Source organism: Dactylosporangium roseum (assembly GCF_025264685.1).
GTDB lineage: Bacteria > Actinomycetota > Actinomycetes > Mycobacteriales > Micromonosporaceae > Dactylosporangium > Dactylosporangium roseum.
Map to the genome: position 1 here is coordinate 1930759 of NZ_CP073721.1, position 56384 is coordinate 1987142.

Here is a 56384-nt window from a genome sequence, read left to right on the forward strand (position 1 = left end):
ATCGCGCTCCACCACAGCACCGAGCGGTACGGCGCGACCCGGCTCGCGTAGTCGGTCTCGGCGGCGACGAGGCCCTCGGTCCAGGCGAAGCCGAGCACCTGGGCCCCGAGGATCGGCAACAGGGCGCCGACGCCGCTCGCGACGTTGAGGAAGGCCCTTCTGCGCGCGAAGTACACGCAGACCAGTGACAGGCCCAGCCAGGGCGCTGAATAGGAGAACAGGGCCGCGAGGCCGATCAGCAGGCCGGCGAGCAGGGCCCAGCCCATCGCCGGCCGGCCGCGGACCCGCCGGCGACTGGCGCGCAGGCCGGCGACGATCGCGGCGGCGCCCAGCGCGGCGACGAGGCCGTCGAGGCTGACGGCCACCCAGATCGCGTACGGCGCGAGGGTGAGCACCGGAAGATACCGCCGGGCAGCTTCCTCGCCGACCGAGTCACGTACCGCCGACAACACCAACGGAACCGTCAGGGCCGATACCGCGGTGATCAGGAATCCGAGAAAAATGTGGTTGTCGACGCCGATTCGCTCGAGGGCCCACAGAAACAGAACGGGACCCGGGGGATGGCCTCGGGAGGCTACCGAGTGGTACGCAGCGTCGGCCGTGAAATGTCTGATGTATCCGAGCGGATCGTCACCCACCCGGCTTACGTCACCCAGATATTCCTCGGGTGAACCAAGGGTTTTCGTAAGGCCTGACCATCCATCGACAAGCGCCAAAGTGATTGCCCACGCCAAGCCGGCGACGTACCCGAAAAGCTGAATGTGTTTCCAACTCCGGGTCGCCAGGCGGCCCTGTGATGTGAGCCACAGTACCGCCACGGCTACCGCGGGCGCCAGAACCGTGGCCGGGCCGACCCTGATCTTGTACCTGCCGAGGAAGGGGGCGCTGGCCGTGCCGAGGCGGGCGTCGAGCTGCACCGCGAGCGCGGCCACGACGAGCCCGCCGAGCGCCAGCAGGAGCCAACTGAGCGCATCGCGCCGCTCACGATGCGCAGTCCGGGTCCGTTCGGTCGGCAGTTCGCTCATCACGGCGCATCACGGTATCGGGTAGGCGACAATGCTCTGCGTGTCGGTTGGCGTCCTGTCGATATCTAGCGCATGATCGTCCGAGGCGGTCTAATAGGTGGGACCGCACCAACCGCTCTGTCTGGGACGTGAGGGATCAGCATGGCAGCCACCGCCACCACCAGCACCGAGAAGGGTCGCCGGATCGTCGGGACCGAAAGGCAGACGCTGGCGAAGGACCTCGTGAAGCGGTACACCAACGGTGAGAGTATCCGTGCGCTCGCCGCTTCTACCGGTCGTTCCTATGGATTCGTGCACCGGGTGCTGACCGAATCAGGCGTTCAGCTTCGTCAGCGTGGCGGTGCCCGGCGCCGCAAGAAGGCGTGAACGTCGCTCCCTCGTCGGGAGAGGCGGAATTCGACCTCGAGGGGCCGGTTGCGACGGTGACGTTGTGCCGGCCCCAGGTCCTCAACGCGCAGACGCCCGCGCTATGGGCGGATCTGCGCGCGTTCGGCAGGTCGCTCCCGGGTGACGTCCGGGTCGTGATCGTCCGTGGTGAGGGGCGGGCCTTCTCGGCCGGGCTCGACACCTCGGTCGCCGCCACGATGCTGGGCGGGATCGCCGCGTCCGAGGACTCGGACGCCCGCATCGCCGAATTCCAGGAGGCGTTCTCCTGGCTGCGCCGGCCGTCGCTCATCTCCGTCGCGGCCGTGCACGGCCATGCCATCGGCGCGGGATTCCAGTTGGCGCTCGCGTGCGACTTCCGGGTGCTGGCCGCCGACGCGCTGTTGAGCATGGCCGAGATCAAGCTCGGGCTGGTGCCCGACCTGGGTGGCACCAAGCGTCTTGCCGAGCTCGTGGGCTACGCCCGCGCGCTCGAGCTGTGCGTCACCGGACGGCAGGTCGCGGCGGACGAGGCGTCGGCCATCGGGCTGGCGAACATCGTCGTGCCGCGCGACGAGCTCGACTCCACGGCCCGTGACCTCGCGGCGGCCGTGCTGGAGGGCGCCCGCGACGCGGTGATCGAGATCAAGGCGCTGCTGTCGCAGGCGGCGGCGCACACGTTCGCACAGCAGGAGGCCGCGGAGCGAGCGGCACAGTTGCGCCGGATCCGGTCGCTGGCCGGTCTCGAGGAGTAGGACTTTCGTCCCAGCGTCCGTTGGGAAGGATCCCCGGTCCCGAAAAGTTGTCGTACCTGCCGGGCAGACTGCGCGGCAGAGGATTTCTTTCGCCGGGGGTGTGCTTCATGACTTCGCCGATGAACGGCATGGCGGGCTGGGAGACGCTGCGCTCCCTGCGCAAGGCCGACGAGCTCGCCGGCAAGCGGCTCAGCCGTGCCACCACGCGGCGCATCATCGCCTTCGCGAGGCCATATCGGCGGGACATCTCGGTGTTCCTGCTCACCGTCGTGCTCGGCGCGGCGATCGGCGTCGCCACGCCGTATCTCGCGGGCGACGTGATCAACAAGATCAACGCCGGCGGACCGGGCGCCGGCGGCGCCATCGTCCGGGTGGCGTTCCTCATCGCCGGGCTCGCCGTCGCCGACGCCCTGCTGTCGCTGGTCCAGCGGTGGTATTCCGCCCGCATCGGCGAGGGCATCATCCTGTCGCTGCGCACGCAGGTCTACGACCACGTGCAGCGCATGCCCCTACAGTTCTTCACCCGCACCCAGACCGGCGCGCTGGTGAGCCGGCTCAACAACGACGTGCAGGGCGCCCAGCGCGCGTTCACCTCGACGCTGTCCGGCGTGGTCAGCAACGTCATCCAGCTCGTGCTCACCGCGGCCGTGATGGTCACCCTGTCGTGGCAGGTCACCCTGCTGTCCCTGGTGATGCTGCCGGTCTTCATCCTCCCGGCCCGGCGGGTCGGCAAGCGGCTGGCCGCGATCACCCGCGAGGCCTACCAGCTCGACGCCCAGATGAACGCCACGATGACCGAGCGGTTCGGTGTCGCCGGCGCGCTGCTCGTCAAGCTCTTCGGCCGTCCGGACGCGGAGGCGGAGCGCTTCGCCGACCGGGCCGGACGGGTGCGCGACATCGGCATCCAGACCGCGATGTACAGCCGCGTGTTCTTCGTCAGCATGCTGCTGGTCGCCTCGCTCGCCCAGGCCCTGACCTACGGGCTGGGCGGCTGGTTCGCGGTCGGCGGGCAGATCACCGCCGGCACGGTCGTGACGCTGGCGCTGCTGCTGACCCGGCTCTACGGTCCGCTGACCGCCCTGTCCAACGTCCGCGTCGACGTGATGAGCGCCCTGGTGTCGTTCGAGCGGGTCTTCGAGGTCCTCGACCTGGCCCCGGCCATCGCCGAGCGGCCCGGCGCGCGTGACATCCCCAAGGGCTCGGCGAAGGTCGAGTTCCGCGACGTGCACTTCCGCTACCCGAGCGCGTCGGAGGTCTCCCTCGCCTCGCTCGAGGACGTCGCGTCGCTCGACCGCGCGGTCAACGACGAAGTCCTCAAGGGTGTGTCGTTCACGGTCGAGCCCGGGCAGATGGTCGCGCTGGTCGGCCCGTCCGGCGCCGGCAAGTCGACGACGGCGATGCTCGTGTCCCGCATCTACGACGCGACCAGTGGCGCGGTCCTCGTCGGTGACGTCGACGTCCGCGACGCCAGCCTGCAGTCCCTGCGCGACACGATCGGCGTCGTCACGCAGGACTCGCATCTCTTCCACGAGACGATCGCGGAAAACCTGCGCTACGCCAAGCCGGACGCGACCGACGAGGAGCTGTGGACGGCCCTGCGGCGCGCACAGGTGGGCGAGCTGGTCGAGTCGCTGCCGGAGGGACTCGACACGGTGGTGGGCGAGCGGGGCTACCGGTTCTCGGGCGGCGAGAAGCAGCGGATCGCGATCGCCCGCCTGCTGCTGAAGGCGCCGTCGATCGTCATCCTCGACGAGGCCACCGCCCACCTCGACTCCGAGTCGGAGGCCGCGGTCCAGCGGGCCCTGGCCGAGGCGCTGGCGGGCCGGACGGCCCTGGTCATCGCCCACCGCCTGTCGACCATCCGCGACGCGGACCAGATCCTCGTCGTAGAGGACGGCCGGGTGGTCGAGCGCGGCACACACGACGAGCTGGTCGTCACCGCCGGGCTGTATGCGGAGCTGTACCGCACCCAGTTCGCCGTCATCGACTCCCCGGCCCCCCGCCCGACGTCCCCGGCCCCCGCGCTGCCAACCCCCTGACGCGAAACCCCTCCCACCCGCAGCCGGCCCGGCCCGTCGCGTTGACCTTGGTGGTTTTCGGTGGCCAGGGGCACGGAAACCCACCAAGGTCAAACTGCGATCAACTTGGACTCTCGGTGGGGCCGGAGTTCGCCGTGCGGTCCGGCGGTGCGGTTAGCTGAGCAACGGCCAGGCAAGCTGTGCCGCTGTGGCCTGGAGGGCAGGGGTCTGCGGGTAATTCTGGCTCGGCAACTGGGCGCGGATCGCCCGGAGCCAGTCGCGGTACGTGGCCGGTTCCGGCAGCTCGGCCAGCGTTGTCAGCGCCACGTAGGTGAAGGCACCGTTGGGGCGGCCGTTGAACGTCGCATCGTACGAGTATTCGCTGTCCTTGCAGCCTGCCAGCAACAATGCCGCGGAGCGGGGCTTCGCGCGCAACGGTGGGCGGGCTCCGGCGCGTGTCGCCTCGGCCGTGGGCAGGAACGTCGACGGCGGCAGGAAGCGGCTCGGGCAGCGATGGTCGCCGATCGGGCGGTTCAGCCGCGTCAGCGTCCCGGAATGGCACGAGTCCGAGATCAGCACCGTGCGCACGCCGGGAGCGGCCCGCTCGAACAACGTGAAGAGTTCGTCGTCCACCAGCGGGCCGTTCGCGGCGATGTCGTGCGGGCACAGCGCCTCGTCGCGATGGTCGGACTCGTCGCCGTCGCGGTCCGGCACCCAGGTCCCGTGGCCGGAATACGTGATCACGACGGAGTCGCCGGAGGACGCGCGGCCCAGCAGGTCGCGGATGCCGGTGCGGATCGCCGCGCCCGACGCCGCGCTGTCGACGAGTTCGCGGATCTCGAACCCGCGGGCTCCGAGCGCCGTCGCCCAGTCGTCCGCGTCGTTGCGGCAGCCGGTGAGGTCGTTGTCGACGCCCGGGTAGTCGTTGATGCCGATGCAGAGTGCGAACTTCATGATTCCCCCGTCCAGAAGAGCGAACCTTCTGTACGGAAGGCGTCATGGAGAGCCATCGAGGTTGTCGCCCGTCGATGGTCGATGCAACGGGGTCGATGGATCAGCGGGTGGCGCAAGACAGGGCGGCGCCGACGCCGCCGGTGGCACCGGATCGAGCAGGGCAGCCACCCGCCGCAGATCGGCGAGCAGCAGTTCGTCGCTGAGCATCGTCCTCCGTTCGGGCGAGGTCCCGGGCGAGGTCCCGGGCGAGGTTCGGGCGAGGTTCGGGCGAGGTTCGGGCGAGGTCCCGGGCGAGGTTCGGGCGAGGTTCGGGCGAGGTCCCGGGCGAGGTTCGGGCGAGACTTCACCGAGGTTCCACCGAGGCCCTGGCGAGGACCCACCGAGAACCCGAACCACGGCCAAATCCGGCTCGACCAACCAGAGCGGACCGACGGGACCGGTGATATGACGGGTCTCAGACAGCCCTGATCAAGCCGCCGTCGACGGGCAGGGCGATGCCGGTGACGTAGCCGGCCGCCGGGGACAGCACGAACGCGGCGACCCGCCCGAACTCCGCCGGAGCGGCGAAACGGCGCAGCGGGATGGCCTTCGCGGCCGCGGCCGCGGCCCGGTCCGGGTCGTCGCTCCCGGCGAACAGCTCCCGGTTGCGGTCGGTCAGGACCCGCCCGGGCAGCAGGGACACGACCCGGATGCCCCGCGGGCCGAGCTCGTCGGAGAGGTCCTTGACGACGCCGGCGAGGCCGGGCCGCAGGCCGTTGGAGATGGCGAGGCCGTCGATCGGCACCCGCACCGACGTCGACAGCACCACCGCGATGGCCGCGTCCTCGCCCTCGGCGACGCTGCCGATCGCGTCGGCGACCACGCGTGCGGTCCGCAGGGTGCCGAGGAAGACCGTCTGGAACGCGGCGAGCCAGTCGGCCTCCGGGCTGTCGAGGACCCCGCCGCGCGGCGGACCGCCGACCGACACGAGCGCGCCGTCCAACCGGCCGAAGCGGGTGTTCGCCAGCTCGACGAGGCGCTCGCCGGCATCCGGGTCGCCCAGGTCGGCGACGAGGCCGGCGGCGTGCTCCGGTCCGAGCGCGTCGACGGCGGCGTCGACGGTCTCCGGCGTGCGGCCGGCGACCACCACCCGGGCACCGTCGGCGACCAGCGCCTCGGCGGTGGCGAATCCGAGGCCGCGAGAGGCCCCGGTGAGGATGTAGACGCGTTCGGCGAGCCCGAGATCCATGGCCCGGATCGTATCGAGTGTCTCCGGACGGTCAGCCGCGGCGGCGGCGCATCCAGGTGGCCAGCCGTCCGCGCCGGACCGGGGCGTGGACCCCGTCGTAGCCGAACGCCGCCTCCCGCTCGGCCAGCTCGCGGCGGGCCAGCGCGGGCAGGCCGTCCCCGGCGTCGCGGGCGAAGTCCCAGCCGTCGCGCAGCGAGCCGTTCGGCGGTCGGCCGGCGGCCCACCGCGCGAAGGACTCCGTCCAGGCGTCACCGTAGGATGCGGCCAGGAGCGGCCAGGTCCGGGCCACCTCGCCGGCCCGTTTGCGGCGCAGGGCGGTCCTTGTCGCCAGTACACCCGCGGCATCGAAACCGGCGGGGACCTCGGCCCCGCCGACCAACGCCGCCACCAGCGCCTTCTGCTGCTCGGCCAGGCCGGGACTCACGCGAGGCTCCCGGTGATCGGCGCCCAGCCCGCCGCGGCGGCGATCGCGTCGAGCTCGCGGGTCAGCTCCGCCGCGGGCGGGTAGTGGCCGTCGCGCTCCAGCATCAGCGCCGGCGGGGTCGTCCGTGCGCACAGCTCCTTGACCAAGTCGAGCACGTCCGGCGGCGTCGCGTGGGTGTGCGTGTCGTGGTAGAAGCCGTCGTGTTCCGCGCCGCCGGCGACGTGCACGTAGGCGATCCGTTCCAGGGGCAGTTCGTCGAGCAGCTCCACCGCCGACCAGGAGCGGTTGCGGGCGTTGGCGTACAGGTTGGCGATGTCGAGCAGGAGCCCGCAGCCGGTTCGGTCGAGGATCTCGGTGAGGAACTGCCCCTCGGTCAGCTCCGGGTCGGGCCAGTCGAAGAGCGCGGCGATCGGCTCCAGGGCGAGCGGCACGCCGCCGAGCGCGGTCCGGGTGCGCCGCACGTTGGCGACGACCGCGTGGACGGCCTCGCGGGTCCGCGGCACCGGGAGCAGGTGTCCGGCCTCCACGCCACCTGCCCGCACAAACGCGATGTGCTCGCTGACCAGCGGCGACCGCAGCGCCGCGGCGCACTCGGCGAGGTGGGCGGCCCGGGCGTCGTCGACCGGCTCCGCCCCGCCGAGGGACAGCTTGACCCCGTGCGGTACTACGCGGACCCCCCGCTCGACGAGCGTTCGCAGCCCGTCGGGCAGGGGTTCACGCGGGTGTACGGACTCGGCGACGACCTCGGTGAACCGCAGCCCGGGCAGCTCCGCCACGTAGCCGGCGATCTCGGGGCGCCAGCCGATGGCCACACCGTATCCCGGGGTCATCCGCCGCAACCCCCGCCGCCGCAGCCGCCCCCTCCGCCACCGCAGCCGCTGGAGCCGCCGCCGCAGCTACTGGAGCTCGAGCAACTGCCGCCGGACGATCCGCCGCTGCCGGAGGAGTAGTAGCCGGTGCCGGTCTGCGCGATGTTGCGCTGCAGTTCGGCGGCCTCCGCGAACGACGGGTCGGCGAGCCAGATCGCGCCGACGCCGAAGAGCCCGACGCTCAGCGCCGCGGCCTGCGGACCGTACGTCGACCAGGCCGGCGACTGCCGGGGGTGCAGGTGGTGCGACTCGCGGCGCATGGTGTTGAGCAACCGCTTGCCGGACGCGCTCACCCGCGGCACGTTGAGTAGCAGGAACGCGATGACGACCACCGGGATCATCAGCAGTATCAGGTTGGTGACCGGCTTGTCGTTGCCGATCCCGGCGAAGACCCGGGCGATACCGAGGGCGACGACGGCGAACACCACGAGTGCGCCCATGCGGACGGTACGGCGGGTGTTGTCGTCGAGAATCCAGCCTTCCCGGGCCATCTCGGCCTCGGCGCGGGCGAGGACGTTGTTGACCAGGCGATCGTTCTGGGCGCCGCGGGCCGTGATCTGCCGGCCGGCCGCGGCGTAGACGGCGCGGTCCAGCTCGGAGGCGCCGGTCGGCGGGTGGTTGACCTGCTTGAGGTATCCGCGGGAGTCGCTCTCGACGGCGCCTGCGGCACGAAGCGCGGCCAGGGAGCTGTAGACGGCGAGGCGGCGGTCACCGTTGAGCAGCGCCGCCTGGGTGGGGGTGAGGGCGTGGCCCTTGCGCACGGACGGCCCGCCCGTGTAGCCGCGCCGCCAGATGAGCACGGCGACGATCGCCAGCGCGGCGAGCCCGAAGTACAGCCACAGGAACTGCGGACCGGCGACGCCCCAGGTGTCGCCCGGCCCGGCAACGATCGGTGTCCTCATGGGCTCAGTGTGGGTGCGGCCGGCAAACAGGGCAGCCCGCCGGATGGACACTTGAGGAAAGCTTGCCTCAGGACCGCCGGACGACGGCCTCGACGAGGTCGAGCACCGCCTCCAGGTCCTGCACCGGCCGTCCGGTCGCCAGGTGCAGGACGAGGCCGTCATAGGCCAGCTCTAGGAACTGGGCGAGGACGCCGATCGGCACGTCTGCCCGCAGTACACCCGCCTCCAACTGCCGCTGGAGCCGCTCGCGGGTCGCCTCGGCCACGGCCTCGGACCGGGCCGCCCACCGCTTGGCGAACTCGGGGTCGGTGCGCAGGCGGCGCGACACCTCCAGTTGGCTGCCGAGCCAGCCGGTGAGCTCGGGCTCCGTGCCGGAGTCGGCCGCCCGGGCGAGCAGGTCGCGCATGACCTGGACGAGGCCGTGCTCGGCGACGGTCGCTACCATGGTCGCGGCGTCGTCCTCGGCCACGGCGAGGAAGAGCGAGTCCTTGTCGCGGAAGTGGTGGAAGATCGCGCCGCGGGAGAGGCCGATCTCCTCTTCGAGCCGGCGGACGGTCGCGCCCTCGTAGCCGTGGCGGGCGAAACAGGTCCGCGCGCCGGCGAGGATCTCCTTCCGGCGTGCGTCGAGCTGGTCCTGGCTCACCCTGGGCACGGGTCGATTATGCAAGCCGTACATACGGTTTGGCATCCCGGCGTTTTCTTCCGTGAGATCGATCCCGGTTTGCAAGTTATTGGCCCCCGCGAGGATCTGTTCGATATCAATCCGGTCACGTAACCTGCCCGCGTGCCCCTGTTGTTGCTCAGCCTGGACGACACCCTGTTGGACAGGGCCGGAGCGTTCCGCGCCTGGGCGACCGGCTTCCTCTACCGGATCGGCGCGCCCGCCTACGACCTCGAGTGGGTGCTCTCCGTCGACGCCGACGGCATGGCGTCGACGTGGGACGTGGCCGAAGGGCTCCGGGAGCGGTACGGGCTGAGGGTCCCCGCCATCGACCTGGTCGACGAGGTGCGCGGAGCGATCATGGACCGCATGCGGCTCAGTCCGCTGACCGCCTGCGCGCTCGCCATCGCCGAGGACGCCGGCTGGGTGCCGGTGGTGGTCACCAACGGCGAGACCCGGCAGCAGGAGGAGAAGCTGCGCAAGACCGGCCTCGATCGGTACCTCGCCGACTGGGTCATCTCGGAGGAGGCGGGCGTCCGCAAGCCCAACCCGCGCATCTTCGCCATCGCCGCCGAGCGGGCCCGGATGCGGCTCCGGGGGGCCTGGATGATCGGCGACAGCCCGGAGGCCGACATCGGCGGCGCGGCCGGGGTCGGCGTGCGCAGCGTCTGGCTGCACCGGGGACGGCGCTGGATCGAGTCCCGCTACGCGCCCACCCGCACCGCCGAGGGTGTGATCGCCGCGATCGCCGAGGTCCTGGCGTCGCGATAAATCGCTTGCACGGTCCCGGCCCGTCCTGGACCGTGGCTACAACTTCGGGTTCGAGAGGAGGTCGGTTCGCATGGCTGCCGTCACGGCGCGCTTCCGCATGCCTTCATCCTTCCTTCTCTCAACTCTGGAGACCTCGCGTTGCGCGACCACAGCGATTTTTCGTCCGCACCCGCCCGTCGCCGCCGCCGTTTCGACGACGAGCCACGCTTCGTAAAACGTTCGCCCCGCCCCGAGCTCGAGTCACCCGAGCGTGACGAGGACACCGGCTGGACGTCCTGGGACTCGCCCGGCGTGCTGCACGGGCCCGAGCCCCGCCCCGACTGGGTGATCACCGAGCTCGCCGCCAGGGACACCGACCGCGGCGTGCTCAAGACCGGGAAAGAGGCCGACGTCCACCTGGTGGAGCGTGCCGTGCCGGACACCGAACGGCGGATGCTGCTCGCCGCCAAGCGTTACCGGGCCGCCGACCACCGCCTCTTCCACCGCGACGCGGGCTACCTGGAGGGGCGACGGGTCCGCGAGTCCCGGGTGACCCGCGCCATGGCCGGCCGCACCGCGTTCGGCAAGGAGGCGATCGCCGGTCAGTGGGCCGGGGCCGAGTTCGTCGCGCTGGGCAGCCTGTGGCAGCTCGGCGTCAGCGTGCCCTACCCGGTGCAGTTGCTCGGCACCGAGCTCATGCTGGAGTTCGTCGGCGAGGCGGACGGCACCGCCGCGCCCCGGCTGGCGCAGGTCCGGCCGGACCGGCAGCGCCTGGAACGCCTCTGGGAGCAGCTCGTCGACGCGCTGCGGGTGCTGGCCCGGGCGGGTCTCGCGCACGGGGACCTGTCGCCGTACAACATGCTGGTCCACCACGACCGGCTCGTCCTCATCGACCTGCCGCAGATCGTCGACGTGGTGATCAACCCGAAGGGCGCCGAGTTCCTGGCCAGGGACGTCACCGTGGTGGCGCGGTGGTTCACGGCGAAGGGCCTGCCCGTCGACCCGGAGCCGCTGATCGCCGAACTCGTGGACGACGCCGGCATCCGCTGACCGCCGCCCGCTCCGCGGACGTCCCCGTCGCGCCTCGCCGTCCCCGTCGTGCCTCGCCCGTCGCACTGCGCCGTCCGTGCCGGGCCGTCCGTGCCGGGCCGTCCGCGGCGCGGGCGGCGCAGCGGTGCGTTGATCTTGCAGTTGTGGTGCCTGACAAACCCGGACATCGTGGGAGTGTCGCGGCACCACAACTGCAAGATCAACGCGGAGCGCGGCGGAGCGCGGGAGGCGGAGCGCGGAGGGTGGGGGGTCAGGGGATAATGAGTAGTTTTCCGGTGCTTTTTCGGTCTTCCAGGGCCGCGTAGGCGTCGGTCACGCTGTTCAGTGGATAGCGGCCCGTGACCGGGATCTCGAGGACGCCACCGGTGATCCAGCCGAAGAGCGCTTCGGCGCGCTCCAGCAACTCGTGCCGGGCCGCGATGAAATGACCCAGCGTCGGCCGGGTGAGGAAATAGGAGCCGGCCATCAGGCGCAACGGATCGAACGGCGGCACCTTGCCACTCGCGGCGCCGAAGAGCACGAGCGTGCCGCGCGGGCGCAGCGCCTCCAGGCTGGTGTCGAACGTGTCCTTGCCCACACCGTCGTAGACGGCGTCGACGCCCGTCCCTCCGGTCACCTCCCGCACCGCGTCGAGCGATTCGGCGTACGGCACCGCCTTGACCGCGCCGTTGGCCTCGGCGATCGCGCGCTTCTGCGGCGTCGAGGCGGTCGCGACGACCCGCCCGCCGAGGTGGGTGACCAGGCGGGTCAGGAGCTGGCCCATCCCACCGGCCGCGGCGTGCACCAGGACCGCCGAGCCGGGCCGGACGACGTACGAGTCGTGGGTCAGGTAGTGCGCGGTCAGCCCCTGCAGGATCGACGCGGCGGCCTGCTCGGTGGTGACCTCCTTCGGCACGGGCACCAGCCGGTCGGCGGGGACCAGCGCCTGCTGCGCGTGGCTGCCGGGAACGGTCGTCCAGGCCACCCGGTCGCCGGGGGAGAGCCCCTCGACGTCGTCGGCGAAGCTGAGCACCGTCCCGGCGCCCTCGCTGCCGAGGATCGCGGGAAGGGGCACCTGGTAGGTCCCGTTGCGCTGGTACACGTCCACGAAGTTGACCCCGCTGGCCTCGACCAGCACGAGCACCTGGCCCGGGCCCGGCTCCGGATCGGGCCGCTCCCGCACCTGTAGGACCGACCGGTCGCCGTATTCGTCGAACACCACCGCGCGCATCGAGCCTCCTCGGGTTGGTTGTCTTCCTGTCTACCCCAAACCGCCGATCGGTTTTGTCGGTGGGCTGCCGTAGCATCCGGGAGTCTTTGGAGGTGAGCGCGCGTGGGGCCGACCCATCGTCTCGCGATCGATCTGGGCACCTGTCACACCGTCGCGGTGGTGCGGCGTGGTGACGAGTCGCCGCGTGCGCTGCTGTTCGACGGATCGCCGGTGATGGCGTCCGGCATCTACGCCGACGAGCAGGGCAAGCTGTCGGTGGGCCGCGACGCCGAGCGGCTGAGCCAGCTCGCGCCGGAGCGGTTCGAGCCCTATCCGAAGCGCAGCGTCGACGAGGGCTCCGTGCTGCTCGGTCACGTCGAGGTCACGGTCGTGGAGATGCTCGCCGCGCTGCTGCGGCGGGCCGCCGAGGAGTCGCTGCAGGCCGGGGTCAACCCGGCCGGCTCGACGGTGCTGACCTGCCCGGCCGACTGGGGCGGCCAGCGGCGGGGGGTGCTCCTGGAGGCGGCCCGCGCGGCCAACCTAGGGCCGGTCGTCCTCGTCGACGAGCCGATCGCCGCCGCGACCTACTGCCTGCGCGTCCTCGGCCAGCAGGTCGCCCCGCTGCAGTCGCTGGCCGTCTTCGACTTCGGCGGCGGCACTCTCGACGTCTCGGTCGTGCGCCGCGAGTTCGACGGCCTGCGCGTCCTCGGCGTCGGCGGCCTCGACGACCTCGGCGGCGTCGACGTCGACGCGGCCCTCGTCGGCCACCTCGGCCAGCTCATCGGCCTGCGCAACCCCGAGCTGTGGCAGCGGCTGTCCAACCCCGACAGCCCGGCCGCCCACCGCGACCGCCGCGTGCTGTGGTCGGAGGTGCGCGCCGCCAAGGAGATGCTGTCCCGCGCCGCCTCCGCCCCGGTCCACGTGCCCGGCACCGAGGAGGCACTGCACCTCACCCGCGAGGAGCTGGAGCGGGTCGCGGGCCCGCTGATCGACCGCGCCGTCGACGAGACCCGCCGGGTCCTCGAGCGCGCCGGCGTCGACGTGCGCCAGCTCGCCGGCATCTTCCTGGTCGGCGGCTCCAGCCGGATCCCGCTCGTGGCGAGCCGGCTGCACGCCCGCTTCGGCGTCGCGCCCGTGGTGCCCGAGCAGCCGGAGCTGCCGGTCGCCTACGGTGCCATGCTCGCCGTCGGCCCGGCCCCGCAGCAGGTCGACACACAGGCCGCGGCCCGGCCGGTGTCCGGCACGCCCGTCTCGCCGGGCGTGTCGCCCGCGTTCCCGGTCTCGGCTCCGATGCCGGTCTCCTCCGGGGCCTACGGATCGCAGACCTTCGCGGCCCAGCCGGCGCCGACCGTGCCGGCCGGGCCGGTGTCGCCCATGTCGGGGCCGCCCACCGCCGCGGCGAGCCCGGCGGCCCCGCCGTTCGGGGCGCCGCCACGACCCAGCCCGGAGGCACCCCCGTTCGGTGCCCAGCCTCCGCCCGGCCCCGCGGGGCCGGGCGCCCCCGGCTATCCCGGCGCCCCCGGCTACCCCGGCGGACCCGCGTCCCCGATGAAGCCGGGCGGCTTCGCGCCGTCACCGCCGCCGGTCGTGGTCCGCCCGCGCCGGCGCACCGGCCCGTGGATCGCGCTCGTCGTCGTGCTCGCCCTGATCGGCTCCTGCGTCTGGGGCGGCGCGAAGGTCTTCGGTTGGATCGGCGACCAGTTCCAGGCGATGACCGACGGCACTTCCGGCGACCCCACCGACGAGAACGGCGTCCTACAGGACGGCAAGATCGAAGGGCTCACCGCCGGTGCGCCGATCCAGTTGCCCAGCGGCGGCAAGATCACTGCTGTGGCCGGCAGCGGCACGGTCTTCACCGCGGTCGTCAACTCCGGCAAGGTCGACGTCGAGGCGTATGCGAACACCGGCAGCAAGCGGTGGACCGCCAACGTGCCGATGGAGCCGGAGGGCGTGGCGCTGCGCGTGGTCGGCAACCTGCTGATCGTCGACGGCGAGCGCGACACGCAGCGCGGCAAAGACAACGCCCGCAGCGTCATCGACATCGGCGACGGCAGCGTCAAGTGGACCGACAAGTGGGACGACCGCCTCGACCTGTTCTACCTGGGCACCGACGCCGTCACCGAGGTCCGGCGCGGCGACACCGCGGTGCAGCGGACCGACCTGCTCACCGGCAAGGCGAAGTGGTCGCACAAGGGCAAGGGCGGCTTCATCACCTCCGGCGACCGCCTCGTCCATCCGTCGCTGGCCTGGCCGGGTGCCAAGCCGAGCGGCGCGACCACACCCAGCTATCAGATCGACTTCCAGCGCGACATCCCGTTTCAGGAGTCGCTCGACGTCGACCCGGGCGTGGTGGTCCAGATGCAGGCGGAGGGCCGGGCCGCCACGATCGACCTCGCCAACGGCAACGTCAAGACCAGCGGCAGCGTCGCTTCGGCCGGTGACCTGCCCTGGATCGTGTACGCCGGGCTGGCGATCTTCAAGAAGAAGGACGCCGACAACGCGATCGTCGCCTACCGGCTGTCCGACTTCGGTCTCGCGTGGGAGTACAAGACCACCGCGGGCGTCGACGTCGAGGACTTCCGCCCGTGCGGCGACAAGCTGGTCTGCGTGAAGGCGAAGCAGTCCACCTACACGCTGGTGGCGGTCGGCACCGACGACGGCAGGGCGAAGTGGACGAAGCCGCTCAAGGAGGAGCCGAACTGGTACGTCCTCGACGGCAAGCTGGTTCTCGGCGGCGGCGGGTTCACCTCGGTCGACGACCCGGTCGTCACCGACCCGGCGAACGGCAACGACAAATACGCCCTCGGCACCGGCCTGTCGTCGAAGAACGCGTATGCGGGATCGGGCAGCAGGGTGGCGATGGTCACGATCCGGGTGTCCGGATTCAGCTCGGTCTGGCAGGTCGCCGTCGTCAACCTCGCGGACGGCAAGGTGATCGGCGTGGCCGACTACGACAAGGAGAACATCCTCACGGACGTGTCGATGAGCAACGACACGGTCGTGCTGATCGACGAGAAGACCCGCAGGATCCACCGCTTCGGCATTCCCGGCCCCAGGTAACGCCGCGAACGCCAACGGCGGGCCGTCCGTGGTGGACGGCCCGCCGCTCGGTGGACAAGGGTGTTACGCCTCGATCATCTTGCGCAGGACGTACTGCAGGATGCCGCCGTGGCGGTAGTAGTCCGCCTCGCCGGGGGTGTCGATGCGGACCACCGCGTCGAACTCGACCCCCGTGTCCGTCGACACCTTCACCGTGCGCGGGGTGGTGCCCTCGTTGAGCTGCTCGACGCCGGTGACGGTGAAGGTCTCCGTGCCGGTCAGGCCCAGCGAGCCGGCCGACTCGCCCTGCGGGAACTGCAGCGGCAGCACGCCCATGCCGATGAGGTTCGAGCGGTGAATCCGCTCGTACGACTCGGCGATGACGGCGCGAACGCCCAGCAGCGCGGTGCCCTTGGCCGCCCAGTCGCGCGAGGAGCCCGAACCGTACTCCTTGCCGGCCAGGATCAGCAACGGCACGCCCGCGGAGGCGTAGGCCACCGACGCGTCGTAGATCGTCGTCTGCTCACCCGTCAGGTGGTTGACCGTCACGCCGCCCTCGGTGCCCGGCGCGAGCTGGTTGCGCAGGCGGATGTTGGCGAACGTGCCGCGGATCATCACCTCGTGGTTGCCCCGGCGGGAACCGTACGAGTTGAAGTCCTTGCGGTCGACCCCGTGCCCGGCGAGGTACGTGCCGGCGGGGGAGTCGGCCTTGATCGAGCCGGCCGGCGAGATGTGGTCGGTGGTCACCGAGTCGCCGAGCTTGGCCAGGACGCGGGCGCCGCTGATGTCGCCGACCGGCGCCGGTGAGGTGGCCATGCCCTCGAAGTACGGAGGCTTGCGCACGTAGGTGGAGTCGCCGTCCCACTCGAAGGTGTCACCCGTCGGGGTGGGCAGCGAGCGCCACTGCTCGTCGCCGGCGAACACGTCGGCGTAGCGGCTGGAGAACAGGTCGCTGCCGATCGCCGAGGCGATCGTGTCCTCGATCTCCTTCGGGCTGGGCCAGATGTCGCGCAGGTACACCGGCTGGCCGTCGGAGCCCGTGCCGAGCGGGTCGCTGGTCAGGTCGATGTCCATCGTGCCCGCGAGCGCGTAGGCGACCACCAGCGGCGGGGAGGCCAGGTAGTTCATCTTCACGTCGGGGTTGATGCGGCCCTCGAAGTTGCGGTTGCCGGACAGCACCGACACCACGCTGAGGTCGTGCTCGTTGACCGCGGCGCTGATCGCCTCCGGCAGCGGGCCGGAGTTGCCGATGCAGGTCGTGCAGCCGTAGCCGACCAGGTTGAAGCCGAGCTTGTCGAGGTACGGCGTGAGGCCCGCCCGGTCGTAGTAGTCCGTGACGACCTTCGAGCCCGGCGCCAGGGTCGACTTCACCCACGGCTTGCGGCTCAGGCCCTTCTCGACGGCGTTGCGGGCCAGCAGCGCCGCGCCGATCATGACCTGCGGGTTGGACGTGTTGGTGCAGGACGTGATCGCGGCGATGACGACCGCGCCGTGGTCGAGCTCGAAGTCGTCGACCTTGACCGGCTTCGACGGCCGGCCGACGGCGCCGCGCGCGGCCGACAGCAGGTCGTGCGGCTTGTCGCCGTTGGTGCTCAGTTGGTTGGCCGGCGGGTCGCTGGCCGGGAACGACTCGGCGCTCGCCTCGTCGGTGGGGCCCTCGACGCCGTCGGACGAGACGTAGTCGCCGAGAGCCGAGCGGAACAGCGGCTTCGCGCTCTTCAGCGGCACGCGGTCCTGCGGGCGCTTTGGGCCGGCGAGGGAGGGCTCGATCGTGGAGAGGTCGAGCTCCAGCCGCTCCGAGTAGTCGGGCTCGGCGGCCGGGTCGTGCCACAGGCCCTGCTCCTTGGCGTAGGCCTCGACCAGGGCGACCTGCGCCTCGTCGCGGCCGGTGAGCCGGAGGTACTTGATGGTCTCGTCGTCGATCGGGAAGATCGCCACGGTCGACCCGTACTCCGGGCTCATGTTGCCGATCGTCGCGCGGTTGGCGAGCGGCACCGCGCTCACGCCGGGGCCGTAGAACTCGACGAACTTGCCGACGACGCCGTGCTTGCGCAGCATCTCGGTGATGACGAGCACCAGGTCGGTGGCGGTCGTACCCTCCGGCAGCTCGCCCGAGAGCTTGAAGCCGACGACCCGCGGGATCAGCATCGACACCGGCTGGCCGAGCATCGCGGCCTCGGCCTCGATGCCGCCGACGCCCCAGCCGAGCACGCCGAGGCCGTTGACCATCGTGGTGTGCGAGTCGGTGCCGACGACGGTGTCCGGGTAGGCCTGGCCGTTGCGCGGCATGACGACCCGCGCCAGGTATTCGATGTTGACCTGGTGCACGATGCCCGTGCCCGGGGGGACGACCTTGAACTCGTTGAACGCGGTCTGGCCCCAGCGCAGGAACTGGTAGCGCTCCTTGTTCCGCCTGTACTCCAGCTCGACGTTGCGCTCGAAGGCGTCCGGGCGCCCGAACAGGTCGGCGATGACGGAGTGGTCGATGACGAGCTCGGCCGGGGCGAGCGGGTTGACCCGGGTGGGGTCGCCGCCCAGTTCCACGACGGCCTCACGCATCGTGGCGAGGTCGACCACGCAGGGCACGCCGGTGAAGTCCTGCATCAGCACCCGCGCGGGGGTGAACTGGATCTCGACGCTGGGCTCCGCGGTCGCGTCCCAGCCGCCGAGCGCGCGGATGTGGTCGGCGGTGATGTTCGCGCCGTCCTCGGTGCGCAGCAGGTTTTCCAGCAGGAGCTTCAGGCTGTACGGCAGCCGATCGGCGCCCTCGACCTTGCCGATCTTAAAGATTTCGTAGCTGGCGTCGCCGACGCTTAGCTGGCTTCGTGCTCCGAACGTGTCGAGGCTCGCCACGGCGTACTCCTCAAATGTCAGGCGGGTGTCTCTCGGCCAAGTCTTCCGCAGCGGGCGACGGCCCGAGCCGCGGGGGTTGCTGTCCTCAAGAAAACCGTACGTCCGTCTTGTTATAGAGGCAAGTCTTGTACCACGCTGTGGGCATGATGCATCACGTGCAACTCGCCTGCCCGGCCGGTTCCGAGCCGGTGTCCCGGGCGTTCTACGCGGGACTGCTGGGCCTCACCGAGGTCCCGAAGCCGCCGGCGCTGGCGCCACGTGGCGGGTGCTGGTTCCGGGGGTACGGCCTGGAGCTGCACCTCGGCGTCGAGACACCGTTCGCCCCGGCCCGCAAGGCGCACCCGGGCATGCTGTGGCCCGGCCTCGACGCGCTGGCCGAGCGCCTGGCCGCCGCCGGTCACGAGGTCGTCTGGAGCGACGAACTGCCCGGCTACCGGCGGTTCCACACGTACGACCCGCACGGCAACCGCCTGGAGTTCCTGACGCCGCTGGCCTAGCGGGCCCGGGACACGGGGAACTTCACCCTGTGCTCTCCTACAGGTCCATGGCCTCCTGGCCGTCCGGAAGTGGCCGGAACCCCGCCTCGCGCAGGATGCCGGGCACGTGCCGGCCGGGCGCCGGTGGTGCCGCCACGAGCCGGCTGGCCGGAGTGGCCCGAAGGGCGTCCACGAGGGCGATCAGTAGCTGAAGGGCCCGGTCGCGGTGGTCGGGCGGGGTCGCGAAGTAGACCAGATGGGCTGTGCTGCCGGCGGCTCGTACGGCGGCGAGCCCGGCCGCCGGCTGGTCGTCGTCCCCCGCCGGGTCGACCAGCTCCCACCACTCCGCGCTGCCGTCACCCGGCCACCAGCCGTCGGCGGGCCGCTCCTCCCACTCGGCGACGACCCGGCGGGTCACGGCCTCCCGGCCCCGGGGCAGGCGGCGGATCAGCATCAACGCACTCACCCGGACAGCATCCGACGGGCCGCTTGCAAAAGGCTTGACCCTCCAGCCGCTGGAATTCCTACCTTCGGCCGCATGGCTGTCCCGAAGAAGATCATCCGTACCCTCACCATCGAGCTGGAGGCCGGCAACGCGTCGATGGTCGAGCTCGGCAAGATGCTCGGCCCGACCGGCGTCAACATCAGACAGGTCAAGACGGAGTTCGACGACAGCACCGCCGGCCGGCGCGGCGACGTCGTCCCCGCGGTCGTCACCGTCTTCGACGACCGCAGTCACGCGCTGCGGTTGAAGACCCCGCCGACCGCGTTCCTCATCCGCAAGGCCCTCGGCATCAAGTCGGGCGCGCGGCGGCCGGGACACGACTCGGTCGGTGAGCTGACCCTCGCCCAGTTGCGGGAGATCGCCGAGCGTAAGCTGCCCGACCTGAACACCGACGATCTGGCCGCGGCGATGCGGACGGTCGCCGGGACGGCCCGGTCGATGGGCGTCAGCGTTGCGGACCGATGACGATCCGTGGCGCGGCATCGTGCCGCCGTTCCGGATGCTCGACCCGTCGCTCGCAGGCGCGGCGCGGCTGCCCCTGCTCGACGAACTGATCGCGGCGCTGCCGGACGAGCGCCGGGCGGCCGGACGGCTCAACAGTGCGCTGCCCGTACTGCGGCTGCGGCTCACCGGCGACCGCTGGCGGTTGGTCGTCGACGAGCCGTTCGCGCTGGCGCTGCTCGTGGTCGCGGGCGGCTGGCAGCGGCTGAAACGGTGTCCGTGCGGCGCGCCGTTCGTGGACCGGACGGCGGCCACGACCCGCCGCCACTGCGCCGCGCACCTCCGCCACGGCGTCCGCCGTCCAGCCTTCGGCGGCGATCTTGGAATTGTGGTGCCAGACCTGTCCGAAAAGAGCGGATAGCGGGAGAACCACAATTCCAAGATCGCGTGGGTGGTTAGAAGCCGAACTCGGGAACCAGTAGTGCTCGGGCCAGGGTGTGGGCCGTCACGTTGAAGCCGACCACGTTCGGGTGGGCCTCGGGGGCCACGTCCAGCGACTCGACGTCGAGGGCGTGGACCACGAAGAAGTACCGGTGGGGCGCGTCGGACTTGGGCGGGGCGGCGCCGCCGAAGTCGCGGGTGCCGTAGTCGTTGCGGTAGTGGACCGCCTCGTCAGGCAGGCCGTCCTTGTCGCCGGTGCCGGCGCCGGTGGGCAGCTCGGTGACGTTCGCCGGGATGTTGAGCACGAGCCAGTGCCAGAACCCGCCGCCGGTCGGCGCGTCCGGGTCGTAGCAGGTCACCGCGAAACTCCTCGTCCCCGCCGGGAATCCCGACCAGGCGAGGTGGGGTGACGTGTTGCCGCGCTCGAAGACCTGCGCGTCGGGCAGCGTGCCGCCGTCGGTCAGGTCCTCGCTGGTCAACGTGAACGCCGGCACCGCGGGAAGGAAGTCGTAGGGCGACGGCGGGCGCGGACGGTCGGACATGCGCACTCTCCTTGTGCTGGACTTTCGGAACCCGATCCTCTTACCCAACGACCGGATCCCTCAACTGAGGCGGGGAGACCACCTGGCCGAGCAGCCGGATCAGGTTGCGGCTGGTGGACCGCACCTCGCCGGTGACCGTGCCCGGGGTGAACACGTCGACCGGCGTCAGGGCAGCCGCGGCCCCGCCTCCCGCTGTGCGGCGAGCCACGACTCGACGTCGTCGGCGGTGCGCGGCAGGCCCGCGGAGAGCACCTGTGCGCCGGCCGGGGTCACCAGCACGTCGTCCTCGATGCGCACGCCGATGCCGCGCAGCTCGGCCGGGACCAGCTCGTCCTCCGGCTGGAAGTACAGGCCGGGCTCGACGGTCAGCACGTAGCCGGCCTCGAGGGTGCCCTCGCGGTACTTCTCCTTGCGGGCCGAGGCGCAGTCGTGCACGTCGAGGCCCAGCATGTGACCGAATCCGTGCAGCGTCCACCGCCGGTACAGGATGCTCTTCGGATCCATCGCCTGGTCGACGCTGACCGGCAGCACACCCAGGTCGGCGAGGCCCTCGGCGAGCACCCGCATGCAGGTCTGGTGCACGTCGTCGAACGCGGTGCCGGGGCGGATGACGTCGATGCCGGCCTGCTGCGAGCGGTACACGATCTCGTAGACCTGGCGTTGCAGCGGGGAGAAGGTGCCGGAGACGGGGACGGTCCGGGTGACGTCGGCCGTGTAGAGGTGCCGGTTCTCCACGCCCATGTCCATGAGCAGCAGGTCGCCGGGGTTGGTGCGGCCGTCGTTGCGCATCCAGTGCAGGATCGCCGCGTGGGCGCCGCTGCCCACGATCGAGCCGTAACCGACCGTGTTGCCGTCGTGCCGCGCGCGCAGCCCGAACACGCCCTCGATCAGCCGCTCGCTGACCGCCCGGTCGGCGGGCAGGATCCGGGCCACGTCCTCGAAGCCGCGGACCGTCGCGTCGACCGCGTCCTGGAGCTGCTCGAGCTCCCACGCGTCCTTCACCAGGCGCAGCTCGGACAGGACCCGGGCCAGCTCCCGGTCGCGCTCCGGCTCGGCCGTGCGGACCCGGGCGTCGACGGAGGCGTCGAAGCCGCGCAGCACCCGCGTGCGGCCCGGCGCGCAGTCGTCGAGCGCGGCCGGCAGGTCGTCGAGGTGCGCGGTGTTCAACTGGAGCTCGGTCGACTTCTCGGCCAGGGTGTGCCGGCGGCCGATCCACAGCTCGCCGTGGTCGCGGTCGCGGAAGAACTCGTCGGTGTCGCGCGGCGAGCGGGGGCGGATGAACAGCGTGGCCTCGTGGCCGCTGTCCGTCGGGCGCATCAGCAGTACCGCATCCGGATCATGCTCGCCGGTGAGCCACACGTGCTCGGTGCCGGGCCGGAACGGGTTGTTGGTGTCGTTGCTGCGCACCGACTCGGCCCCGGTCGGGATGACCAGCGTCTCGCCCGGGAAGGCCGAGGAGAGGTCCGCGCGGCGTTTGGCGTGGTTGGGGGCCTCGACCCGGGGCGCCGTGTCGAGGGACGAGTCGCGCCAACCGGTCCGCATGAACTGGATGAACCGTTCCGGGAAGTCGGGATCGTGCGACTGGCTGCCGGTCGGCTGTTGACCTGCGTCCTCCATGGTTGGCCCCCTGTGCCATCGCGGGAATTCGTACTCCACCTGCGACCGTACCGCGTGCGAAGATGCAGGCTATGGCGGGACTGCTCACGTTCGTCAGCGCGCGGGGCAACGCGTCGGCGCACCGGGATCAGATCGCCGACGCGCTCGAGCTGATGCGCCACCGCGGCCCGGACGAGCACCGGGTGGTCGCCACCGACGACGTCGTGTTCGCCGCCAACCGTCTCATCGTGACCGATTTCACGGGCGGCCGCCAGCCGGTGACCTACCCGCCGGGCGGCGTCACCGCCGGCCGCTACGTCATCGTCCTCGACGGTGCCGTCTACAACGCCGGTGAGCTGCGCGAAGAACTCATCGAGGAGCGCGGCGCCGACTTCGCCTCCGGCGCCGAGGCCGAGGTGATCGTCGCCGCCTACCACCACTGGGGCCCGAGCGCGGTCAACCGGCTGCGCGGCATGTTCGCGTTCGTCATCTGGGACAGCTCGGCCCGTCGTGCGTTCGGCGCCCGGGACCCCTACGGCATCAAGCCGCTCTACCGGCTGGCCACGGCCGACGGTGTCTACCTGGCCAGCGAGAAGAAGGCGCTCCTGCCGTTCGTCGCCGACCAGACGGCCGTCGACACGGCGAACCTCCAGCACTATCTGACGATGCAGTACGTGCCGGAGCCGGCCACCATGCACCCCGACGTGCGGCGACTGGGCGCCGGGGAGTCGTTCGTCTACACGCCGGGCGGACCGCTGGCCAACCGGCGGTACAGCCAGCTCGACTTCCGGCCCGCGGTGGCCGCCGACGAGGGCGCCCTCATCCAGCGGATCACCGTCGCGTTACGGGACAGCGTCCACACCCACCTCAGGGCCGACGCGCCGGTCGGCGCGTTCCTGTCCAGCGGCATCGACTCGACCGCGATCGTCGCGCTCGCCGCCGAGGCCGAACCGAACCTGCGCACCTACACCGTCGGCTACGACGTCGAGCAGTACTCCGAGATCGCCGTCGCCGAGCAGTCGGCGCGGACGCTCGGCGTGCCGATCGCCTCGACGGTCGTCAGCGCCGCCGACTTCATGCAGGCCCTGCCGCGCATCGTCTGGCACCTCGACGACCCGGTCGCCGACCCCGCGCTGGTGCCGCTGTACTTCCTCGCGCAGCGGGCCCGCCGGGACGTCGCCGTGGTCCTCGGCGGCGACGGCGCCGACGAGCTGTTCGGCGGTTACCCGATCTACCGCGAGCCGCTGTCGCTGTCGACCGTCAGCCATCTGCCCGACTCGGTGCGCCGCGGACTGCGCGCCGTCTCGCGGGTCATCCCGCAGGGCGTGAAGGGCAAGAGCTTCCTGGAGCGGGGCACCACGCCCATCGAGGAGCGCTACTACGGCAACGCGCGCATCTTCACCGACGAGGAGAAGGCGGCGCTGCTGCGCCACCACGTGACCGGCATCCGGCACACCGACGTCACCGCGCCGGTCTTCAAGGAGGCCAGCGCCCTGGATGACGTCACCACGATGCAGTACATCGACCTCTACACCTGGCTGCGCGGCGACATCCTGGTCAAGGCCGACCGGATGACGATGGCCCACTCGCTCCAGCTCCGCACGCCGTTTCTGGACCGGGCCGTCTTCGAGGCCGCCTCCGTCCTGCCGACCGAGCTGAAGGTGCCGCCGCGCTCCCAGGAGACGAAGGCCGCACTGCGTCGCGCCCTCGCCGGGATCGTGCCGGAGGCGATCGTCCACCGCAAGAAGCTCGGCTTCCCGGTGCCGATCCGGCCGTGGCTGCGGGGGGAGATGTACGACTGGGCGCACGGCCTGCTCGACACCTCCGGCGCCGGCGACCTGCTCGACCTCGACGTGGTCCGCGGCCTGCTCGGGGCGCACCGCAAGAACGAGGCCGACCACTCGCGCAAGCTCTGGACCGTGCTCGTCTTCTGCGTGTGGCACGCCGTGTTCGTCACCGGCACGATGAAGCCGGGCGTCCCGAGCGCTCCGGGGCCGGGCCACGGAGCGGGCGGCGGGTTCGACGGCGGTCCCGGCCCCGGCTCGGGTGGGCTTTTCAACGCCTGGGGCGCCTCCGCGAAGCCGGGTTATTTCGCTGGTGAGGCCGGTCAAGCCGGGCAATACCCGGAGGAAATCCACCTACCGTGAGCGGCAATGCTGCTCAAGTTCCGCCTCCAGAACTACCGCTCGGTCCGTGACGTCCAGGAGCTGACGACCCTCCTGGCGGAAACCCGGTCACCGCACGGCGGCTTCCCGGTGCGGTTCGCGCACGGCGGCGCGGTCCGGGTGTCGCCGCTGGTCGGCGTCTTCGGGGCGAACGCGAGCGGCAAGTCGACGGTGCTGCGCGCCCTCGGCTCGCTGCGCGCGCTGGCGGCGGCCGGCAGCGACGCCCGGGAGGCGGCCCGCCGGTTCGAGCCGTTCCAGCTCGATCCCGCCGCGCGGCTGCTGCCGACACGGTTCGAGGTGGAGTTCGTCCTCGACGGCATCCGATACGTGTACGGCTGCGCGTACAAGTCGGGCGAAATCGCCGGCGAATGGCTCCACGCGCACGGGCGGGACCGCCGGCGGGTGTGGTTCGAGCGCGACCGTCACACGACCCGCTGCCTGCCCGAGGCGGGTCTCGACCGGCTCGCCGCCGCCGTCGACCCGGAGACGACCCTGCTCGCGTTCGGCGCCGACGCCGAGCACCCGTGGCTGGCGCCGATCGCGCAGTGGCTCGGCGGGCTGCGCCGGGTCCGGATCGCGGCCGGCGCCCGGCTCGTCGCCGACCTCGACCGGCTCGCCGCCCGCTGGAGCGACCAGTTGACGCTGCTGCTGACCCGGGCCGACCTGGGCATCTCGGGCGTCGATACCAGCACCTCGACGCTCCGGCTCATACACGAGGGCCGGTCCGGTCCGCAGCCGCTCGGCGCGTACGTCGAGTCCGACGGCACCATCGCCTGGCTCGACCTGCTCATCGAGCTGCTCCACGCGCTGGACCACGGCGGCGTGCTGCTCATCGACGACCTCGACGCGATCCTGCACCCCGTCCTGCTGACGGAGGCGCTCCGGCTGCTGCGCGACCGCGACCTCAACCCTGCCCGTGCACAGTTGATCTTCACCGCCCGGTCGGTGCCGCCCGCGGCCGAGGGCGCCGAGGTGCTCGAACCGGACCAGTGCTGGTACGCGGTGAAGGGCGCCGACGGCGCGACGTCACTGGTGCGGGAAGGCAGGGCGCCGGAGATCGGCCCGGGCGAACTCGCCAGGGAGCTCTGGCTGGCCAAGCAGCGGCTCAGGCCGTGATACTGGCCCTGGAACCGGTCACCGTGGTCTCGGTCCGGGACCGGGCGGCCGGAGTGAGGCGGAGGGCGCATGGCGGCATATGCGGTGGTGCTCGGTGAGGCGTTGGTCGACCTGCTGGAAGAGCCGGCCGGCGACTCGGTGATCTACCGGCCCGCCGTCGGGGGCGCCCCGTTCAACGTCGCCGTGGGCATCGCCCGGCTCGGCGTGCGCAGCGAGTTCCTCGGCTCGTTCGGCGACGACCCCTGGGGGCCCCGCCTGCTGCGGTTCCTCACCGACGCGGGCGTCGGCACCGGCGGCACCGTGACCGTTCCCGGTGTCGCCACGACCCTGGCCGTCACCACGTTCGAGGGGCACGAGCCGACGTTCCGCTTCTACGGCAACCCGCCGTCGTACGGCCTCTTCGACGTCCCGGACGTCGACGCCGACCTGGTCGCCGGCGCGGGACTGCTCTACTGCGGCTCGATGTGCCTGCTCGCCCCGCCGGTGCTCGCCGCGGCCCGGCGCGCCTGGGCGGTGCCCGGCCCGGTCCGCGTCTTCGACCCCAACGTCCGGCCGGTCGTCGGACTCAACCCGGAGGTCGTCGCCGAGTTCGCCGCCACCGCCGACCTGGTCAAGCTGTCGTCCGCCGACGCCACGGCGCTGTGGGGCGAGTCCCCGGAGGCCGCCGCCGGCCGGCTCCTCGACCTCGGCGCCGGGGCGGTCGTCGTGACGACCGGCGCGTCCGGCGCGCTCGTGGCGTGCCGATCGGGGAGGGTACGGGTGCCGGCGCCGCCGATCACCGCGGTCGACGCCACCGGGGCCGGCGACGCCACGATGGCCGGGCTGTCGTGGGGTATCCTCGCCCACGGCCTGCCGGGCGACCTCGGCGGTTGGGCCCTGCTCACCCGGGTCGCGGTGCACGTCGCGGGCCTGGTGTGCGAGTCGCGCGGGGGCGCCGTGTCGATGCCGACGCTCGCCGAGCTGCGCGCGCGGTTCGTAGACTTGGCGGTGTGACGCCCGGGCGGCTGGACCGCTATGTGCTGACGAGCAGGGTGACGGCCGCGGCGGTCGCCTCGGTTCTCGTCGCGCTGCGGGCCGCCTACGAGTTCGGCGTCACCCCGCAGCGCACCCCGGTCTGGCTGACGGTCACGCTGCTGATCGCCCCGGTCGTCCTGCTGAGCGCCGCGTTCATCGTGTTCGGCATCGTCTTCCGGCCGGTGCACCAGCCGTTGCCGTCGGCGCTGCGGATCCGCGGCGACGCGTTCGTCGTGCCGGGCTCACCGGTCTGGCTGGGCCGGCTCTCGATGGGGTGGGCGCTGCTCGGCACCCTGTTCCTCGAGAGCGACCCGTCCCTGCCGCTGGGCGTGCGCATCGCCGTCAACACCGGCGCCGGGCTGTTCATCGCCGCGGCCGCGATCCCGCTCCTGCGCGGCCCCAGGATCGTGGTCAGCCCGTCCGGCCTGGCGATCCGGGCCGGTGGCCGGCGCGAGGTCGCCTGGGACGACCTGGTCCGCGTGCCGGCCACCCCACTCCCGCTGACGGTGCGCAGCCCGAAGCTGGCGCTGAGCATCCGCCGCCCGGGCCACCCTGAGCCCGGCTGGCTGCTGATCCCGCTGGAGCTGCTGGCCGTCGAGCCGGTCTTCCTGGGCTCGGTGGTCGAGCACTACGTCGAGCACCCCGACCGCCGGCCGGCCATCGGCACCCGGGAGGAGTACGCGAGGCTGACCGGCCAGCCGGTGACGTCGTAGCCGGGGCGCTCAGATCCAGAACGTGTCGTGGTCGAGCATGAAGGCGGCGCGTTCCTCGTCGGTCATCTTCCCGAGCTCGGGCAGCCCCTCGAAGTACGCCTCACGCGGCGCACCGGGCGCGAAGTGCAACAACATCGAGGCCGGCTCGCCCGACTCGTTGCGGAAGGCGTGGACGCCGCCCTCCGGAACGTGGACGAAGTCGCCGGGCTCGGTGTCGATCCACCGTTTGCCGTCGAAGATGCGCACCGATCCCTTCAGGATGTAGAAGGACTCGGAGATCGACCGGTGGAAGTGCGCGTCGGGCCCGCTGGGCTGCGGCCCCATCTCCCACCGGTAGAGCCCGAACTGTCCGTTGGTGGTGGCCCCGGTGGCAAGGTAGTGCACGGTGTTCCCGTTCGCGTACGTCCACTCGGGAGCCGCGCCGACCGGCCGGTAGGTGGCATTCAGTTCCCCGGTCTCACCGAGGTATCGAGGTGGCGGATAGGACATTCCTCCACCCTACGGTTCCCGGCTGCCCGTTCCGCGTCCCTTGCCGGTTTGCGGGGCCGTGTTCCCGCGTCCTTGCCTCGGTCTTGCGGCTGCCGCCGGCCTGAACACCCGCCGAGCCGTTCACAGCGGCTACGCTCGATGCACGGCGTACCACAAACTGACGGGGATGCCCATGTCGCGAAGCGAGGTCGATCCACGGTTCGGTGACCTGCTGCGCGCGTTGTTGGAGGCGCGGGGCCTGTCGTATCGGGGGCTGGCCGCGCGGGTGTACCAGGGCAAGAGCTACGTGCACGATCTGGCGACCGGACGGGCGGCGCCAACCGTCGATGTCGCCAAGCGGCTCGATGAGGCGCTCGACGCTGGCGGGGCGTTGATCGCGCTCGTCCAGGCACCGTTGGTCGGACCGCCTCCCGGGGTGGAGGAGCCGGCGACGGATGCGGAGCTGGAAGCTATCGAGTTGGTTCGCCGGGTCGAGGCGAGTGACATCGGCGACGGCACGCTGAGCCGTCTGGAAGAGGCGGCCGACCGGATGGCGATGAGCTACGCCGGCACGCCGCCGGAAGAGTTGCTGCCACGGGTACGCCGGCATCTCAGCTACGTCACCGGGCTGGTCGACGTGCGGGCGACGATCGAGGCCCAACGCAGGCTTCTCGTGGTCGGCGGGTGGCTCGCGCTGCTTGCCGCCACGCTCCACATCGACCTTCGGCAGCGGGCCGCAGCCGAGGCGTGGTTGACCACGGCAGAGCAGATGGCCGTGCACGCTGGACATGACGAGATCCGCGCCTGGTGCTATGAGACCCGTGCGTGGGACGTGCTGACCGACGGCCGGTACCCCGAGGCGCTGGCACTGTCCCAGCGGGCGCAGTCCATCGCACCGGCGGGCGGCTCCGCGTTGATCCAGGCGACGGCGCAGGAGGGTCGGGCGTGGGCGCGGATGGGCGGATCGGCGGAGACCCGCGACGCGCTCGAACGTGTCGCGCGGCTGGTCAGCAACCTACGCACACCCGAGCGACCGGAGCATCACTACCGGTACGATCCGGCCAAGGCAATCTCGTACACCGCCACCACGCTCGCCTGGGTCGGCGATCCGGCCGCCGAGCAGTTCGCCCGCTCCGCAATCGGTGAGCTGCTGACCGATCCGGGCGGGGTGCCTCGCCCGCGCCGGGTGGCGTCGGCCAGGCTCGACCTGGCACTTGCGCTGCTGGCGGCTGACAAGCCTGATGAGGCCGGCGCCGAGGCGTTGTCGGCGGTCACGTCGGGGCGGATCGTGCCGTCGAACTGGTGGCGTGCCACAGAGGTGCTGGCGGGCGTGGAACGCAGCGGCGTCCAGGAGGCACAGGACCTTCGCGACGCCTGCCATGCCTTCCGGCCAACCCGGCGTGAGCTGACAAGCTGACCGTCCGCCGCGTCCGGACAGGCACGGACACCAGCGGACAGCGCGACGGTTCTCAATGTCCGCACCGGTCGCAAGACTACGGATGAGGACGGCGGTCAAGCCGTCTCGCCACTCGTCACCGTGCAGACCTACAGGAGTACACGCGTGAAGGCCCGCCGAGACCCTGACCGACAGCGCTTCCCCGTTCACCTCGGATCGCCCGATGTTCGCAGTGCCAACGCTCGCGTCGAGTTCATCGACGGAGACCCGGTCATGCTCATCGATGACGGCGACGTCGAGATCAAGTTCTTCTCCGGCCTCGGCGGCACGTGGCGGAGGCCACCAACGGCGGGCGCGAGATCGCCGCAGTCGCGCCGGCGTTCGCCCAAACGAGTTGCGAACGGGCGAACCTGTGCGGGCAGCGTCTGCGGACCAGCCGCGGTAGGTGCCGTGCTGCTCCCCGGCGCGCCGCGGCTGAGATCCCGGTGGCGTCGGGTCGAGTGGTCGGGCGCATCGATCGTGTTGGCCGGTGCGCCCGACCTGCAGACGTTCGAGATCACGACCGATGGGAGCGGGGCATGACGACCATGTACGCCGGTGGTGAGCTGGTGGCGCATGCGCAAGCGATGCTCGACGTCCACGTGGTCGCTGTCGCGACGGGCTTGTGCATCGGCTGCGGCGCGCCCGGTCCGTGCGCCGAACGGGAGCGCGCGGCGACGGTGTTCAAGAAGTCGTTGCGCCTGCCGCACCGCACGCCGGGTGCGACCCGCCCGGAACCGCTCGGAGCGCAACGCGGCGGCGGCAGGGGCTGGTTGACCGCCACGACGATTCGAGAACTCCCAACAGATCAACGCGGATCGGTACCCTGCGCTCGCGAGCGAGGGCACCGTATTCCACGGCCTTCTCGCGGCAAGGAGCGATGATGAACGCCGAGTACCACCCCGATTGGTGCGCCCGTAACGCATGCACGGCCTACGTCGAGGACGGCGACGAACTCCATCGCTCCGAGCCGATGGTGATCAAGACCGACGATCCGACCGTTGACCTGTTCGTCTACAAGACCGCTGGTCCGGACGGCGCCACGGAATACATCGAGATGGCGAGGCTGGACGTGCCGACCGAGCAGTCGTGGCACTTGTCTGAACCGGTCCTCGGTACTGAGCTGGTGCTCCCGATGTCCTCGGCCGGCGCCGTGGTGCGGGCCATGGCCGTGCTGTCCTGAAGGCTCACTGTGAGCCATAAGTCGCGCACGTAGGCGCCGTTCCTCGCCTCCGTGTCCGGCGCCGTGGCCGCCCGATGCCGGCGCCTGCGCCGCCAGCAGGGCGAGCCGCGAGCGCTCATGATCGGGAAGCGGTAGCGGCCTCGCCTGACGCTGCCATGCCTCGATCGCGACTTGCTGTGCTCGGTGACGGATCTGCCCGCTACCCGCAACCGGTGAGTCGACACGCCTGGTCGACGGCTTTTCTGATGGTGAGCCATGTGAACGAGGCCGGCTCGCCCGCTGCCCGCTCCGCGTCCGTTGCCGGTTTGCGGGGCCGTGTTCCCGCGTCCTCGCCTCGGTCTTGCGGGCTGCGCCGCCGGCCTGAGCCGGTCATCGGTGGCCGGGGTCCTCCATGCTCGCCCGGACCGCCCCCGCCGCCGCCACGACGTTGGTCAGCGCCTCCTCCACCTGCTCGTACGTTCTCGTCTTCAGTCCGCAGTCCGGGTTCACCCAGAGCCGCTCCGCCGGGATAGTGCGCAGCGCGCGCTGCAGCCGGGCGGTAATCTCGGCCCGGCTCGGGATCCGGGGGGAGTGGATGTCGTAGACACCCGGCCCCAGCCCGCGCCCGAACCCGGGCACGCCGGTGCCCGACCGCGCCGACTCGATGCTGGTGACGTCGGCGTCCAGCGCGTCGATCGCGGCCGAAACGTCGGCCGCGTTGCTGTAGCACAGGTGGGTGTGGATCTGCGTCGCGTCGCCGGCTCCGCCTGTCGCGTGCCGGTACGCGGCGACGGCCCATGCGAGGTATTCGTCCTGATCCCCTTTCCGCAGCGGCAACAGCTCGCGCAGGGCCGGCTCGTCCACCTGGATCACCCGGATGCCGGCCGCTTCCAGGTCCCGCACCTCCTCGCGCACGGCGTCGGCGACCTGCATCGTCACGTCACGCAGCGGCCGGTCGGCGCGGACGAAGCTCCAGGCGACGATCGTCACCGGGCCGGTGAGCATGCCCTTCACCGGCCTGCCGGTGAGTGACTGCGCGTAGGTCGCCCAGCGCACCGTGATCGGCGCCGGACGGCGGACGTCGCCGTGCAGGATCGGCGGCCGGGTGCAGCGCGACCCGTACGACTGCACCCAGCCGTTGCGGGTGACCGCGAAACCGTCGAGGTGCTCGGCGAAGTACTGCACCATGTCGTTGCGCTCCGGCTCGCCGTGCACGAGCACGTCGATCCCCAGCCGCTCCTGCAGCGCGACGGCGCGCCCGATCTCCCGCTCGATCAGCGACTCGTACTCCTCGCGGCTGCTCCGCCCGGCCGCGAACGCCTGCCGCGCGGCCCGCACCTCGGCCGTCTGCGGAAAGGAGCCGATGGTCGTGACCGGCAGGGTGGGGAGGTTGAGGTCACGCTGGGCCGCCGCCCGGACGGCGTAGGCGCTGCGCTCCGTCACGCCGGTGTCCGGTCTCCGCCGCGACCCGGCGCCGGTGACCGCGGTGCCGCCCGTGTCCACTGCGCCGGGTGCGGCCTTCGGGCCGAGCGCGGCGAGCGCGACGATCTCGGCGACCTTCTCCTCCGCGAACGCGAGCCGGCCGGGAAGGATGTCCTCGCCCCGCAGCGAATACGGCACGTGCAGCAACGAGCACGAGCTGCTCACCCGGGTCGCGCCGGCCGCCGCCATCAGCGCCCGGGCCCGGTCGAGATCGGTCCGCCACACCTCCCGCCCGGACACGACCCCGGCGACGACCGTCCTGCCCCGCAGGAGTTCGACGTCTTCCGGCACACCGTGCGTCAGGTCCAGCGCGACCGCCTCCACCGATGTCACCGCGAGGGCCGGCAACGCGTCCGCGATGTCGCCGAAGTACGACGCCACGAGCAGCTTCGGCCGTCGCGGGTGCCCCGCCAGCCGCCGGTACGCGTGCCGGACCGCGGGCGACCCGCCGTCGGTCACCAGGATCGGCTCGTCGAGCTGCACCCAGCCGACCCCCTCGGCGGCGAGGAGCGACAACAGCCGCACGTACACGTCGAGGAGGTCGTCGAGCCGGTCGACCGGCGTGAACCCGTCAGGGCTGCCCGGCGCCGCCTGCGCCAGCCGGAGGAACGTCACCGGCCCGACGAGCACCGGCCGGGTCTCGTGTCCCAGCTCGCGGGCCTCCCGCACCTCGGCGAGCGGCTTGTCGGCCACGGCCCGGAACCGCGTCCTCGGTCCGATCTCCGGCACCAGGTAGTGGTAGTTGGTATCGAACCACTTCGTCATGCGCAGCGGCGCGACCCCGTCGACACCACGCGCCATGGCGAAGTACGGGTCCGCGCACTCCCGGTATCGGTCCGGCACCGCGTCGACGAGCATCGCCGTGTCGAGTACCTGGTCGTAGAACGAGAACGTGTTCGACGGCAGCCCGTCGAGCCCAAGCTCCGCGAGGCGCCGCCAAGTGTCGGCCCGCAGCCGCCGGCCGACGCGCTCGAGGTGGTCACGGCCGGCCCGGCCGTCCCAGTAAGCCTCCAGGGCGTGCTTCAGCTCACGGTCCGGCCCGATCCGCGGATACCCGAGCACGGTCGAAACAGGAAAGTCATCAGACACGCTGCGCATCGTGGGTGCTCCGCTCCTTCCCCGCCCGATCGATAAGCAGCACCAATAGCCGCCGCGGTGTCCGATACTCGGTGCATGGTCGACGGCCCGCCACTGCGCGACATCGGCTGCTTCGCCCTGGTCGCACGCCGTCTGTCGTTTTCCCGGGCCGCTGCTGAGCTCGGCATGTCCCAGCCCGCGGTGAGCCAGGCCGTCGCCCGGCTGGAGCGCACGCTGGGCCTGCGCCTGTTCATCCGCACCAGCCGCGAGGTGGCGCTCACCGACGCCGGCCGCGGCCTTCTCCCGCACGCCGAGGCCGTCCTCGACCAGGCCGCCGCGTTCGCCGCGGAGGCCGCCCGCCTCGCGGTGCCCGCCGCGCCGGGCATTCGCCTGGCTTATGCACCGCTCGTCGGCGGCTTCGCCGCGCGGATGGCCCGCCGCCTGGCCGTCCGCAAGCCGCCGGTCGACGTGGAGCTCCGTCCCGCGGGCTGGCAGGCCGCGACCCACGAGCTGACCCATGGGCTGTCCTCGGCGGCCCTGATGAGCATTCCGTTTCCGCCCGGCCACGCCAGCGCCGCCCGCTTCCACGTGCCGGTCACGCATCTCGCCGTGGCGACGGCCGACCGGCTGGCCACGGCGGCCCGTGTGTGGCTCGCTCAGGCCGGCCCGCTGCTGGTGCCCCGCGGCCTGCAGCCCTCGCCAGTGGCGGGCCGGCGTCCGGCCACGCGGCAGGCGGACGCCGTCCAGCGAAGGTCGGACGCGCTGGACGCCGGGGTGCGGCTCGCGCCGGAGGCGGTCGACGATCCGCTCGCCGCGGTCGACCTGGTCGCGGCCGGCCGGGGCGCGCTGCCCGTGCCGCAGCTCGTGGTGGAGACCGTCCGCCGCCCCGACGTCCGGTTCGTGCCGCTGGCCGACCCGGGGCTGCGGCTGACCTTCGGTCTGGTGTGGCGGCCGGACCGCCCGACCGAGGACCTGATGGCCCTCGTCCAGGCGGCTCAGGACGGCCTGCGCCGGTGAGCCCGGCGTACGCCGCCCGGCAGCCGTGCCGGCGTGCGTCCACGGAGCCGTCGGCCGGGCCGGGCGCGGGCACCGTGGTGCCGGTGTGTAACCGCCAGGTAAGGTTGGTGACCCGTGACTACCGTCGACCGCCCGCGCAAGCCCATCCGGACATATCACCCGCGCCGGGGGCGGCTCAGTGGTCGGCATTTCGACGCGTTGGATCGTCTGAGTGACCGGTTCGGCTTCGCGCCCGGTGCGCCAGTCGACGTGCTGGAGATCGGGTCCGGCATGGGAGAGGCCACGCTGGCGATGGCCGCCGCCGACCCGGCCCGGCGATACCTTGCCGTCGAGATCCACACCCCCGGCGTGGCCAACCTGCTGGCGCTCATCGAGCAGCACGCCCTGAACAACCTCCGCGTGGTCAGCGTCGACGCGCTCGAACTGCTCCGGCATGACATCCCCCTCGAAAGCCTCGCCGCCGTGCATGTCTTCTTCCCCGACCCCTGGCCGAAGGCCCGCCATCACAAGCGTCGCCTCATCCAGCCGGCCCATGTGGCACTCCTGCGCGACCGTCTTCGGATCGGCGGCGTGCTGCACTGCGCCACCGACGACGTCGGATACGCCGAGTCGATGCTCGAAACCCTCGACGCCGACCCGGGCCTCAGGAACCTCCACGACGGCTTCGCCCCGCGCCCCGAGCACCGCCCGCTCACGAAGTTCGAGCAGCGTGCGCAGCGCGACGGCCGCCCCTCCTTCGACCTGATGTACGTCCGTGGCGGTCCGGAGCGCACCGGGGACGCCGCGGCCCAGGAACACGACGGCCGTCGGGTCCGGATCGCGGCGGGGGAGCCGGCGTGACCGGCCTCGCGAGCCGTGTCCCGCGCGGCGGGGATCCGGACGCCGTTTTCGACGCCTTCGCCGAGTGGGCCAAGGAACAGGGCCTGAGTCTCTATCCCCACCAGGAAGAGTCGCTCATCGAGATCGTCTCTGGCGCGAACGTCATCCTCAACACGCCCACCGGCTCCGGCAAGAGCCTCGTCGCCACGGGCGCGCACTTCGCCGCGCTCGCGACCGACCGCACCACCTTCTACACCGCGCCGATCAAGGCGCTCGTCTCCGAGAAGTTCTTCGCGCTCGTCGACATGTTCGGCGCGGAGAACGTCGGCATGCTCACCGGTGACGCCAGCGTCAACGCGGACGCCCCGATCATCTGCTGCACGGCCGAGATCCTCGCCAACATCGCGCTGCGCGACGGCGACCAGGCCGACGTCGGCATCGTCGTCATGGACGAGTTCCACTTCTACGCCGACCCCGACCGCGGCTGGGCGTGGCAGGTGCCGCTGATCGAGCTGCCACAGGCGCAGTTCGTGCTCATGTCGGCGACCCTGGGCGACGTCACCCGCTTCGAGGACGACCTGACCCGCCGCACCGGCCGGCCGACCGCGGTGGTGAAGAACGCCGAGCGCCCCGTGCCGCTCATGTTCACCTACTCGATGGACCCGCTGCACGAGACGATCGAGGAACTGCTGAGCACCCGGCAGGCGCCCGTCTACATCGTGCACTTCACGCAGGTCGCCGCGCTCGAACGGGCCCAGGCGCTCATGAGCATCAACGTCTCGACGCGGGCCGAGAAGGACATGATCGCCGAGACGATCGGCAACTTCCGCTTCACCGCGGGCTTCGGCAAGACGCTGTCGCGCCTCGTCCGCCACGGCATCGGCGTCCACCACGCCGGAATGCTGCCGAAGTATCGCCGGCTCGTGGAAACCCTCGCGCAGGCCGGGCTGCTCAAGGTGATCTGCGGGACCGACACCCTGGGCGTCGGCATCAACGTGCCGATCCGCACGGTCCTCTTCACGGCCCTGTCGAAGTACGACGGGCAGAAGACCCGGTTGCTTCAGGCACGGGAATTCCACCAGATCGCCGGCCGGGCCGGTCGCGCCGGATTCGACACGATCGGCACGGTGGTCGTGCAGGCGCCGGAGCACGTCATCGACAACGAGCGCGCACTGGCGAAGGCGGGCGACGACCCGAAGAAGCGGCGCAAAGTGGTGCGCAAGAAGCCGCCGGAGGGGTCGATCGGCTGGGGCCGTCCCACATTCGAGCGGCTGGTCGAGGCGGAGCCCGAGCCGCTGAGGTCGAGCTTCCAGGTGTCGCACGCGATGCTCCTCAACGTGATCAGCCGCCCGGGCGACGCGTTTCAGGCGATGCGCCACCTGCTCACCGAGAACCACGAGGACGTCCACGCCCAGCGCCGGCTGATCCGCCGGGCCATCGCCATCTACCGGGCGCTGCTCGCCGGCGGCGTCGTGGAGCAGCTCGACGAGCCGGACGAGGAGGGCCGCCGCGTGCGGCTCACCGTCGACCTGCAGATGGACTTCGCGCTCAACCAGCCGCTGTCGCCCTTCGCGCTGGCCGCGATCGAGCTGCTCGACCGCGAGGCGCCGGCCTACGCCCTCGACGTGCTGTCGGTGATCGAGTCCACATTGGATGATCCGCGGCAGGTGCTGTCGGCGCAGCAGTTCAAGGCGCGCGGCGAGGCCGTCGCGGCGATGAAGGCGGACGGCATCGAATACGAGGAGCGGCTCGAACTGCTCGACTCGGTGACCTACCCGAAGCCGCTCGTGGACCTGCTCGACAACGCCTACCACCTCTACAAGCAGGGCCACCCGTGGGTCGCCGACTACCATCTCTCGCCCAAGTCGGTGGTCCGCGACATGTACGAGCGGGCGATGACGTTCGTCGAATACGTCAACTTCTACAGTCTTCCCCGCTCCGAGGGCCTCGTCCTGCGCTACCTCGCCGACGCCTTCAAGGCGCTGCGCCAGACGGTGCCCGAGGACGCGCGCACCGACGAACTCACCGACATCATCGAGTGGCTGGGGGAGCTGGTCCGTCAGGTCGACTCCAGCCTCATCGACGAGTGGGAGCGGCTGCGCAACCCCACCGACGAGAAGCCCGTCGTGGTCGACGACCGCCCGCCGGCGGTCACCCGCAACCTGCGGGCCTTCCGCGTGCTGGTGCGTAACGCACTCTTCCGCCGGGTGGAACTGGCGGCGCTGCGCCGTTACGACGAGCTCGGCGAGCTGGACGGCGAGCACGGGTTCACCTCCGATGTGTGGCGGGACGCGATCGAGGACTACTTCGAGGAGTACGACAGCCTGGGTGTCGGCCCGGACGCCCGCGGCCCGGCGCTGCTGGTCATCGACCAGAAGCCGGACCGCTGGCAGGTCCGCCAGATCTTCGACGACCCGGCGGGTGACCGCGACTGGGCGATCGTCGCCGAGGTGGACCTGGCCGAGTCGGACGCGCTGGGCGCCGCCGCCGTGCGAGTCCTGTCGGTGGGCCCGGCCTGACCGGCTCCCGGCAACGCTGCCGGTGACGGATCAGGCGGCGACGGCGCGCAGGGCGGCCAGGAACCGCTGCGGCTGGGTGAAGGCCGCGAAGTGGCTGGCGCCCTCGATCAGCACGAGGGACTTGTGCGGCGCCTCGACCTCGTCGAAGTACGACACCGCGGGACCCGTCAGGGTCACCACGTCCTGAGCGCCCTGGAACAGGTGGAACGGGATCTCGAATCTGGAGCCGAGCACCCGCGCGTCGAAGCGTATGAACTGCTCGAACATCGCGTCGCGCACCTTGCCGAACCCCTTCAGCCAGGCCATGACGTCGAGCAGCGAATAGTCCGGCTTGGTCAGCAGCAGCGGGAAGAGCAGCTTGAACACCCCGTTGGGCGTGGTCGGGTCGGTGGCCATGGTCCACTGCATCCGCCGGCCCCACGCCGCGACGTCCCAGGTGCGCGGGTCCTCGTCGAGCGTCTCCAGCGCCGCGACCCCCTTGTGGTTGCCCGCGGCGCGCAGCCGTGCCAGAGTGGCGAGCCGCGACTGCCGCTCGTTGGCGACCATGTCGACGTAGAAGTCGGTCCCGACATACGCGCTGAACAGGTCCGGTCGTCGTTGCGCCATCGGCAGTCCGACGATGGTGCCCATCGAGCCCGCCATCAGGATCAGCTTGTCCTTCCGCAGGTGGCGACGCAGGTATTCGGCGACCTCGATGCCGTCCTCCGCCATCCGCTCGAACGTCAGCTCCTCGGCCGGCGGCCAGCCGTTGCGGCGCAGGGTGCGCCCCGCCCCGCGCCGGTCCCAGTGCACGACGGTGAAATGCTTCTCCCACTCGCGCAGGACCGGGGTGAACACGGAATAGGGCGAGCCGGGGCCGCCGTGGACGACGAGCAGCACCGGATTGGCCCGGTCCTCGCCGCGGATCTGCAGCCACTGCTGCGTGCCGCCGATCGTGACGTAACGCCCCTCGACCACGGCGTCGGGGGTGTCGATGCGCGCCTCGAGGGCGCGGCGGTGCTTGCGGGCGGCGCGATAGGCCAGCGGTGCGCCGACGACGACGGCGGCGGCGATGGCGACGAGTGCGACGACGAACATGACGCCCTCCGGGGGTCGGGGTGGATGGGAAGACTGTACGGAGTTCTTAGACGTTTTTGCAAGACGGATGTGTGAGACGGTACGATCAACGCCATGGGTAACCGGGACAAGCTTCTTGAGGGCGCGCTGCGGTGCCTCCACGAGAAGGGCTTCGCGCAGACCACCGCACGCGACATCGCCACGGCCGCGGGCGTGAGCCTGGCCGCGATCGGATACCACTTCGGCACCACCGAGGCGCTGCTCAACGCCGCGCTCATCCGGGCGATGGAGAACTGGGGGGAGGAGCTGGACGAGGCGCTCAACGACGAGCGCGACGCGGCACTCCCGCCGGCCGAGCGGTTCGTCGCCGTGTGGACGCGGGTGATCGACTCCGTCACCGCCAACCGGCCGCTGTGGACCACGCAGTTCGAGCTGGTCACGCAGATCGGTCATCACCCCGAGCGCGCGCTGCAGTGGAACGAGGCGCAGGACGAGGCGCAGTTCGGCCTCGCGGAGCTGTTCCACGGCATCGACGCCGATGGGGAGCCCGAGCTGGCCCGCATCGTCGGAGGGCTGTATCAGGCGCTGCTCACCGGCGTGGTGGTGCAGCACATCGTCTCCCCGGAGGTCGCGATGAGCGGGAGTGACCTGATCACCGCGCTGCGTGAGGTCGCCAGACGCCTCGGCGGGGAGAGACGCGATCTCCAGAAAAGCGTGTAAAACGGGTTGAATGTGGTAGCCCGGAAGCCATGACCACCAAAGACCGGCAGCTCTCCGCCAATCGCAGACCGTTCAACGAGGGTGTGCTGACCACCGATCAGGGGATCCCGGTCGAGGACACCGACAACTCGCTCCGAGCCGGTGCGCGAGGCCCCAGCCTGCTCGAGGACTTCCACCTGCGCGAGAAGATCATGCGCTTCGACCACGAGCGCATACCGGAGCGTGTCGTGCACGCACGGGGAACCGGCGCGCACGGTGTGTTCAAGGTCTACGAGCCGCTCGACGAATACACCACCGCCGACTTTCTGACCGACCCCGACGCCGAGACGCCGGTGTTCGTGCGCTTCTCGACCGTCCAGGGGTCGCGCGGTTCCAGCGACACGCCGCGGGACGTGCGCGGGTTCGCCACGAAGTTCTACACCCGGCAGGGCAACTTCGACCTCGTCGGCAACAACATGCCGGTGTTCTTCATCCAGGACGGCATCAAGTTCCCCGACCTGGTGCACGCGCTGAAGCCGGAGCCGCAGAACGAGATGCCACAGGCCGCCTCAGCGCACGACTCGTTCTGGGACTTCGTCACGCTGCAACCCGAGACGATGCACCACGTCATCTGGCTCATGTCCGACCGGGCCATCCCCCGCAGCTTCCGCATGATGCAGGGCTTCGGCGTGCACACGTTCCGGCTGGTCAACGGCCAGGGACGCAGCACGTTCGTCAAGTTCCACTGGACACCCGTGCTCGGCACCCACTCGCTGGTCTGGGACGAGGCGCAGAAGATCGCCGGCAAGGACCCCGACTACAACCGCAGGGACCTCTGGGAGGCGATCAGCAGCGGCCAGTTCCCGTCGTGGGAGCTCGGGCTGCAACTCATCCCCGAGGAGCGGGCCTTCGAGTTCGAGGACATCGACATCCTCGACCCCACGAAGATCATCCCGGAGGAGGTGGTGCCCGTGACGCCGGTCGGCCGGCTCACGCTGAACCGCAACCCGGACAACTTCTTCGCCGAGACGGAGCAGGTGGCGTTCTGCGTCGGCAACGTGGTGCCAGGGATCGACTTCACCGACGACCCGCTGCTGCAGGCCCGGCTGTTCTCCTACCTCGACACACAGCTCAACCGGTTCGGCGGCGCCAACTTCTTCCAGGTGCCGATCAACCGCGCGATCGCCCCGATCCGCAATCACCAGCAGGACGGCTTCCAGCAGCACGAGGTGCCGGTCGGCCGGGCGAACTACTTCCCGAACTCGCTCGGCGGCGACCAGCCGACCCCCGCCGGCCCGGCCGGGTTCGTGCACTACCCCGAGCACGTCGACGGGCCGAAGGAGCGCAAGCGCAGTGAGACCTTCGCCGACCACTACAGCCAGGCGACCCTGTTCTGGAACAGTATGTCCTCCTGGGAGAAGGAGCACATCATCGCGGCCTACCGGTTCGAGCTCGGCAAGGTCGAGTCGATGCCGATCCGCGTGCGGCTCGTCGAGCACCTCAACCGCGTCGACCACGACTTGGCGATCGCCGTCGCGCTCGGCATCGGCGTCGAGGAGCCGGTGAAGTCCGTCGACAACCACGGCCGCAGTTCACCCGCGCTGTCCCAGGGCAACTCGCCGCGCGAATCGGTGCTCAGCCGCAAGGTCGCGGTCCTTGTCGGCGACGGCGTCGACGCCCGCATCGTGACCTCGATGCGCGACACGCTGACGGAGCGCGGTGCGATCGTCGAACTGCTGGCACCGGTCGACGGCACGATCACCACGTCCGACGGGCTGCCCATGGAGGTGACCCGCGCGATGCAGACGATGTCATCGGTGCTGTACGACGCGATCGTCGTCCCCGACGGCGCGCCCGACCTCGCCATGGACGGCCTCGCGGTGAACTACGCCGCCGAGGCATTCAAGCACGGCAAGGCGGTCGGCGCCTTCGGCACCGGCCTGGGGCTTCTCCAGCGCGCCCAGATCCCGCTGACGACCGCTTCGGCGGATCCGGCCCTGATCGCATACGACGAGTGGACGCCCGACTTCGCCACGGAGTTCACGAAAGCGCTCGCCGCCCACCGGAACTTCGACCGCGACATCGACGCCATCCCGGCGTGAGTCACCGACCAGGGCCGAGTTCGGCTTGATCGCGGAACCGACCGAGCCAGGCGGCAATACCGGCCGAGAAGACGTCGAGACGCCAATCATGAGGGCCCGTTGTCCACAGCCGGGCGAGTGAGTTTCCCGTACCGGTGGATGTTCGGCGATGCTCGACCGGTGCTCAACGGATCCGCGCGAAACCAGGACGACCCGATGACAAGGCTCGGCGAGGTCGCGCGGCAACAGGCGGGCGTCGTGTCCCGCGCGCAGGCGCTGGAAGTGGGACTCACGCCGGGTGCGATACGCGCCCACCTGCGCGCCGGGCGATGGTCCGCGGTCTACCAGGGGATCTATCGCACCTTCACGGGTGCGGTTCCCCGGCGTGCGCGGCTCTGGGCGGTACTGCTGCGTGCGGGCCCGACCGCGGTCCTGAGTCACCAGACGGCCGCGGAGCTGTCCGGGCTGCTCGCCGAACCCTGCGATCCGGTGCACGTCACGATCCCGCTGAGCCGGCGGGTGCGGGTGATTCCCGGCGCCGTGCTGCACCGGTCGGCGCGTCTGGAGCACGCACGGCAACCTGGGCCCGATCTGCGCCGCACACGCGTCGAGGAGACCGTCATCGACCTGGCGATCTCGGCCCGCAAGCACGAGGTGGCCATCGGCTGGATCACCCGGGCGTGCGGCCGCCGCCTCACGACGCCCGACCGGATCCGTGCGGCGATCACGCGCCGGCCGAGGGTGCGGTGGCGGCGGTTGCTCCTCGCCGTCGTGGACGACACGGCCGACGGCTGCCATTCGGTGCTGGAACGGCGCTTCCTGCGCGACGTCGAGCATGATCACCGGTTGCCGCGCGGACGCCGGCAGAAGGTCCCGCCGCAGAAGAGTGGGCGGCGGCGGTACCGCGATGTGGCCTACGACGACTTCGGCACCGTCGTCGAACTGGACGGGCGGGCGTACCACCCCGAGGAGCGGCGATCCGAGGACCGGCAGCGCGACAACGAGGCGGCAGCGGCGGCGATCAGGACCTTGCGGTACGGCTGGAGCGACGTGGCCACGCCCTGCGCCGTCGCCGTGCAGGTTGTCCGTGCGCTCCGGTCCGGGGGCTGGCGCGGCCGTCCGCGCCGTTGCCGGCGTGTGGAGTGCGTAGTGCGGCCATGATCGTGGAGCGTTTTTGCACTTCAGGGTGCCAAATCGCTCCACGATCATGGCGGAACACGCGGCGGGCCGGGCGGGTGCGGGTGGAGTGCGGCGGAACACGCGGCGGGCCGGGCGGGTGCGGGTGGAGTGCGGCGGGGCGCGCGGGTGCGGGTGGAGGAGGTCGGCGTCAGGGCTGGTTCAGGTGGACGTAGCCGCGGCGGACCGCCCGCAGGGAGAGCTCCTGCGGAAACGGGGACTTCGCGGCCGTGCGCTCGGCGGGGGCGCCGTCCTGGTCGCCCTCGCGGATGAGCCAGGCCAGCGCCGCGAGCTGCTCATGCTGGGCGCGGACGAACGACGCGTCGACGACCTTGCCGTGGCCGGGGACCACGCTGGTCGCCGGGGTGAGCCGCGACTGGAGGGCGGCTACGGTGTCGGGCCACTCAAGCGGGTAGGCGTCCTCGAACTGCGGCGGGCCGCTCTCCTCGATCAGGTCGCCCACCACGGCGACGTCGGCGTCCGGGACCAGCGCCACGACGTCGCCCGCCGAGTGGCCGCGGCCGAAGTGGCGCAGCTCCACCGGGCGGTCACCGAGGTCGACGACGGCCTCGGCGCGGATGGTGTGGTCGGGCGGGGCCAGGACGACGGCGGCCAGCTCGTCGGCCAGCTCGGGGTACGAACGCTGCCACTGCGCGCACAGCGTGGGGCCGTGCTGCGGGCCGAGCAGCACCGCGGTCTCCTCGTGGCCCCAGATGGGCGCTCCCTCGCCGGCGAAGACGAAGTTGCCGAACGTGTGGTCGAAGTGGTGGTGTGTGTTGAGCACGGCCAGCGGCAGGTCGGTGATCCGGCGGACCGCGGCGAGCAGCTCACTCGCCTGGGCGCCGGTGGAGAGGGTGTCGACGACCAGCGCTGACGCGCCGCCGACGATCAACGTCGCGGTCACGTCGAGCACCTTGTGCCGCAGGACGTGGACCCCGGACGCGATCTCGTGCAGCATCGTCACGAACGGTCCTCCAGGGCCTTGTTCAGGAACCTCCGGCGGTCGACGATGACCCGCTCGACGCGGCCCTCGGCGACGACCTGGTGGCCGTCGCGGACCGAGATCTCGAAGACCAGCTTCCGGCCGTCGGCCTTGGCCAGCCTGGCCTCGGCGACCACCTTGACGCCGATCGGGGTGGCGGCGCGGTGCTCGAGCTCGATGCGGGTGCCGACGGTGGTGAAACCGGGTGGGAGCCGGCTCGCCGTGGCGCCGACGGTCGCCGCCTCGGCCAGTGCCAGCACCCGCGGGGTGCCGAGGACCGGCACGTCACCCGAGCCGACCGCCTGCGCGGTGTCGGCGTCGGTGACCGTGAGCTCGGCGCGGGTGACGGCACCCACCCAGGAAGCCGCATCGACCGTGGGGCGCTCGTTCGGCTGCATACGTCAAGCCTAACGACAGCCGATGACGCGTGGCCGAAAAATCTGACGCACGTCGATAATGGGCCACGCAGGAGGGAGGAACGGGCCGCGCAGGGAGGCGCGGGCCGCGCAGGGGCCAGGGGGCACAGGCCGCGCAGAGGCCAGGGGACACGGGCCGCGCAAGGAAGCACGAGCCGCGCAGGAGGAAAGAGTGAGCAGGGAAGAAGGGGCGGTACCGGTGGAGGGCAGCGAGGTCCTGGACGAGGTCGCCGGCTGGGTCGCCGCGGGCGGGGTTGTCGTGCTCACCGGTGCCGGGATCTCCACCGACTCCGGGATTCCCGACTTCCGGGGGCCCAACGGGGTGTGGACCCGCAACCCGGAGGCGATGAAGCTGTCCTCGATCGACCACTACGTGACCGATCCCGACGTGCGGCGGCAGTCCTGGCAGGAGCGCCTGCGCCACCCGGCCTGGACGGCGACGCCGAACCCGGCGCACGAGGCCCTCGCCCGGATGGAGCGGGACGGAAACCTCACCGCCGTGATCACCCAGAACATCGACGGGCTGCACCAGCGCGCCGGGAACGATCCGGCCAAGGTCATCGAGCTGCACGGGACGATCTTCGAGACCGAGTGCCTGTCGTGCGGCGCCCGCGGGCCGATGCGCGCCACGCTCGACCGGGTGGAGCGGGGTGAGGCCGACCCGGCCTGCGAGGAGTGCGGCGGGATCCTGAAGTCGGCGACGATCTCGTTCGGTCAGTCGATGAACATGGCGACGCTGGAGGCGGCGGCCGAAGCGGCGATGTTCTGCCGGCTGTTCGTCGCCGTGGGCACGTCACTGACCGTCTACCCGGCCGCCGGGCTGGTCGACGTCGCCCGGAACCACGGTGCCCGGGTCGTCGTCCTCAACGCTGCCGGCACGTCCTACGACGCTGTCGCCGATCGGGTGATCCGCGAGCCGATCGGCACCGCCCTGCCCCGGATCGCCGGCATCCGGGCCGCCGGCGGCTGAGGCCGCGCCCGGAGCCGGGCCGGCACCGGCAGGGGCGGCGAGGCCGGGGTTGTCGCCGAAGGGGGTGCCGCCGGACGGGGGCGCCGGGGCGTGGGCGCGTGCCGCGAACAGGCGGCGGGCCGCCCGGGAGCGTGCCGCCAGGTCGTCCGCCAGCCGGTACGCGTCCGCGGTGTCCCGGTGCCGGGCCACCGCGTGCAGGCCACCCGCCGTGTCCACGTGCACGGTCGCCACGTCCAGCATGCGCTGCAACGGGCCCTGCGTCACCCGCACGCTCTGCACCCGCGCCAGCGGTACCGCCACCAGCTCCCGCGTCAGGACGCCCTCGCGGACGGCCACCACGTCGTCGATGACCGCCACGCCGATCCTCGACCACGCCAGGGGAGCGAGCCAGCGGGCGCGCCGGGGCGGGCGGGTGGCCGGCAGCGCGGTGGCGTCGATCCCGGGGCCGCCGAGGCGGAGGGTGACGGCCACATCCAGTACCGTCGCGGCGACCGAAGCGGTGTCGGAGGCTGCGGCGACGGGCACGAGCGTGCCGGCCCGCAACTGTTCCTCCCCGTTGCCGCCGTAACCCGCGACGTCGATGCGGGCGCGTGCCCAGCCGGGCGCCCGCCACAGCAGCGGCCAGGTGATCTTGAGGCCCTGGACCCGCCGGGGCGGCACGGTCTGGCTGCGCTTGTTCAGCAGGCCCTGCCGCAGCCGCAGCGCGGCGGCGTCGGTGCCGATGCGGAAGTCCCACTCGTCCAGGACCCGGCGCACCGGCACCTGGAACACGCCGAGGAACGCGGTGATCGTGCTGGCCGCGCCGATGACCGTCCACGCCGGGTCGAGTGTGGCCTGCCAGATGACGAACGCGGCGCCGACGGGGACCGTGAGCGTCTGCGGGGTGAGCATCTGGGCGAAGAGCAGGCGCCGGTTGTCGACGGCGAAGAGCGGCCGCTCGGTGGGCACCGGCTCCGGCCGGACGCCGGTGGCCAGTCCGAGGAGGTGACCGCGCAGCTCCGTGGCGCCGGCGACGGTGAGATACGCCAGCGGCGCCTCGGTCTTGCCCGCGCCGATGACTTCCAGCCGCAGCTCGGCGAGGCCGAAGACCCGGGCCAGCAACGGGCGGACGATGTCGATCGCCTGCACCCGCTCCAGGGGGATGGTCCGGGTGCGGCGCGAGAGCAGGCCCTCGTGGACCCGCAGCTCACGCCCGACGACCTCGTAGCCGGTGACCAGCCAGACGACCGCCGACACCAGCACCGCGAGGACGAGGATGACGGTCATGGAGACGAGCCAGCCGATCGGGCCGAGGTCGCGCAGGCCCTGCCAGGAGATGACCACCGCGGCGGCGGCGACGAGCTTGGCGCCGCGGACGAGGGGGGTCAGCGGATGCAGGCGCCGGCGGTCGACGAGTGTCACAGGCCCTCTTCGCGGATCTCACCGAGCGCGGCGAGGCGGTCCCGCAGCCGGGTGGCCTCGGGCGCGTCGAGGCCGGGCACGGTGGCGTCGCTGGCGGCCGCGGCGGTGTGCAGGGTGACGGTGGCCAGGCCGGCGGCGCGCTCGAGCGGACCGGCGGTCACGTCGACGAACTGCATCCGCGCGTACGGCACGATGGACAGCCGGCGGATCAGCAGCCCGTGGCGGACCAGCAGGTCCTCCTCGCGTTCGGCGTAGCCCCAGGCGCGCAGCGAGCGGCGCAGGAACAGCGCGCGGACGGTGCCCAGGACGACGACGAGCAGCGCGGCCGCGAGGAACCAGGCCGACACGACGAACGCGGCGACGAGGCAGGCGAGCACGAGCACGAGGATCCAGGCGCCCAGGACGGCCAGGCGCACGAGGAGGTACCGCGGGGAGATCGGCCGCCAGGCCACGGTGTCCGGCCACGGGCGCAGCGGATCGGGTGCAACCGTCGTCACGGTTCGAGCGTATCCCCGTCGATCGTTTCGACCTCGCGCAAAAAGGCACGTCGCGCGAGGAAGTCGCGCAGCGAGGACTCGTGCTCGTCGCACGCCAGCCAGACCTTGCGGCGCTCGGGTGTGTGCAGCTTCGGATTGTTCCAGCACAGCCGCCATTTGGCGGGTGCGCGGCAGCCCTTGGCGGAGCAGATCAGCGGATCCATCACGGCCAGTCTGCCAGCAGCGCTGGGAAAGGATGAGCGCCGGGCGGCCACGGGGGAAGCCGCCCGGCGACGGGGTGAATCGTACCCACTTGGATACGGGTGATGTCCAGTCGCACGCGCTGTCCGATGCGAAAAATCGCCACAGTCGATAGCCGCATTTCGGAAATAAAGGTCTAATACGGTCCTTGGTGAACTGCCAGTAGGCTCCCAGCAGCGTCAGATCGCCGCGGTCGCCCGCGCGTGCGACGCTAGGCTCGGAACACAACCAACGCGTGGAGGACCGGTGACCCACCCGAGCAACCCTGTCTCGACACCCGCACAGGACGCGACCGTGCTCGAGCGGGCCCTCTTCGAAGTGAAGCGGGTCATCGTGGGCCAGGACCGGATGATCGAGCGGATGTTCGTCTCGTTGCTCAGTCGCGGCCATGTGCTGCTCGAGGGCGTGCCCGGCGTGGCCAAGACCCTCGCCGTGGAGACCCTGGCGCGAGTCGTCGGCGGCACGTTCTCCCGCATCCAGTTCACCCCGGACCTGGTGCCCGCCGACATCGTCGGCACCCGCATCTACCGGCAGTCCAGCGAGAAGTTCGACGTCGAGCTCGGCCCGGTGTTCGTCAACTTCCTGCTCGCCGACGAGATCAACCGCGCGCCCGCCAAGGTGCAGTCGGCGCTGCTGGAGGTCATGGCGGAGCAGCAGGTCTCCATCGGCGGCGAGAGCTACGACGTGCCCCGCCCGTTCCTGGTCATGGCGACGCAGAACCCGATCGAGCAGGAGGGTGTCTACCCGCTGCCCGAGGCGCAGCGCGACCGGTTCCTGATGAAGATCCAGGTGGGGTACCCCAGCGACGCCGAAGAGCGCGAGATCGTCTACCGGGTGTCGGTGAAGACCCCGGAGCCGGTCGCCGTGCTCACCACCGAGGAACTCATGGGGTTGCAGGCCAAGGCCGACGACGTGTTCGTGCACAACGCGCTCGTCGACTACGCGGTGCGGCTGGTGGTCGCGACCCGCGCCCCCGCCGAGCACGGCCTGGGTGATGTCGCGCACCTCATCCAGTACGGTGCGAGCCCCCGTGCCTCGCTCGGCATCGTGCGGGCGTCCCGTGCGCTCGCCCTGCTGCGCGGGCGGGACTACGCGCTGCCGCAGGACGTGCAGGACATCGCGCCCGACATCCTGCGCCACCGGCTCGTGCTCTCCTACGACGCGCTCGCCGACGACATCCCGGCCGACGACATCGTGCGGCGGGTCCTCGCCGCTGTGCCGGCGCCGACCGTCGCGCCGCGCCAGCAGGCGCAGGCCGTGGCGGGCGGGCCGCCCCCGCCGCAGACCACGACCATCACGACATGGCCGGGTCGTTGAGCAACGGCGTCTCCGCCCTCGGCAAGCTGCGCCGGGGCGGCAACCCGCGCACGGCCATGGCCGACGTCCACGGTCCCGTTGTGCTCGACTCGGCCCGGGCCGAGGTCGTGCTCAACCGCATGCAGTTGCTCGTCACCCGCAAGCTCGACGGCCTCTTGCAGGGCGACTACCTGGGCCTGCTGCCGGGGCCGGGCACCGAGGCGGGTGAGTCCCGGGAGTACCGGCCGGGCGACGACGTGCGGCGCATGGACTGGCCGGTCACGGCCCGCACCACGCTGCCGCACGTCCGGCAGACGGTGGCCGACCGTGAGCTGGAGACGTGGCTGGCCGTCGACCTGAGCGCGAGCCTGGACTTCGGCACGGCGAAGTACCTCAAGCGCGACCTCGCGATCGCCGCGGCCGCCGCCGTGTCGCACCTGACCGTGCGGGGCGGCAACCGCATCGGCGCCGTGGTCGGGACCGCGAGCGAGCTCAACCGGCTGCCCGCCCGCCCCGGTCGCAAGGACGCCCAGGGGCTGCTGCGCACCATCGCGCTCACCCCGCCCCGGCCCGGCCGGGCCGATCTGGGCGCGCTCATCGACATGCTCAACCGCCCGCCGCGCCGGCGCGGCCTGGTCGTTGCGATCTCCGACTTCATGACGCCGGTGAGCCAGTGGGCCCGCCCGCTGCGCAAGCTGGGCGTCCGGCACGACCTGCTCGCCGTCGAGGTCGTCGACCCGCGGGAGCTGGAGTTGCCGAACGTCGGGGTGATCGCCCTCGTCGACCCGGAGACCGGGCGCATGCACGAGGTGCAGACCGCCGATGCCAAGCTGCGCCACCGGTATGCGCACGCGGCCGCCGCGCAGCGCGCCGAGATCGCCTCGGCCATCCGCGGCGCCAACGCGTCCCACCTGCGCCTGCGCACCGATTCCGACTGGCTGCTCGACATCGTCCGGTTCGTCGCCGCGCAGCGGCACGCCCGAACTCGAGGAACGACCCGATGATCCGTTTGCTCTCGCCGTGGTGGCTGCTGTCCCTGGTACCGGTGGCCGCCGTGATCGGTGTGTACGTCTGGCGGCAACTGCACCGGCGCGCGTTCGCGGTGCGGTTCACCAACGTCGACATGCTCTCCAGCCTGGTGCCGAAGGGCATCGGCGTGCGCCGGCACGTCAGCGCCGCGGCGTTCCTGCTGAGCCTCATGATCCTCGGCTTCGGCATGGCCCGCCCGTCGATCGACACCAAGGAGCCGCTGGAGCGGGCGACCGTCATGCTCGCCATCGACGTGTCGCTGTCGATGCAGGCGACGGACGTACAACCCACTCGGATCGAGGCCGCCAAGTCGGCCGCGGCCGACTTCGTCAAGCAGTTGCCCGCGTCATTCAACGTCGGGCTGGTGTCCTTCGCGAAGACCGCCAGCGTGCTGGTGTCGCCGACCAAGGAGCGCAACTCCGTCCTCCAGGCGATCGACGGCCTCACGCTGCAGGAGTCGACCGCGACGGGCGAGGCGGTGTTCACGAGCCTCGACGCGATCCGCACCGTCCCCGCCGACGGCGCGGCGGGACCGCCGCCGGCCCGGATCGTGCTGCTGTCCGACGGGTTCCGCACCGCCGGCCGATCGCTGGAGGACGCGTCGGCGGCGGCCGCGGCGGCCAGCGTGCCGGTGTCGACGATCGCGTTCGGCACCGACGAGGGTGTGGTGCGCATCGGCAACACCCCGCAGCGGGTGCCGGTCGACCGGCCGTCGCTGCAGAAGGTCGCCGAGGTCACCAAGGGCTACTTCTACGAAGCGGCCAGCAAGGACGAGCTCAAGCGCGTCTACACCGACATGGGTAGCTCGATCGGCTATCGGACGAAGCCGCGCGAGGTCACCCAGTGGTACCTGGGCATCGGTTTCCTGCTCGCCCTGGCGGCGGGCGGACTGAGTCTGCTGTGGGGCTCGCGGCTGCCGTAGCCGTGATCAGTGGGCGCCGCCGACCATGAAGAACAGGGCGGCGACCCACACTGCGGCCAGGAAAAAACCAACGGGCGCGATGAAGCGGCTCACGACAGGCTCCCAACGGGTATGTCTCAGAATCGGAGAACAGACACGCGAAAGCCGTGGCAGGGTTGCTAGAACGAACTCCGGCCACGACTGGAGGGATCGCTACTTCGCACAGCGATCACCTCCTGGGAGCAGCTCCCGTGCCGGACGGGCAGCAATGGGCCCGGTAGCAACCGGACATGCAAACCTCATCATCCTACTGCGGCCCGCAAAGGCGGGCATCAGCCGACCGGCGAGTTGGCGGGTACCAGCGGGTAACGCCTAATCTCCGTACTGCATCGCATCGACCTAGGAAGGCGGCATCGTGGCGAGGACCGTGCTGGTCACCGGTGGAAACCGGGGCATCGGATTGGCGATCGCGCAGGCGTTCGCCAAACAGGGCGACCGGGTGGCGATCACGCACCGCGGTTCCGGGGCCCCCGACGGCCTCTTCGGCGTGCAGTGCGACATCACGGACGCGGCCGCCGTCGACGCCGCCTTCACCACCGTCGAAAACGAGCTCGGCCCGGTCGAGGTGCTCGTCGCCAACGCCGGCATCACTCAGGACACGCTGCTGCTGCGCATGTCCGAGGAGCAGTTCACCGACGTCGTCGACACCAACCTCACCGGCTCCTTCCGGTGCGCCAAGCGCGCCGCCAGCAAGATGCTCCGGGCGCGCTGGGGCCGGATCATCTTCATCTCCTCGGTCGTCGGCCTCTACGGCAGCCCGGGCCAGGTCAACTACGCGGCGAGCAAGGCCGGCCTGGTCGGCATGGCCCGCTCGATCACCCGCGAGCTCGGCAGCCGCAACATCACCGCCAACGTGGTCGCGCCCGGCTTCGTCGAGACCGACATGACGGCCGTGCTGCCCGAGGCCACCCAGGCCGAGTACCAGAAGTCCATCCCGCTCGGCCGCATGGCGAAGGCCGAGGAGGTCGCCGGCACGGTGACCTTCCTCGCCAGCGACGCGGCGGGCTACATCACCGGCGCCGTCATCCCCGTCGACGGCGGCCTTGGCATGGGTCACTAGAGGGAGCTCGACGCAGACATGAGTGGACTTCTCGAGGGCAAGCGGCTGCTGATCACCGGGATCATCACCGAACAGTCGATCGCCTTCTCCGCCGCGAAGCTCGCCCAGGAGCAGGGCGCCGAGGTCGTCCTGACCGGGTTCGGCCGGCTGTCGCTGGTCGAACGGATCGCCAAGCGCCTGCCCGCGGAGGCGCCGGTGATCGAGCTCGACGTCACCAACCGGGAGCACCTCGACGGCCTGGCCGGCAAGGTTCGCGAGCACGTCGAGGGCCTCGACGGCGTCCTGCACTCGATCGGCTTCGCGCCCGCGTCCTGCCTCGGCGGTGGCTTCCTCGACGCGCCGTGGGAGGACGTGGCCACCGCGGTGCACGTGTCGACGTTCTCGTTCAAGTCCCTGGCGGTGGCCTGCCTGCCGCTCATGGGCAGCGGCGGCGCGATCGTCGGGCTCGACTTCGACGCCAGCAAGGCCTGGCCGGTGTACGACTGGATGGGCGTGGCCAAGGCGGGCCTGGAGTCCACGTCGCGATACCTCGCCCGTGACCTCGGCCCGCGCGGCATCCGGGTCAACCTGGTCGCCGCCGGCCCGCTGCGCACGATGGCCGCCAAGTCCATCCCCGGCTTCGCCGTCTTCGAGGACTCCTGGGCGAAGACCGCGCCGCTCGGCTGGGACCTCAACGACCAGGTGGCCGCGGCGAAGGCGTGCTGCGCGCTGCTGTCCGACTGGTTCCCGGCCACGACCGGTGAGATCGTTCACGTCGACGGCGGGTACCACGCGGTCGGCTCGTCCTGACCCGAGCGCAGAATAGGGGCGTGGTTTACGACGCGTTCCTCCTGGTTTCGTTCGGCGGTCCGGAAGGGCAGGACGAGGTCCTGCCCTTCCTGGAAAACGTGACCCGCGGGCGCGGCATCCCGCGCGAGCGGCTGGAGTCGGTCGCGGAGCACTACCGGCATTTCGGCGGTGTCTCGCCGATCAACGCGCAGTGCCGGGCCCTGATCGAGGCCCTGCGGCCCGAGCTGGACCTGCCGATCTACTGGGGCAACCGCAACTGGCACCCGTTCCTCGCCGACACCGTCCGGCAGATGCGCGCCGACGGCGTGCGCCGTGCGCTGGCGTTCGTCACCAGCCCGTTCGGCTCGTACTCGTCCTGCCGCCAATACCTCGACGACATCGCCCGCGCCCGTGCCGACGCCGGCCCGGACGCGCCCGAGATCGACAAGATCCGGCACTACCACGACCACCCGGGGTACATCGCACCCCACGCCGACGCCGTCCACGCCGCGCTGGAGGCGCTGCCGTCCCGCATGAACGCGCGCCTCGTCTTCACCGCCCACTCGATCCCGACCTCGATGAACGCGGCCAGCGGACCGGGCGGGGCCGGCCGCTACGCGGCACAGCTCCGTGAGACCGCCGCCCTCGTCGCCGCCGAGGCGGCCCCCGAGCTGCCGTGGGACCTGGTCTGGCAGAGCCGCTCCGGCCCGCCCCAGGTGCCGTGGCTGGAGCCGGACGTCAACGACCACCTGGAGGCCCTCGCCGCTGATGGTGTGACAGAGGTGGTGGTCAGTCCGATCGGGTTCATCTCCGACCATCTCGAGGTGGTGTGGGACCTCGACGTCGAGGCGAGGAACACCGCCGCCCGCCTCGGTCTCGCGTACGAGCGGGCCGCCACCCCCGGGCACGATCCGCGGTTCGTGACGATGATCCGACAGCTCGTGGACGAGCGCGTGCTTGCTCACAGTAACGTTCGTCACGCCCTGGGCACCGTTCCCACCTGGGACTACTGTCCCGCCGACTGCTGCGTGCCACCGAAACGCGCATAGGCTCGAAACGAAGCTGAGGGAGTATGTCGCGCGTGAGAGAACGCAAGCCCATCGAGTCCTGGCTCACCGACATGGACGGGGTCCTCGTGCACGAGGGCGTTCCCGTGCCGGGCGCACCGGAGTTCGTCAACCGGCTGCGCTCGTCCGGCAAGCCCTTTCTGATCCTGACCAACAACTCCATCTACACGGCCCGCGACCTCCAGGCGCGGCTGCGCAGAATAGGCTTCGACGTCCCCGAGTCCTCGATCTGGACCTCGGCCCTGGCCACGGCCCAGTTTCTGGACACTCAGCGCCCCGGCGGCACGGCCTACGTCATCGGCGAGGCCGGCCTGACCACGGCGATGCACGAGGTCGGCTACATCCTGACCGACACCGAGCCCGACTACGTCGTGCTGGGGGAGACCCGCACGTACAGTTTCGAGGCGATCACGGCGGCCATCCGCCTGATCAACGACGGCGCGCGGTTCATCTGCACCAACCCGGACGCCACCGGCCCGTCCAACGAGGGCGCCCTGCCGGCGTGCGGCGCGGTGGCCGCGTTGATCTCGAAGGCGACCGGGATCGAGCCGTACTTCATCGGCAAGCCCAACCCGATGATGATGCGCTCGGCGCTCAACAGCATCGACGCGCACTCGGAGACGACGGCGATGATCGGCGACCGCATGGACACCGACGTCCTCTGCGGGTTGGAGGCGGGCCTGGAGACCATCCTGGTGCTGAGCGGCATCAGCACGGCGGCCGACGTGGAACGCTATCCATATCGGCCGTCGCGCATCATCCCGTCGGTGGCCCACCTGATCGACGAGGTCTGAGCCGCTGGCCCCTCCCGGTCGACCTTGATGAGCTTCCGTGGTCAGGACACAAGGCCGCGAAGTTGCGCCGTGCGGTCGTCCGGCAACCCCCGATGTCGCGCTACGTGATGGTGACGCACGGTCATGCTGGTGGCGTCTGGTCGCTCAGGGTCGCCGCTGGCCCGGGACGGCGCGTTCGGGCGACTCACAGATCATGGGAAAGTTCTGGCTACCGGGGCAGCCACATCGTTCCCATGATCATGAGATCGGGCGGCATGGGCGGCGGATCGAGACTGAACGCGCGCTGGTCGGCATGCCCGCGCAGGTTGGCACGCGTCGGCGGCGGAACCTCCGAGCCCGCGCCCGGATTGTCGGTCTTGGTCGGCTGGTGAGGGGCCGTTGGGCTGAACTGGCGGGCTTGGGTCAGGGCGGCAACCGCGAGCTTCCAAGGTCAACTCGGGGAAGGGGGTGCGGCGGTCAGAGCAGCGGGGCGTTGCAGGCCGCCACCAGCGCTCGGCGGCAGGCGGTGGTCAGCGGGCGGAGCGCCGCGTCGCGTTGCTGGACCTCGTAGCCGTTGATCGCGCCGCCCGGAGCCGCGTGCTCGGCCAGGGCCAGGACGCGGTCCAGGATGCTCGCCCGCGCGTACAACCGTCGCGCCCGGGGATCGTAGCCCGGCGGGAGGTCGGTCGCGCCGTCCGGTTTGCGCAACGCCTCGATCGCGCCGGCCAGCTCTGGGCGCCACTGGGCGATGTCCAGTTTGGCCAGCGTGCGGGTCGCCGTGGCCAGCTCGGCCGAGAGCTCGGCCTCCGCCTCGGCCGTCGACGGGTCGGCGAACCGTGGTGCGGTCGCCGCCTCGGGCAGGAGGAACACGCGCCACAGCACCGTCTCGAACTCGTCACCCGAGCCGGACGTGTGCAGCCGCACCTCCGGGACGAACCCCAGCGTGCCGGCGATCACGCCCTCGCCCGCCAGCAGGGCCGCGCCGGTGAACGGGCCGGGGCCGGGCAGGCCGCGCGGGTCGCCGGGGGCCGGGAGCACCAGCCGGACTTCGTCCGGGTGGAGTTTCGACAGCGACGCCAGCGCGTCGGCGAGCGACACGTCGGTCCACGTGCCGGGGACGTCGGAGACCATGTGCTCCTCGTCGCCGGCGATCTCGGCGGCGGCGTCGTCGCACGGCACGAGGCCGGCGCGCCACGCCCGGACCCATGCCACGAAACGCGCCGAGCGGCGCGCCTGCAGGGTCGCCGCGCGTGCTGCGGGGGACATGGGAGCAAGGGTACGTGCTGACGTGCCGGTATGTCTCGCAGGCGACCACGCCGTCAGCCGATACGCTTCCCGGGCATGGATGTCCTGGCGAACAATGACTGGCGGCGCCGGCGGGTGATTCCCGAGGTCGACGCCGAGCTGGACCTGGTCGTGGAGGATGCCGAATCCGGGTTCTGCGGAGCCGTGGTCGGGTTCGAATACGGCGCGGTGGTGCTCGAGGACCGGCACGGCAAGCGGCGCAATTTCCCCCTCGAAGCCGCCGCGTTTCTCCTCGACGGTGAGCCGGTCACCCTGCGGAGGCCCCAGGCGACGGCGGCGCCCGCCCAGAAGAGGATCACGGCCTCCGGCTCGATCGCCGTGGCCGACCACACCGCCAGGGTCGCCAGGCGCAGCCGGATCTGGGTCGAGGGCATCCACGACGCCGCCCTGGTCGAGCGGATCTGGGGCGACGACCTGCGCGTCGAGGGCGTGGTCGTCGAGCCGCTGGACGGCGTCGACGAGCTGGCCGCCGAGGTCAGGCAGTTCGGACCCGGCCCGATCGCCCGGCTCGGCGTGCTCGTCGACCACCTGGTCCCCGGCTCGAAGGAGAGCCGGATCGTGGCGGCGGTCCAGTCGCCGTACGTGCTGGTGACCGGCCACCCGTACGTCGACGTCTGGCAGGCCGTGAAGCCGGCGGCCGTCGGCATCCGGGCCTGGCCCGAGGTGCCGCCGGGCCGGCCGTGGAAGGAGGGTGTCTGCGCGGCCCTCGGTGTCGCCGAGCCGGCCGACATGTGGCGCCGGATCCTGGCCTCGGTGTCGAGCTTCCGGGACGTCGAGACCCCGCTCATCGGCGCCGTGGAACGGCTGATCGACTTCGTGACGGAGCCGGCGGACGAAGTGGCGGGGCCGGACGCGGACCTCTAGACGGCTGGCCACGGATCGCGGGTGAGGACGAAGGTGGCGATGTCCAGGGCCACCACCTCGCCCGACGCCGAGCGCACCACCCGCAGCACCTCGCCGTCGTTGTCGCCGGAGCGACCCCGCCACCGGTCCTGCGCCGGGCCGTCGGGCACGAACCGCCACGGCGTCCGCCCCGTCGTCAGCGGCGTCACGAGGAGCTCGCCGTCCGCCCAGCCGACCTCGTGCTCCTGCCCCATCCACCACCAGCGCCCGGTCAGCGGCTCGATCTCGGCGGGCGGCGGCGTGCCCGGCCGCCACGGCGCCACCCGCACCGGCTCGCGGTCGAGGACCGCGTCCAGCAGGTCCCGCCCGAACTCGCTGAGCCCGCCGCCCTCGTCGCCGTAGTGCATCGTGTACGCGTTGGCGAACGCCACCAGGCCCGTCCGTGACGGCCGGTGGACGGCGAGCACCGCGAGGTAGCCGGGCATCGAGCCGCTGTGGCCGACGAACACCCGCTCACCGTGGCGCCATAGCTGCAGGCCGAGGCCGTGCCCGGCGCGCCACCCGTCGAGATCGCTGATGACCACCGGGGCGCACATCTCGGCGACGGTCTCCTCAGCCAGTACCGCCGGATCCGGATCCGCCAGGAACGCGGCCCAGCGGGCCATGTCCGCGACGGTCGACCAGAGCTGGCCGGCC

General features: G+C 71.5%; 52 protein-coding genes and 2 pseudogenes (2 of these 54 only partly in view). 31 read left to right on the plus strand and 23 right to left on the minus strand.

Going from position 1 to position 56384, the window contains the following annotated elements:
* Positions 1-452: the 5' portion of a hypothetical protein gene (locus Drose_RS09730; protein ID WP_260727841.1), read on the minus strand. It extends 304 nt beyond the left edge of the window; only the first 452 of its 756 coding nucleotides appear in the window; its start codon is at positions 450-452; the stop codon falls past the left edge of the window.
* Between the two features lie 714 nt (positions 453-1166).
* Here Drose_RS09730 and Drose_RS09735 point away from each other — a divergent pair.
* The 3 genes from Drose_RS09735 to Drose_RS09745 all read left to right on the plus strand — a co-directional run bounded on the left by Drose_RS09735 (position 1167) and on the right by Drose_RS09745 (position 4182).
* A complete protein-coding gene (locus tag Drose_RS09735) occupies positions 1167-1391 on the plus strand; it encodes a helix-turn-helix domain-containing protein (RefSeq protein WP_259862344.1) in 225 nt (74 codons plus the stop codon).
* A complete protein-coding gene (locus Drose_RS09740) occupies positions 1388-2143 on the plus strand; it encodes an enoyl-CoA hydratase/isomerase family protein (RefSeq protein WP_260727842.1) in 756 nt (251 codons plus the stop codon). Before Drose_RS09735 ends, Drose_RS09740 begins: the two co-directional genes overlap by 4 nt.
* Before the next feature lie 107 nt (positions 2144-2250).
* Positions 2251-4182 (plus strand): ABC transporter ATP-binding protein, encoded by a 1932-nt coding sequence (locus tag Drose_RS09745; protein WP_260727843.1) that lies wholly within the window; start codon positions 2251-2253, stop codon positions 4180-4182.
* 153 nt (positions 4183-4335) lie between these two features.
* Here the strand turns inward: Drose_RS09745 and Drose_RS09750 are convergent, their stop codons facing one another.
* From Drose_RS09750 to Drose_RS09780, 7 genes are all read right to left on the minus strand, one after another.
* Positions 4336-5115, minus strand: coding sequence for a caspase family protein (locus Drose_RS09750; protein ID WP_260727844.1), 780 nt, complete (start codon positions 5113-5115; stop codon positions 4336-4338).
* 42 nt (positions 5116-5157) lie between these two features.
* Positions 5158-5322: a hypothetical protein gene (locus Drose_RS09755; RefSeq protein WP_260727845.1), complete on the minus strand. Its 165-nt coding sequence runs from the start codon at positions 5320-5322 to the stop codon at positions 5158-5160.
* A gap of 247 nt (positions 5323-5569) precedes the next feature.
* The gene (locus Drose_RS09760; RefSeq protein ID WP_260727846.1) at positions 5570-6343 is read right to left on the minus strand and encodes an SDR family oxidoreductase; all 774 of its coding nucleotides are present in this window, start codon (positions 6341-6343) and stop codon (positions 5570-5572) included.
* Positions 6344-6374: 31 nt separating this feature from the next.
* A complete protein-coding gene (locus Drose_RS09765) occupies positions 6375-6767 on the minus strand; it encodes a hypothetical protein (protein WP_260727847.1) in 393 nt (130 codons plus the stop codon).
* Positions 6764-7597 carry a DUF692 domain-containing protein gene (locus tag Drose_RS09770; protein ID WP_260727848.1) on the minus strand — a complete coding sequence of 278 codons (834 nt, stop codon included), beginning with the start codon at positions 7595-7597 and terminating at the stop codon, positions 6764-6766. Before Drose_RS09770 ends, Drose_RS09765 begins: the two co-directional genes overlap by 4 nt.
* Entirely contained in the window at positions 7594-8538 is a 945-nt protein-coding gene (locus Drose_RS09775; RefSeq protein WP_260727849.1) for a TIGR04222 domain-containing membrane protein, read from the minus strand. Before Drose_RS09775 ends, Drose_RS09770 begins: the two co-directional genes overlap by 4 nt.
* A 67-nt stretch (positions 8539-8605) precedes the next feature.
* Positions 8606-9190 (minus strand): TetR/AcrR family transcriptional regulator, encoded by a 585-nt coding sequence (locus Drose_RS09780; RefSeq protein ID WP_260727850.1) that lies wholly within the window; start codon positions 9188-9190, stop codon positions 8606-8608.
* A gap of 132 nt (positions 9191-9322) precedes the next feature.
* Here Drose_RS09780 and Drose_RS09785 point away from each other — a divergent pair, with 132 nt between their 5' ends.
* Complete coding sequence (locus tag Drose_RS09785) at positions 9323-9970, plus strand: HAD family hydrolase (RefSeq protein WP_260727851.1); 648 nt, start codon at positions 9323-9325, stop codon at positions 9968-9970.
* A gap of 138 nt (positions 9971-10108) precedes the next feature.
* Positions 10109-10999: a serine protein kinase RIO gene (locus Drose_RS09790; protein WP_260727852.1), complete on the plus strand. Its 891-nt coding sequence runs from the start codon at positions 10109-10111 to the stop codon at positions 10997-10999.
* A 250-nt stretch (positions 11000-11249) separates the two neighbouring features.
* On the opposite strand, the gene Drose_RS09795 is transcribed toward Drose_RS09790, so the two are convergent.
* Positions 11250-12209, minus strand: a complete 960-nt coding sequence (locus tag Drose_RS09795) for a quinone oxidoreductase family protein (protein WP_260727853.1) — start codon at positions 12207-12209, stop codon at positions 11250-11252.
* A 102-nt stretch (positions 12210-12311) separates the two neighbouring features.
* Here Drose_RS09795 and Drose_RS09800 point away from each other — a divergent pair, with 102 nt between their 5' ends.
* Entirely contained in the window at positions 12312-15248 is a 2937-nt protein-coding gene (locus Drose_RS09800) for an Hsp70 family protein (protein WP_260727854.1), read from the plus strand.
* A gap of 63 nt (positions 15249-15311) precedes the next feature.
* On the opposite strand, the gene Drose_RS09805 is transcribed toward Drose_RS09800, so the two are convergent.
* Positions 15312-18080, minus strand: a complete 2769-nt coding sequence (locus Drose_RS09805) for an aconitate hydratase (RefSeq protein WP_260727855.1) — start codon at positions 18078-18080, stop codon at positions 15312-15314.
* A 143-nt stretch (positions 18081-18223) separates the two neighbouring features.
* Here Drose_RS09805 and Drose_RS09810 point away from each other — a divergent pair, with 143 nt between their 5' ends.
* Entirely contained in the window at positions 18224-18577 is a 354-nt protein-coding gene (locus Drose_RS09810) for a VOC family protein (protein ID WP_260727856.1), read from the plus strand.
* 37 nt (positions 18578-18614) lie between these two features.
* Here Drose_RS09810 and Drose_RS09815 read toward each other — a convergent pair whose 3' ends face one another.
* Entirely contained in the window at positions 18615-19022 is a 408-nt protein-coding gene (locus Drose_RS09815; RefSeq protein WP_260727857.1) for a hypothetical protein, read from the minus strand.
* Positions 19023-19094: 72 nt separating this feature from the next.
* Here Drose_RS09815 and Drose_RS09820 point away from each other — a divergent pair, with 72 nt between their 5' ends.
* Both Drose_RS09820 and Drose_RS09825 read left to right on the plus strand, forming a co-directional pair.
* Entirely contained in the window at positions 19095-19526 is a 432-nt protein-coding gene (locus Drose_RS09820; RefSeq protein ID WP_260727858.1) for an uL11 family ribosomal protein, read from the plus strand.
* A complete protein-coding gene (locus tag Drose_RS09825) occupies positions 19513-19923 on the plus strand; it encodes a hypothetical protein (protein ID WP_260727859.1) in 411 nt (136 codons plus the stop codon). Before Drose_RS09820 ends, Drose_RS09825 begins: the two co-directional genes overlap by 14 nt.
* A gap of 34 nt (positions 19924-19957) precedes the next feature.
* Here Drose_RS09825 and Drose_RS09830 read toward each other — a convergent pair whose 3' ends face one another.
* On the minus strand, positions 19958-20485 hold the full coding sequence (locus Drose_RS09830; RefSeq protein WP_260727860.1) for a YbhB/YbcL family Raf kinase inhibitor-like protein: 528 nt from the start codon (positions 20483-20485) through the stop codon (positions 19958-19960).
* A gap of 165 nt (positions 20486-20650) precedes the next feature.
* A complete protein-coding gene (locus Drose_RS09835) occupies positions 20651-22102 on the minus strand; it encodes an aminopeptidase P family protein (protein ID WP_260727861.1) in 1452 nt (483 codons plus the stop codon).
* Positions 22103-22173: 71 nt separating this feature from the next.
* Between Drose_RS09835 and asnB the strand changes: the two genes are divergently transcribed.
* From asnB to Drose_RS09855, 4 genes are all read left to right on the plus strand, one after another.
* Positions 22174-24228 (plus strand): asparagine synthase (glutamine-hydrolyzing), encoded by a 2055-nt coding sequence (asnB, locus tag Drose_RS09840; RefSeq protein WP_260727862.1) that lies wholly within the window; start codon positions 22174-22176, stop codon positions 24226-24228.
* Positions 24229-24234: 6 nt separating this feature from the next.
* Positions 24235-25362 (plus strand): AAA family ATPase, encoded by a 1128-nt coding sequence (locus Drose_RS09845; RefSeq protein ID WP_260727863.1) that lies wholly within the window; start codon positions 24235-24237, stop codon positions 25360-25362.
* Between the two features lie 69 nt (positions 25363-25431).
* Positions 25432-26355 carry a PfkB family carbohydrate kinase gene (locus tag Drose_RS09850; RefSeq protein ID WP_260727864.1) on the plus strand — a complete coding sequence of 308 codons (924 nt, stop codon included), beginning with the start codon at positions 25432-25434 and terminating at the stop codon, positions 26353-26355.
* On the plus strand, positions 26352-27089 hold the full coding sequence (locus tag Drose_RS09855; protein ID WP_260727865.1) for a hypothetical protein: 738 nt from the start codon (positions 26352-26354) through the stop codon (positions 27087-27089). Before Drose_RS09850 ends, Drose_RS09855 begins: the two co-directional genes overlap by 4 nt.
* Positions 27090-27098: 9 nt before the next feature.
* Here Drose_RS09855 and Drose_RS09860 read toward each other — a convergent pair whose 3' ends face one another.
* Positions 27099-27578, minus strand: coding sequence for a cupin domain-containing protein (locus tag Drose_RS09860; RefSeq protein ID WP_260727866.1), 480 nt, complete (start codon positions 27576-27578; stop codon positions 27099-27101).
* A 172-nt stretch (positions 27579-27750) separates the two neighbouring features.
* On the opposite strand from Drose_RS09860, the gene Drose_RS09865 reads away from it, so the two are divergent.
* The 3 genes from Drose_RS09865 to Drose_RS09875 all read left to right on the plus strand — a co-directional run bounded on the left by Drose_RS09865 (position 27751) and on the right by Drose_RS09875 (position 30175).
* Complete coding sequence (locus tag Drose_RS09865; protein WP_260727867.1) at positions 27751-28974, plus strand: helix-turn-helix domain-containing protein; 1224 nt, start codon at positions 27751-27753, stop codon at positions 28972-28974.
* Positions 28975-29531: 557 nt separating this feature from the next.
* Positions 29532-29876: a hypothetical protein gene (locus tag Drose_RS09870; protein ID WP_260727868.1), complete on the plus strand. Its 345-nt coding sequence runs from the start codon at positions 29532-29534 to the stop codon at positions 29874-29876.
* A complete protein-coding gene (locus Drose_RS09875) occupies positions 29873-30175 on the plus strand; it encodes a hypothetical protein (protein ID WP_260727869.1) in 303 nt (100 codons plus the stop codon). Before Drose_RS09870 ends, Drose_RS09875 begins: the two co-directional genes overlap by 4 nt.
* A gap of 369 nt (positions 30176-30544) precedes the next feature.
* On the opposite strand, the gene metE is transcribed toward Drose_RS09875, so the two are convergent.
* Positions 30545-32725 (minus strand): 5-methyltetrahydropteroyltriglutamate--homocysteine S-methyltransferase, encoded by a 2181-nt coding sequence (gene metE, locus Drose_RS09880; RefSeq protein ID WP_260727870.1) that lies wholly within the window; start codon positions 32723-32725, stop codon positions 30545-30547.
* A gap of 84 nt (positions 32726-32809) precedes the next feature.
* On the opposite strand from metE, the gene Drose_RS09885 reads away from it, so the two are divergent.
* From Drose_RS09885 to Drose_RS09895, 3 genes and pseudogenes are all read left to right on the plus strand, one after another.
* Positions 32810-33730, plus strand: a complete 921-nt coding sequence (locus Drose_RS09885) for a LysR family transcriptional regulator (RefSeq protein ID WP_260727871.1) — start codon at positions 32810-32812, stop codon at positions 33728-33730.
* Between the two features lie 114 nt (positions 33731-33844).
* Positions 33845-34486, plus strand: a pseudogene (gene trmB, locus Drose_RS09890) (tRNA (guanosine(46)-N7)-methyltransferase TrmB); the annotation flags it as partial.
* 80 nt (positions 34487-34566) lie between these two features.
* Positions 34567-37068, plus strand: a complete 2502-nt coding sequence (locus Drose_RS09895; protein ID WP_260727873.1) for a DEAD/DEAH box helicase — start codon at positions 34567-34569, stop codon at positions 37066-37068.
* A 30-nt stretch (positions 37069-37098) separates the two neighbouring features.
* Here the strand turns inward: Drose_RS09895 and Drose_RS09900 are convergent, their stop codons facing one another.
* Positions 37099-38145: an alpha/beta fold hydrolase gene (locus Drose_RS09900; RefSeq protein ID WP_260727874.1), complete on the minus strand. Its 1047-nt coding sequence runs from the start codon at positions 38143-38145 to the stop codon at positions 37099-37101.
* Positions 38146-38238: 93 nt separating this feature from the next.
* Between Drose_RS09900 and Drose_RS09905 the strand changes: the two genes are divergently transcribed.
* From Drose_RS09905 to Drose_RS09915, 3 genes are all read left to right on the plus strand, one after another.
* Complete coding sequence (locus tag Drose_RS09905; RefSeq protein WP_260727875.1) at positions 38239-38844, plus strand: TetR/AcrR family transcriptional regulator; 606 nt, start codon at positions 38239-38241, stop codon at positions 38842-38844.
* 29 nt (positions 38845-38873) lie between these two features.
* Positions 38874-40925: a catalase gene (locus Drose_RS09910; RefSeq protein ID WP_260727876.1), complete on the plus strand. Its 2052-nt coding sequence runs from the start codon at positions 38874-38876 to the stop codon at positions 40923-40925.
* Positions 40926-41120: 195 nt separating this feature from the next.
* Entirely contained in the window at positions 41121-42065 is a 945-nt protein-coding gene (locus tag Drose_RS09915) for a type IV toxin-antitoxin system AbiEi family antitoxin domain-containing protein (RefSeq protein WP_260727877.1), read from the plus strand.
* Positions 42066-42231: 166 nt separating this feature from the next.
* Here the strand turns inward: Drose_RS09915 and Drose_RS09920 are convergent, their stop codons facing one another.
* On the minus strand, positions 42232-43038 hold the full coding sequence (locus Drose_RS09920) for an MBL fold metallo-hydrolase (RefSeq protein ID WP_260729678.1): 807 nt from the start codon (positions 43036-43038) through the stop codon (positions 42232-42234).
* A 2-nt stretch (positions 43039-43040) separates the two neighbouring features.
* On the minus strand, positions 43041-43460 hold the full coding sequence (locus tag Drose_RS09925) for a thioesterase family protein (protein WP_260727878.1): 420 nt from the start codon (positions 43458-43460) through the stop codon (positions 43041-43043).
* 190 nt (positions 43461-43650) lie between these two features.
* Between Drose_RS09925 and Drose_RS09930 the strand changes: the two genes are divergently transcribed.
* Positions 43651-44448, plus strand: a complete 798-nt coding sequence (locus tag Drose_RS09930) for an SIR2 family NAD-dependent protein deacylase (protein ID WP_260727879.1) — start codon at positions 43651-43653, stop codon at positions 44446-44448.
* A gap of 204 nt (positions 44449-44652) precedes the next feature.
* Here Drose_RS09930 and Drose_RS09935 read toward each other — a convergent pair.
* The 3 genes and pseudogenes from Drose_RS09935 to Drose_RS09945 all read right to left on the minus strand — a co-directional run.
* Positions 44653-45714, minus strand: a pseudogene (locus Drose_RS09935) (PH domain-containing protein); the annotation flags it as partial.
* 131 nt (positions 45715-45845) lie between these two features.
* The gene (locus Drose_RS09940; RefSeq protein ID WP_260727880.1) at positions 45846-46346 is read right to left on the minus strand and encodes a PH domain-containing protein; all 501 of its coding nucleotides are present in this window, start codon (positions 46344-46346) and stop codon (positions 45846-45848) included.
* A complete protein-coding gene (locus Drose_RS09945) occupies positions 46343-46549 on the minus strand; it encodes an acetone carboxylase (protein ID WP_260727881.1) in 207 nt (68 codons plus the stop codon). Before Drose_RS09945 ends, Drose_RS09940 begins: the two co-directional genes overlap by 4 nt.
* A 220-nt stretch (positions 46550-46769) precedes the next feature.
* Between Drose_RS09945 and Drose_RS09950 the strand changes: the two genes are divergently transcribed.
* From Drose_RS09950 to Drose_RS09980, 7 genes are all read left to right on the plus strand, one after another.
* A complete protein-coding gene (locus tag Drose_RS09950; RefSeq protein WP_390891430.1) occupies positions 46770-47903 on the plus strand; it encodes an AAA family ATPase in 1134 nt (377 codons plus the stop codon).
* A gap of 56 nt (positions 47904-47959) precedes the next feature.
* The gene (locus tag Drose_RS09955) at positions 47960-48886 is read left to right on the plus strand and encodes a DUF58 domain-containing protein (protein WP_260729679.1); all 927 of its coding nucleotides are present in this window, start codon (positions 47960-47962) and stop codon (positions 48884-48886) included.
* Positions 48883-49833 carry a VWA domain-containing protein gene (locus tag Drose_RS09960; RefSeq protein ID WP_260727883.1) on the plus strand — a complete coding sequence of 317 codons (951 nt, stop codon included), beginning with the start codon at positions 48883-48885 and terminating at the stop codon, positions 49831-49833. The genes Drose_RS09955 and Drose_RS09960 overlap by 4 nt, the downstream gene beginning before the upstream one ends.
* 394 nt (positions 49834-50227) lie before the next feature.
* Entirely contained in the window at positions 50228-50932 is a 705-nt protein-coding gene (gene fabG, locus Drose_RS09965) for a 3-oxoacyl-[acyl-carrier-protein] reductase (RefSeq protein WP_260727884.1), read from the plus strand.
* Between the two features lie 18 nt (positions 50933-50950).
* Entirely contained in the window at positions 50951-51721 is a 771-nt protein-coding gene (fabI, locus tag Drose_RS09970; RefSeq protein WP_260727885.1) for an enoyl-ACP reductase FabI, read from the plus strand.
* Positions 51722-51741: 20 nt separating this feature from the next.
* The gene (locus Drose_RS09975; RefSeq protein ID WP_260727886.1) at positions 51742-52749 is read left to right on the plus strand and encodes a ferrochelatase; all 1008 of its coding nucleotides are present in this window, start codon (positions 51742-51744) and stop codon (positions 52747-52749) included.
* Positions 52750-52781: 32 nt separating this feature from the next.
* Positions 52782-53561: an HAD-IIA family hydrolase gene (locus Drose_RS09980; RefSeq protein ID WP_390891361.1), complete on the plus strand. Its 780-nt coding sequence runs from the start codon at positions 52782-52784 to the stop codon at positions 53559-53561.
* Between the two features lie 456 nt (positions 53562-54017).
* On the opposite strand, the gene Drose_RS09985 is transcribed toward Drose_RS09980, so the two are convergent.
* On the minus strand, positions 54018-54806 hold the full coding sequence (locus Drose_RS09985) for a hypothetical protein (protein WP_260727888.1): 789 nt from the start codon (positions 54804-54806) through the stop codon (positions 54018-54020).
* A gap of 75 nt (positions 54807-54881) precedes the next feature.
* On the opposite strand from Drose_RS09985, the gene Drose_RS09990 reads away from it, so the two are divergent.
* The gene (locus Drose_RS09990) at positions 54882-55709 is read left to right on the plus strand and encodes a DUF3097 domain-containing protein (RefSeq protein ID WP_260727889.1); all 828 of its coding nucleotides are present in this window, start codon (positions 54882-54884) and stop codon (positions 55707-55709) included.
* Here the strand turns inward: Drose_RS09990 and Drose_RS09995 are convergent.
* Positions 55706-56384, minus strand: partial view of a serine hydrolase domain-containing protein gene (locus Drose_RS09995; RefSeq protein WP_260727890.1) — the 3' portion only. The gene runs 653 nt beyond the window's last position; the window shows 679 of its 1332 coding nt (coding positions 654-1332); its start codon lies off the right edge, out of view — the gene reads right to left on this strand; its stop codon occupies positions 55706-55708. The two genes, Drose_RS09990 and Drose_RS09995, sit on opposite strands and share 4 nt — an antisense overlap.

Coding starts and splice junctions, on each gene's coding strand:
- Drose_RS09850 (WP_260727864.1), top strand. CDS start 25,432: ATGGCGGCATATGCGGTGGTGCTCGGTGAGGCGTTGGTCGACCTGCTG.
- Drose_RS09920 (WP_260729678.1), bottom strand. CDS start 43,038: ATGCTGCACGAGATCGCGTCCGGGGTCCACGTCCTGCGGCACAAGGTG.
- Drose_RS09745 (WP_260727843.1), top strand. CDS start 2,251: ATGACTTCGCCGATGAACGGCATGGCGGGCTGGGAGACGCTGCGCTCC.
- Drose_RS09910 (WP_260727876.1), top strand. CDS start 38,874: ATGACCACCAAAGACCGGCAGCTCTCCGCCAATCGCAGACCGTTCAAC.
- Drose_RS09760 (WP_260727846.1), bottom strand. CDS start 6,343: ATGGATCTCGGGCTCGCCGAACGCGTCTACATCCTCACCGGGGCCTCT.
- Drose_RS09925 (WP_260727878.1), bottom strand. CDS start 43,460: ATGCAGCCGAACGAGCGCCCCACGGTCGATGCGGCTTCCTGGGTGGGT.
- Drose_RS09755 (WP_260727845.1), bottom strand. CDS start 5,322: ATGCTCAGCGACGAACTGCTGCTCGCCGATCTGCGGCGGGTGGCTGCC.
- Drose_RS09945 (WP_260727881.1), bottom strand. CDS start 46,549: ATGGATCCGCTGATCTGCTCCGCCAAGGGCTGCCGCGCACCCGCCAAA.
- Drose_RS09820 (WP_260727858.1), top strand. CDS start 19,095: ATGGCTGTCCCGAAGAAGATCATCCGTACCCTCACCATCGAGCTGGAG.
- fabI (WP_260727885.1), top strand. CDS start 50,951: ATGAGTGGACTTCTCGAGGGCAAGCGGCTGCTGATCACCGGGATCATC.
- Drose_RS09885 (WP_260727871.1), top strand. CDS start 32,810: ATGGTCGACGGCCCGCCACTGCGCGACATCGGCTGCTTCGCCCTGGTC.
- Drose_RS09955 (WP_260729679.1), top strand. CDS start 47,960: ATGGCCGACGTCCACGGTCCCGTTGTGCTCGACTCGGCCCGGGCCGAG.
- Drose_RS09905 (WP_260727875.1), top strand. CDS start 38,239: ATGGGTAACCGGGACAAGCTTCTTGAGGGCGCGCTGCGGTGCCTCCAC.
- Drose_RS09915 (WP_260727877.1), top strand. CDS start 41,121: ATGACAAGGCTCGGCGAGGTCGCGCGGCAACAGGCGGGCGTCGTGTCC.
- Drose_RS09900 (WP_260727874.1), bottom strand. CDS start 38,145: ATGTTCGTCGTCGCACTCGTCGCCATCGCCGCCGCCGTCGTCGTCGGC.
- Drose_RS09845 (WP_260727863.1), top strand. CDS start 24,235: ATGCTGCTCAAGTTCCGCCTCCAGAACTACCGCTCGGTCCGTGACGTC.
- Drose_RS09960 (WP_260727883.1), top strand. CDS start 48,883: ATGATCCGTTTGCTCTCGCCGTGGTGGCTGCTGTCCCTGGTACCGGTG.
- Drose_RS09795 (WP_260727853.1), bottom strand. CDS start 12,209: ATGCGCGCGGTGGTGTTCGACGAATACGGCGACCGGTCGGTCCTACAG.
- Drose_RS09985 (WP_260727888.1), bottom strand. CDS start 54,806: ATGTCCCCCGCAGCACGCGCGGCGACCCTGCAGGCGCGCCGCTCGGCG.
- Drose_RS09870 (WP_260727868.1), top strand. CDS start 29,532: ATGACGACCATGTACGCCGGTGGTGAGCTGGTGGCGCATGCGCAAGCG.
- asnB (WP_260727862.1), top strand. CDS start 22,174: ATGGCGGGACTGCTCACGTTCGTCAGCGCGCGGGGCAACGCGTCGGCG.
- Drose_RS09875 (WP_260727869.1), top strand. CDS start 29,873: ATGATGAACGCCGAGTACCACCCCGATTGGTGCGCCCGTAACGCATGC.
- Drose_RS09770 (WP_260727848.1), bottom strand. CDS start 7,597: ATGACCCCGGGATACGGTGTGGCCATCGGCTGGCGCCCCGAGATCGCC.
- Drose_RS09860 (WP_260727866.1), bottom strand. CDS start 27,578: ATGTCCTATCCGCCACCTCGATACCTCGGTGAGACCGGGGAACTGAAT.
- Drose_RS09750 (WP_260727844.1), bottom strand. CDS start 5,115: ATGAAGTTCGCACTCTGCATCGGCATCAACGACTACCCGGGCGTCGAC.
- Drose_RS09830 (WP_260727860.1), bottom strand. CDS start 20,485: ATGTCCGACCGTCCGCGCCCGCCGTCGCCCTACGACTTCCTTCCCGCG.
- Drose_RS09990 (WP_260727889.1), top strand. CDS start 54,882: ATGGATGTCCTGGCGAACAATGACTGGCGGCGCCGGCGGGTGATTCCC.
- Drose_RS09865 (WP_260727867.1), top strand. CDS start 27,751: ATGTCGCGAAGCGAGGTCGATCCACGGTTCGGTGACCTGCTGCGCGCG.
- Drose_RS09835 (WP_260727861.1), bottom strand. CDS start 22,102: ATGGAGGACGCAGGTCAACAGCCGACCGGCAGCCAGTCGCACGATCCC.
- Drose_RS09810 (WP_260727856.1), top strand. CDS start 18,224: ATGATGCATCACGTGCAACTCGCCTGCCCGGCCGGTTCCGAGCCGGTG.
- Drose_RS09775 (WP_260727849.1), bottom strand. CDS start 8,538: ATGAGGACACCGATCGTTGCCGGGCCGGGCGACACCTGGGGCGTCGCC.
- Drose_RS09735 (WP_259862344.1), top strand. CDS start 1,167: ATGGCAGCCACCGCCACCACCAGCACCGAGAAGGGTCGCCGGATCGTC.